This window comes from Brevibacillus reuszeri, assembly GCF_001187725.1.
In the GTDB taxonomy this organism is placed as follows: Bacteria; Bacillota; Bacilli; order Brevibacillales; family Brevibacillaceae; genus Brevibacillus; species Brevibacillus reuszeri.
In genome coordinates this window covers 114,218-171,888 of sequence record NZ_LGIQ01000016.1, presented here as the reverse complement: position 1 = coordinate 171,888, position 57,671 = coordinate 114,218, and the positions used below count along the sequence as shown (strand labels likewise).

The following is a 57,671-nucleotide window of genomic DNA, read 5'->3' as shown; positions in this document are numbered from 1 at the left end:
TCCCATACAGCAGAGCTCATTCGCGAAGGTTTCATGGCACCGATCGATTACGCGATTGTGGAAGCGGTTGCAATCACAGAGGATGGAATGATTATTCCCTCGACTTCTGTGGGGAATTCAAATATTTTCGTCGAGTATGCCAAGCATGTCATTATCGAATTGAATCTGGCGCAATCGCCGGAGCTGGAAGGCGTTCACGATATTTACACGCCAGCAAGACAAGGGGAGCGTGGACCGATTCCGCTCACGACTGTGGATCAACGAATTGGAACTGTCGGGATTCCGGTAGACGTAGAAAAAATCAGAGGCATCGTGGTAACTAATCAACTGGATTCTCCATCGACCATTGTGGAGCCAGATGAGGAAACGGCACAAATCGCAGCTCACCTGATCGAGTTTTTGCGCCAGGAAGTGAAGCAGGGGCGTTTGACAAATAGCCTCGCTCCTCTGCAATCCGGGATCGGCTCGGTAGCCAATGCTGTATTCAACGGATTTTTGGAATCAGAATTTACCGATCTGACCGTTTTCTCCGAGGTACTGCAGGATGCTGTGTTCGACTTGCTGGATGCGGGTAAAATTTCTTTTGCGTCGGGCTGTTCGATCACGCTTACTGCAGACAAGATGAAGCAGGTGATGGACAACTTTTCTTCCTACCGCGACAAGCTGATGCTTCGTCCGCAGGAGATTACCAACCATCCGGAGCTGATTCGTCGCATGGGCTTGATCTCGATTAATACCGCGATTGAAGCCGATATTTATGGCAACGTGAATTCCACCAATGTTTCCGGAACGAAAATGATGAATGGAATCGGAGGCTCGGGTGATTTTGCTCGCAATTCACGCTTGGGTATCTTCGTCACCAAGTCGATTGCCAAGGGTGGAAAAGTATCCAGCATCGTACCGTTTGCTTCCCATGTGGATCATACAGAGCATGATGTGGATATCATCGTAACCGAGCAGGGACTGGCTGATCTGCGTGGACTGGCTCCGCGCGAACGAGCATTGAAAATCATCGACAACTGTGCGCATCCGCTGTATCGCGACCAGCTGCGTGCCTATTACGAGGAAGCACTCACACGTGGTGGACATACTCCACATGTACTGGAAAAGGCTTTTTCCTGGCATGTGCGTTATGCGCAGGAAGGAACGATGCTGGAGCAAGCGCCGGCTCTCGTGTAATAAGAAAGAGCAAAAACCCGTCAGGCAGGACGTTGCCTTGACGGGTTTTTCCTTTTCAATCATTACTGCAAGCTTGTAGCGGTACGGATTTTTCCTTTTGAGAAAATGTCATCCAAGCAAAGCAAAGTCCTATGAGCACGAGAACACCGCTTACCCAGCCCAAATTAAGGACTGTTGAGTGCTCGACGATGAGTCCGCCTAATCCCGCACCTATTGCCAAGCCTAATTGAAAGATCGAGGTGTTGATGCTGAGGGCGATCTCGGACGAATGAGGAGACAGTGTGATGAGATAATACTGCTGGGCAGGCACGGTAGATTGGACGGCACCGATCCAAATCATGATGCTGATAATGGCACCCACGAACCATTGTGCGGAAAGGGGCAGGATGAACAGCATCACCGCCTGAGCCAGCAAGCATACATACAGGGTTGGCTTTACTCCCCATTTATCTGTGGACATTCCCCCGATACGTGAACCTGCCACACTTGCCACGCCTGCCAGAAGCAGGGTCGTGCTGACCCAGGCGGTTGTCATTCCGGTTGCCGTCTGTAGCAGGGGAGTGATATACGTATAAGCGGTCGAGTAGCCTGTGACGAAGAAAAAGGAGATGCACAGGGCCAAAAGAACGCGACGATTTTTGAGAATGCTGAGCTGTGTGCGCAGCGGCACTGATTTTTGCGCTTGTTGCTTGGGCATGAACAGCCAGATCGCAACGAACGGAATGACGGTCGCTGCTGCAATGATGGCAAAAATCGGTCGCCAGCCCCAAGCGTCTCCAAGCAAGGTGCCAGCGGGGACACCGAGTACCAAAGAAACGCTGAAGCCCATGAGAATCACGGCGATGGCTCTTCCTTTTTTCTCAGGGGGAGCCATGTTTGCTGCCTGTGCTAAAGCTACGACGGTATATACTCCGCCAATTAACCCTAGCAAAATGCGTGAAACCATCAGCGTGGAAAAGCCGGGACTCAGGAAGGCTAGAAAATTTCCTGCGATAAATAATAGCAAGGCGAAAAGCAGCAGCTTTTTGCGTTCCATTTTTGCCGTGAATGCGATTAAAAGAGGGGATCCAAAGGCAAAGGCCAATGAAAAGCCGGAGACCAGCTGACCGGCGAGAGAGACGGATACCCCTGTATCTTCTGCGACCATACCGATAATGCCTGTGACGATGGATTCAGATGTACCGATCATAAATTCGCCGATTGCTAATAATAAAATCAGAATGGTGGTAGACAAGGTTTTTTATCACTCCTCGTGAGGAAGTCGTTTTCGGTTAGACCTGCGCGCGGATGCACCAAAAAGTAGCGTAGTGACATTTTACGAAACAATTTTTATAATTTACATACATGAATAAAGTTGTTTATGGGTCGATTGTTTATAGAAGCAAGATATTTTTGTGTTTTTACTTATGAAATCGAAAGGGGACTGAAGATGGATCAAATTGATTATCAAATTATTGGTCTGCTGCACGAAAATTCCCGGATTCCCCTCGCTGAAATGGGCAGAATTATCGGGATGACGCAGCCCGCGGTGAAGGAGCGGGTTCGCAGACTGGAGGAGCAGGGAGTCATTACGGGATATCGTGCCTCCATATCGCAGGCGAAGCTTGGTAAGACGACAACTGCCTTTGTCATGTTTCGAACGAAGCAGTGCTCAGCGTTTATTGATTTTTGCAAGCAAGCTCCAGAAGTAACGGATATGTATCGGATAAGCGGAGAGTACAATTACATGCTCAAGGTAGTCACGAGATCTACGGAGGAGCTGGTCCAGTTTTCAGAGCGTACAGGGGACTTCGGCAATTCGTATACATTGATTGTGTTGACTGCGCCATTCGAGCAAAAAATGATGATGGGCGAAGAAAAGATCATCTAAATAACGGCATCCATTACAAACAAGGCTGCGCCGATACTGGACGCAGCCTCATTTCTGTTCAGGAATGAAATACACCTATACTATTTTTGCCTGACGTATTGCTCGTCTTTCATAAACAGACGCCAGAAGTAAATGAAGCCGGGAATCAAGATAGCGAAGCCGACCAGATAGCAAATGAACAGTGCATGAAACGTATCTGGATGTGTAAAGCTGGATTCAATCGTTACATGAGGATAAACGATATACGGCAATCTTGCAGCACCGTATACGTAGCTGGCGACCAGGTATTGCACCGTCACCGCAATTACGGCTATCCGTGGCAGATGAAGCCCATATCGCCGATTCTGGGGAAGCAGCAGTGCGATGTAACCGACGAAAAAGCAGCCGACAGAGGCGAGCAGCCACGGTAAATCGGCCATGATTCTGCTGTAGAGCCACTCCGCTTCCACCTGCATCGTTAGCACGGTCAAAATGGCCATCAAAAGAGTAATTGGCCCCAGTAGAGTAGCATCTCGGCGATACACGGAAAATGCCTGCTTTTCTCCGGCGATAAAGGAGTAGTCTGCCAAGAGAAGGGAAGAGAGAAACAGCGTGCTGCTAACGGCCAGACAGATGTAGGCATAGACGTGCGGACTGGTGAAAAACAAGCCCCAGTCCAGGTTTTCTACACCATCGGTTGAGCGAATGAAGCCCCCTTGGGTCACCGGGAGGACGCTAATCAACAAGGCAGGCACAAAAATGCCTGTCATTCCCGACACGATACTCAAGGTCTTGTCGTATCGATGGATCAGATGGCTAAAAACCATAAAGGCACTGCGAATCAACATCAATAACAGCACGAGGCTGCCAGGAATGAGTAAAACACTTCCCAATGTATAGGTAGCACCTGGAAAGAAGGTAACAAGAGCGACCACGATCAAAACGATGAACACATTAACTACTTCCCATGAAGGGGAAAGGTAGCGGTTAGCGATGGAGGTCGCTCTGGTTTTTTCGCGATTCAAGTAAATCATCGACCAAAAGCCTGCGCCAAAATCAAATGAGGCGGCAACAGAATAAATCACAACAAAAATCCAAAGCAGCGTAATTGCAATAATCGTATCAGTCATCACTGTCCTCCGTCATTGTCTGTAGTCGTTATTCGGCAGGCTGGTCCGTTGGGTGTGTCCCAGGCTCAAGCTCCAGTGGATGGCGACCGAAATAACTACGAAAAACGAGCAGCGTGACAATTCCGAGGAACAGGTAAATGGCGAGGAATATCCAGAAAAAAGGGGAGACGCCTGCTGCATGAGTAGCGGCATCCGCGGTTTTCATGACGCGATAAATCACCCATGGCTGGCGGCCGGTACAGGCAAAAATCCATCCGAACTCAATTCCGAGCAGGGCGAGCGGACCGCTTGCGACGAACACCCATAACACCCAGCGCGGGAACTGGGAGCGGCGCAGCAGCTTTTTCCAGGCAAATCCCAAAAACCCTACGACAATCAGCAGACTGCCGATACCAACCATGCCGTTGAACAGCGTATGGATGTAGAGCGGGGGCCATAGTTCCTGGGGGAAATCATCCAGACCAACCACCACCTCGTCAAACCGATTAGCAGCCAAAAAGCTGAGTGCCCACGGAATCTCCACCGCATATTTAACTTCTTTTGTCTGCGGGTCCGTAAAACCGCCGATCGCTAAGGGAGCGTACGCTTGCGTCTCAAACAGGCCTTCTGCGGCAGCCAGCTTTTCCGGCTGATAGCGGTGCAAAAGCTGTGCGGATTCATGCCCGTTGAGCGCTGTCAAAAGGGAGAAGGTGCCTCCTACGATCAGGCCTGCCAGCAATGCCTTTTGATGATAGGTATAGACGCGCCCCCCTTTTTCGACGCGCAGCATTTTCCACGCTGCCACACCTGCGATGGCAAAGGCGCCTGTCATATAAGCAGATACCGTAACATGACCGGCTGTCACAAAAAAGCTCGGATTAAAAAAGGCAGCCCACGGATTCACGTCGACAATCTCTCCGTTTGTGATTCGAAATCCGGTAGGGGTGCCCTCAAAGGCATGAACGTTGGTAATCAATATCGCTGAGGCTGTTGCGCCAATCAGCACCATAAATACGCTAAGGAAGCGCATGGCAGGGGAGAGGCGATGCGCCGCGTAAACGTAAATCGACATGAACAAGGCTTCGAGAAAAAAAGCAAAAATCTCGATTTGAAAGGGGAGCGAAATCACCTTTCCTACTACCTCCATGAAGCCGGGCCACAAAAGAGAAAGCTGTACGCCTGCGATTGTGCCCGAGGGGATCGCTACGCCCAGGAGGATGGCTTGCGCTTTTGTCCAGCGTTTGGCCATGGTTTCGTAATCGCGGTCCTTGGTTCGCCAAAACAAAATTTCTGCGAGCAGGATCATCAATGGGAGTCCTACACCAAGGGTGGCAAAGATGATGTGAAAAGCCATGGTTGTCCCAAAAGCGGCTCTGGTCATTACGATATCTTCCACGGTTCGCTTCCTTTCCGAATCGTTCCTCACTGTTTCGATTTCCTTACCATAATGTCCCATAGGAAAAGGGGATTTATGCAAAAAAGACCGCCCCCAAAAAGGAGCGGTCTTGCAGAAGATAGAGGAAGGATTGCAAAGTAGCAAGGTTATTTACGGTAGAGCGGATAATCGACTTCAGTCGGTATTTGAATCAGTACGAGTCGCAGCGGAGCATCTGCGGAGGCCTGATACACAGCGGTACTGTTTTTCTCGGCCGCTGCGACGACAAAATCACTTTTTTTCATGGCAATCGGGTTTGCTGCTGGGGCCTTTTCATCTGTGACCGTACCAGTGCCTGATACAACAACAACCGAGTGTGCATAATCTGCTGACAAATCAACCTCAAACGATTGTCCTGCCGGGATCGTGATATCGTTCATCAAAGAATCGGTAATCAGTTGAATGGGAGCATTCGGGCCGATGATTTTTTTCACAATGACGCCGTTTGCCTCGTCAGTAGGAAAGTCATCATGATTGTACTGATTGTAGGTCGGTGGGAGCTTTGTACTCTTTGCCAGATGCGGTTCAAACCAGATTTGGAACATCTCTGTATCTTTGCCAAGCTCTTCAGCGTGCTGAGCCCCGGAGCCTGTTTGCATAATTTGCACACCGCCAGTGGTTACCTCTTGCAGATTGCCCAGTGTATCGCGGTGACCTACTGTTCCACTCAGTACATACGAAAGAATTTCAAAACCGGAGTGCGGGTGCAGCGGGATTTCAAAGGTTTTTAAAGATGTAGCCCATGCCCAGTAAAACAGCGGTCCTACCCGTTTGACGACGGAGTCTTCGCGAGGAAAACCAATGGGTTTGTACTCTACGATTTCTCCGTTTCCAAAATGTCCTTGTGCTTGCTCTGCTGTTGTGTAGACTTGAATATCCATTGGTCAATTCCTCCCTTGGGGTTTCACATCGTTTACGGGATAATGCTTCTCTTATTGATTAAAACAGGACGTATGCGCCAGGGCCGATCAATGCTACACCGATAGCAACAGCGATCAGGGTCAGATTATATTCATAGCCGTTTTGAGTCGCCCACAGACCATTTTGACCATGTACTTTGACAATCGCGACGAGCATCGTTGCGGCAATCAGGATTGCTCCAGCCCAGAAACCAACACCGGTTGCGAACAACAAACCACCAACCAGCTCACCCAGCCCGGCGATGAGTGCCATAGCCACACCCGGTTTCACTCCAATTGAATCTAACCAGCCGCCCGTTCCTTTTAATCCGTAGCCACCAAACCAGCCAAACAGTTTTTGTGCGCCATGACCTACGAACAGAAGTCCAATCACCAAACGAATGATAAGCAAACCAAGATCCATCATTTTTCATCTCTCCTTAAATGTTTTAAATTATAGTATTTTAAATTTGAGATATTTCTTGAAAAAAAGGCTGGCGGGCCTTTAGAAAGTTTCCGCCAGTTGAGCTGCTTTTACTACACCAGCATGAATGATTTCTTCTGCTTTGTCTGCGAATTGATTGTGACCTTCTACAACCACTTCACTTACGTTGCTGATACCCCAGAAGCCGAGGATTGTTTTCACGTATTTGCTAGCCAGCTCGATTGCTGCCATTGGGCCTTCGGAGTATACGCCACCACGAGCAGTCAGAAGAGCTACTTTTTTGTCGCCCATCAGACCTACTGGACCTTCAGCAGTGTATTTGAAAGTTTTGCCTGCTTGAGACAGGTAGTCCATGTACGTGTGCAGAACAGCAGGAACAGTGAAGTTCCACATTGGGTACGCGATCACTACTTTGTCAGCTGCAGCAAATTGGTTCAGATATTTGTTAACGTAATCTGCACCTTTTTGTTCTTCAGCAGTCAGGTCCATGCCACGACCTGCTTTGAACATAGCAGTGATCAAATCGTTGCCGTAGTATGGCAGGTTTTCTGCGAACAGGTCCAACTCAGTAACGGTATCGTTTGGATGAGTTTCCTTATAGGATTTTACGAAAGCTTCGTACAGCTTTACACTCGTAGCCTGTTCAACTGGGCGATCATTTGCTTTAATAAAAAGTACGTTACTCATGAAAAAATATTCCCCTTTCGAATCGTAAGTTGCTAACCTCAAAGATGTAAATCTTGATTTTAAGATTATTATTTGCAAGGTATTTTGTCAATACCTTTTTTTGAGCCCTCAACTTCTTCTTAGCTAAAAGCTATCCTGCGCCGCTCTTCCCAGCTTTTTTAACAGCTCAGTCGCTTGCCTCTGCTCCTCAAGTGTCAGGCCACTGACTGCTCTTTCAATCACTTCTTGGTGAGAAGGGAAAATAGTAGTTAAAAACTGATTTCCTTTTTCCGTCAGCTCTGCATAGATGACGCGGCGATCCGCAGAACAGGGCTTGCGAATCAACAGCTGCTTCTTCTCTAGTTTGTCCACTACATAAGTGATGTTTCCACTGGAGATCAGGATCTTTTCGCCAATTTGCTGCAAGGGCTGTGGCCCTTTATGGAAAAGGACCTCGAGAACGCCAAACTCAGTAGGGTTCAGCCCGTATTGGCGAATGTTACGGTTAGAATGTGCCATCACCCAGTTATAGGAACGTGAGAGTACGACAAAAAGATCAAGGGAGTCATTTCGAACCGATTGCTCCGACATGTATGCCCTCCTTTCAGATCGAAGGAAATTTCAATATCTCTAATTTAAGATAATCGTACATGATGTGCGTGAACTTGTCAAATTGGACTCGATAAAAAAGAAAAACCTGAGGCGGTGTTGGCCATCAGGAAGTAAGAGTGGAGAGGTGTGCTCGCTAATACTCAATTTTTGTTACTTCATTTAAAGGACCCAGGGGATTCTCGTTTGCTTCGGCAAGTTCTTTTTGCAAAAGTTTTTCATGTCCTTCATCTGACAGGTCAAAATAGAAGTATTCCTTCGGTCTATTTTCCTTCATGGAAGTAGGCTTTTCAGACATCTTCATCCCCCTTGGGCTTTATTTCAATGGATAGTGTTTGCGAATGAACTGGATAACATCCATAGGAAACCAGATAAAACGCGGTCGCTCTTCCATGAGAAGGCCTCGATAGTGGTTTTTTTCTTTACAAACAAATGTTTTTGTGATAAACTTTTGTTTGTAAACGAAAGCTGTGAATGCCAACAACGAAGAAAGGAGGATGACTGTGGACAAAGAAATGCAGATTTTGCATCACATTCGGCACAATCCTTTTATTAGCCAACAAGAGCTGGCGGATCTGATCGGAATCTCCCGTTCGGCTGTTGCGGGCTATATTGCCCAGCTGACAAAGCGTGGCGAAATCAAAGGGCGTGCCTATATTTTGCGCGACGAAGGCCTGATCGCTTGTATCGGTGGAGCGAATCTGGACCGTAAAGCGCGAGGAAAGCAACAGGTGCGTCTGCACTCATCAAATCCGGTAACGATCATGGAGTCGTGCGGAGGGGTGGCGCGTAACATCGCTGAAAACCTGGGCCGACTCGGATGCAATACTTCCTTGTTTACCAGCATTGGTGAGGACAAGGAAGGCGAATGGATCGTACAGGAGACGAGAAAGCACGGTGTGGACATTAGTCAGGTATGGCGATTGCCAAGCCAGCGGACAGGCACCTACACGGCGCTTTTGGATATCGACGGAGAAATGGTTGTATCTCTGGCGAATATGGATATTTACGATGCGCTTACACCGGAAATGTTTGCGGACAAATGGTCACATATAGCCGCCGCAAGCGCCATTTTCCTCGATACGAATGTACCTGAAGATTGTCTCGCTTACATCATCGAGCGTTGCCGAGAAGAAGGCATTGCTCTCTTCATTGACCCGGTCTCTTCTGCAAAAGCGAAAAAGCTGCCACAGCGCTTGGACGGAGTAGAAGCAATATTGCCCAATCGCGAGGAGGCAGAGCTGTTATCTGGCATGACGATCGGCTCGATCGAGGAATGTGCCGAGGCTTGCGCCAAAATCAGGGAACGCGGCGTCAAACACGTCATCGTTACCATGGGTGAGCTAGGAATTTATTATCAATCGGAAAACGTATCGGAGCATTTGACCCCGTATCCAACTGAAGTAGTGGATGTGACGGGAGCAGGAGATGCTTTCGTTTCCGGACTGTTGTACGGGATTGTGAATGGAGAATCATTCGAGAGAGCTTGCCGCCTCGGACTGGCAGCCTCTGCCCTGACCCTGCAAACGGAGCAATCGGTATCCCCATTACTCAAAGCAGATCAACTGGAGCTGACAGTTGAACAATACGAAAAGGAGCGATAAGATATGAAACAATACTTGACCTTTACTGAAGAAGTACGCCATGCACTGGAAAACAATTTGCCGGTTGTTGCCCTGGAGACAACCATTATCTCGCACGGTATGCCATATCCGCAAAACATTGAGATGGCAAAAGAAGTAGAACAAATCATTCGCGACAACGGAGCGGTACCAGCAACAATCGGAATCATGAACGGTAAAATCAAAATCGGTTTGACTGAGGCTGAGCTGGAAGAGTTTGCGACCAACCAATCGGTAGAAAAAGTAAGCCGTCGTGACTTCCCTTATATCCTGTCCAGCGGTAAAATCGGTGCGACAACAGTAGCGGCTACCATGATTGCTGCTGAGCTGGCAGGCATCCACATGTTTGCAACTGGCGGTATCGGCGGGGTTCACCGCGATGGTGAGATCACATGGGACGTATCTGCTGACCTGACTGAGCTGGCGCAAACAAACGTAGCGGTAGTATGTGCAGGCGCGAAATCCATCCTCGATATCGGCCGCACCCTGGAATACCTGGAAACACAAGGGGTTCCGGTAGTAGGCTACCGTACAGCTGAATTCCCATCCTTCTTCGCTCGCGAAAGCGGATATGGTGTAGACTTCCGCCTGGATACTCCTGAAGAAGTGGGAGCTTTGATGAATACCAAATGGGATCTGGGCCTCAAGGGCGGTATGATCATCGCAAACCCAGTGCCTGAGTCTGACGCTCTGAATCACAAAGAAATCGAAGCAGTAATCCTGCAGGCTCTCACTGAAGCAAAAGAGAACAACATCGCTGGTAAAAAGGTGACACCGTTCCTGCTTGCAAAAGTGAAAGAGCTGACAGCAGGCAAAAGCTTGCAAACCAACATCGCACTGGTGAAGCACAATGCGGAAGTAGCTGCGAAGGTAGCGGTTGCTTATCAGCAAAAAGCAAACGAAAGCAAGTAATCAATGATAGACACAGCCCTCGGGAATCAACCGAGGGCTTTTTGTTTGCTGGCAGCACTCTTTTTGTACTGGATGCAAAAGACACCAGTAATAATCAGGAAAATCCCTGCTATTTTCGGCAAAAAAGCTTCGTGAACAGGCATGTGAAGCAAACCGAAATGATCAATGATCACCGCCATGAGCATCTGACCAATTAAGGTGAGAGAAAAGGTAAGGGCTGAGCCCAGCTTGGGTAAGCAGTAGGTAGTGCTTAAAATCATGATGACGCCAATAAAACCGCCAATCCACATCCACCAAGGATAAGACGTCAAAAGATGCCAATTTGACGGTTCGATTGGTTCAGAAGAGAGTGTTAGCAAAACCAGAGTCAACGTGCCGACGAGAAACGAGATCATTGCCGCCGAATAGTTGGAAGAGGTAAGCTGGCGCAAACGGACGTTAACCGCTGCCTGGATGGGTAAAGCAGCTCCAGCAAGAATGACGAAAGCAATAAATAGCATGGGAAGTGAGCCTCCTTTTCACGGCTAAAAAAATCGAATGAGCAAAATACCGCTGAGAACGGAAGCAATTCCGATTAGACGCGCAGCGCTTACCTTTCTTTTGGGCATGTGAAAGAAACCAAAGTGATCGATAACGATAGACATCACCATTTGTCCTGTCAATATGAGAGCAAATGTAAGAGCAGCGCCTAAAACAGGAACTGCCTCCAAATTTGCCAGAACCGTAATGACGCCGATTGCCCCTCCAAACCATGCCCAGGATGGCTTCGTTTTTACAGCATGGAATAGGGTGGGGAGGGTATTTTTTTGTGTGATGCACAGGATGGTCAGCAGAACAAATCCGATAAAATAAGCTATTGCCAAAGCAAGATAAGGAGAGGCAACGGCACTGCGCAACTGAACGTTGGCAGCAGATTGCACCGGCATCATCATTCCAGCAAGTAGAAGAAGGATAAACGGCATGTGACCATCTCTTTCTTTTATATTTCAAAATAAGTTGAAATGATTATATTTCAATATAATTTGAAATGTCAATGCTCTCTCGTTATAATAAAAGCATGAATACAAATGACGATCTGTTGATCATTTCTGTTATCAAAGCACTGAGTGACCCGATTCGCCTGAAAATCATGCATCTTTTAAAAAAGGGAAGAGATGAAGAATGCCAGTCTCCTGCCTCCTTACAAAATCCGCAAGCGTTGTGCCCAAAAGACATTCTTCGAAAAATGGAAGATTTATCTGATTCCAAGCTGTCCTATCATTTAAAGGAAATGAAGCAGGCGGGGTTAATCGTGGAGCATCGCGAAGGAAAACGAATATTTTACGAGCTGAATACAGAACCTCTAGGGAAATTATCTGCGTGGCTGGATGAGTTCGCAGAGTAGGAATGGCCTGTCTCTCCGCTTCTGGAGAGATTTTTTTGTTTTTGGGCAAAAAACCACTTGATATACCCTTGGGGGGTATTGTATGATGAGGGTGTGATAAGAATTGACCTGCAGGGGAACAATACGATAAAATATACCCCATGAGGGTATCTGTGACGGGGGAATTACGATGAGTGCCAAAACAGCAGAGGCCACTGTTCCGATTTCAGGAATGACGTGTGCCGCATGTGCACTTCGGATTGAAAAGGGCTTGAAAAAGCTGGATGGCGTAGAGACTGCCAACGTCAACCTGGCATTGGAAAAGTCGACAGTGATCTATGATCCGGCAAAAACGAACCTCGATGATATACGCACAAAAATTGAAGCACTCGGTTACGGGGTTGCAGCTGACAAGGTAGAGCTAAACATAACGGGCATGACTTGTGCCGCTTGCTCGACCCGAATTGAGAAAGGGCTGAATAAAATGCCTGGCGTCCTAAAAGCGAACGTCAACCTGGCATTGGAAACAGCCACAGTAGAGTATGATTCTTCTCATGTCGGTGTATCCGATCTGATACAAAAGGTTGAAAAGCTTGGCTATCAGGCATCTCGCAAGGAAGAAGAAAACGACGAGGAAAAGATAGATCGTCGTGCAGCCGAGATTAAGCGGCAAACAAGGAAATTTTGGATTTCCCTGGTGCTCTCCCTGCCACTTTTGTGGTCAATGGTCAGCCACTTCTCCTTTACCTCCTTTATCTGGTTGCCAGACTTCCTGATGAATCCGTGGGTGCAGCTGGCATTGGCAACACCTGTGCAATTCATTATTGGGGCACAGTTTTACGTGGGAGCGTTCAAAGCATTACGTAACAAGAGCGCGAACATGGATGTGCTTGTCGCCCTTGGCACATCAGCAGCTTACTTTTACAGCCTGTATGTAGCCATCTCTTCGATCGGTACTCACGCTCACATGCTGGAGTTATACTTTGAGACCAGCGCCGTTTTGATCACGCTGATCCTGTTGGGTAAACTATTCGAGGTAAAAGCAAAAGGTCGCTCGTCAGAAGCAATTCGCAAGCTGATGGGGCTGCAAGCAAAAACAGCTGTGGTGGTTCGGGATGGCGCAGAAATAACGATCCCTGTAGAAGAAGTACGCTTGGGTGATATCGTCTACGTGAAGCCCGGTGACAAGGTCCCTGTAGATGGTCTCGTATTGGAAGGCCAATCAGCTGTCGATGAATCGATGCTGACCGGAGAAAGCCTTCCGGTAGACAAAGCAGCTGGAGATACGGTTATCGGTGCAACCCTCAATAAAAACGGCTTTTTAAAGGTTCAAGCAACAAAGGTAGGAAAGGAAACAGCGCTTGCACAAATCATCAAGGTTGTTGAAGAAGCGCAGGGTACGAAGGCACCTATTCAGCGTCTGGCAGACAGCATTTCCGGGATATTCGTTCCGATTGTTGTCGGGATTGCGGTGATTACCTTCCTGGTCTGGTATTTCGCAGTCATGCCTGGCAATTTTGCTGAGGCATTGGAAAAAGCGATTGCGGTACTGGTTATCGCTTGCCCGTGTGCACTTGGTCTGGCGACACCGACCTCCATCATGGCAGGGTCGGGCCGCGCGGCAGAGCTGGGCATTCTGTTCAAAGGTGGGGAGCATCTGGAGACAGCCCATCACCTGGATACGATTGTTCTCGATAAAACGGGTACGGTGACAAAAGGGGAGCCAGAGCTGACCGATGTCCTCACCTTTGATAGCGAGGAGCAGGAATTGCTCGCGCTTGTCGGAGCTGCCGAGAAAAATTCCGAGCACCCGTTGGCACAAGCGATTGTTCGCGGGATTGCGGAAAAAGGCATTGCGCTAGCCGACACTTCTTCCTTTGAAGCGATTCCCGGCTTTGGGATTCGGGCAGTTGTAGCGGGCAAGGAAGTGCTGGTAGGTACCCGCCGCCTTCTGGAGCAAAATCAAATCTCGTACGAAGCTGTATCTGACAAGATGCTACAGTTGGAGCGATCCGGGAAAACAGCGATGCTGGCTGTCGTCGACGGTAAGCTGGCAGGGCTGATCGCTGTAGCGGATACCATCAAGCCGACCTCGAAGCAAGCCGTGGCACGGATGAAAGCAATGGGACTCACGGTCATCATGATGACGGGTGACAATCGTCAAACGGCCGAAGCGATTGCACGTGAGGCAGGTATCGATCACGTCATTGCCGAAGTCCTGCCCGAAGGCAAGGCAGCCGAAGTGAAAAAACTCCAGGCAGAGGGCAAAAAGGTAGCTATGGTAGGCGACGGAATCAATGACGCCCCAGCGCTTGCTACTGCGGATATTGGGATGGCAATTGGAACGGGAACAGATGTGGCGATGGAGGCAGCAGATATTACACTCATGCGCGGTGAGCTCACAAGTGTCGCTGACGCAATCGAAATGAGCAAGCGCACTATTCGCAACATCAAGCAAAACCTGTTCTGGGCCTTTGCCTACAACACATTGGGTATTCCGTTCGCGGCACTTGGATTCCTGGCGCCTTGGCTCGCAGGAGCAGCGATGGCCTTCAGCTCCGTATCCGTTGTCCTCAATGCACTGCGACTCCAACGGGTAAAGCTGTAATCGCCTGCAGCCAATAAAAGAAGTAACACGCGGCATGTCCGCATACTTTATAAACAGGAAACACAAAAGGAGAGATTGAGAAAATGAAAAACATCACATTGAACGTAGAAGGCATGTCCTGCAACCATTGCGTAAACACCGTTGAAAAAACATTGAAAGAGCTGGGAGCAGAAGGCAAAGTAAACCTCGCAGCCAAAACAGTAGAAGTGTCCTACGACGAAAATGGCACAACCCTCGAAGCTATTAAAGAAGCCATCGAAGAACAAGGCTACGACGTAGTCTAAAAGGTAGAATATATTTTGAAGCTCTTGCCCGGAAATCACGGGTAAGAGCTTTTTTTATTTTGTCGCCCACCAATAAGTGCTGCGAGGACAGCCAACAGCTGCCGAGAGGAAAAAGGAGAAAAGCGAAGATCTTTGGAACACAGCCGAAGCGGAATGAAAAAAGCGAAACACGCCTTTAAGCGTCCACCTCTGAAATACATCCTGAACCTGCAACTTTGGACGCGGTTTCGCCTTTTTTCATGTAGCTGTGCAGGAATGCCCCCCCAGCAGGTGGTCCAAGAATCTAGAGCGTTTTCTCCTTTTTCCTCTCCTCCACTACAGCCCGAACTAATCGCATCACTTCCCTCCCCCCTCATCTGTTTTGTAAAGATTCTGTAAATCGTTAACGAAACGTAAACAATGCATGAGCCCGGCCATACAAAAACGCTCCATGGCAGCATTTTCTTTTTATCAAACCTTGCTCTTTGCTTTATATGGGATTAAAAATTCACCTCTACAATGAAAGCAAGTGAAAGAGGTGGTCATTGTGGATTTGCATATGCACACCACTGCTTCTGACGGCAAGCTCACGCCGAAGGAGCTGCTGCAGGAGGCAAAAGAGCGGGGCGTGAGTCATCTAGCGATTACCGACCATGACACCGTGGATGGTTATTTACTGGCGCGAGAGGAAGCTCAACGACTCGGCGTCGGACTGATACCCGGAATCGAATGGAATACAGAAGGGCCGGAAGACGAGCTGCACATATTGGGCTATGGCTTTGATATTTCCGACCCACGTCTGCTGCATCTGATGGATCGCAGACAGCAGGAGCGGATTGATTGGGCCTCTGAGATGGTCGAGCGCTGCAACAGGCTGGGGATGGCGATTACGATCGAGGACTGTCTGGTCCGTGCAAAAGGCGGCGTCATCGTTCGAACACATATCGCAGAAGTATTAGTCGCGCGTGGCTACAGCTCGACGCCACAGGCAGCATTTGATGCGTATTTGCGAAAAGGTGCTTCCGCGTATGTGCCAAGGCCAGTCTTTTCCGCCCAGGAAGCAATCGAGTTAACGCACGAGATAGGGGGGATAGCGATCCTCGCTCATCCCGGGATTTATCCGTTCGAAGTGAAGCTTGATGCCTTGCTTGAATACGGGATTGACGGGATCGAGGTCTATTACCCGAAGCATTCATCAGCACAAATGGCCTTTTGGGAGCGTCAGGCAAAAAAGCATCAGCTGATTCGCTCTGGCGGCAGCGACTTTCACGGACATGGCTCACGCAACTCGACTCCTGTTGGAAGCGTGCCATTGCCACGTGATGTAAAGGAGTGGTGGACATGCTGTATGTTTCATCAACACTAATGTGGGCGTACCCGGTAGAGGCCGCCATTCTGATTGCGAGGCAGTATGGATTTAGCGGCATGGAAGTGTGGGCAGAGCATGTCTGGTTTCATCAGAGCAATGCGCGGGAGATTCAACAGGCGGCGAAGCGTGTAGGAATGAAGCTGACTCTGCACGCAGCGAGCTGGGATTTGAATCTGTGCTCGTTAAATCACGGAATACGCCAGCAATCCATTACAGAAGTAAAGAGGTCAATCGCTCTGGCTGCGGAGATTGGTGCCAAGAGTGTGACAATCCATCCCGGCCGCTTCACGCTGACCTCTAAAAACAGAGGAATGCATGAGTCGCTATTGATTGAAAGCGTAAATGAACTGGCGCACGAAGCCCAGCGGCAGGATTGCATTTTGTCGATTGAGCATATTGAACCGCTCCCCAAGGAGATGATTGTAACCCCACAGGACCTCAATCGTTTGCGGGCGGCACTAGCGTACCCAACCACGGCTACCTTTGATATTGCTCATGTTCCTCTCTCCTGTTCCCTGACGCAATTTTATCGGGAGCTGGAAGGAGTTGATAAAATCCACGTGAGTGATGCCACTGCATCCAAGCTGCATGTACCGCTTGGAACAGGTGAAATTGATCTTGAGGCGATTTGGCCGCTTTTATTTGAAAAAGAAAGACCCGTTGTTGTAGAAGGCTTCGATGACGCCAGAGATTTGGGTGTACTCAAGAAAAATCTGTTGTATCTACAGCACGGTGACTGTGTCTCATTTGGATAGGAGGTTCTTCCCACTTTGAATATTCTCGTTACGAATGACGATGGAATTTTTTCCAACGGAGTACTTTGTTTAGCACAAGCATTACAGCCGTTTGGCAACGTATCCATTGTCTGTCCCGATCAAGAACGTAGCGCAATCAGTCATGCGATTACGTTGAAGTCGCCTGTAAAGGCAAATAAAGTGAATTTTTTTGATACTTCATTAGAAGCATGGGCGGTCAATGGCACCCCGGCAGATTGCGTCAAAATGGCAATCGAAGTGATTCTCAAGGAAAAGCCTGATGTCATTGTATCCGGAATTAATCGCGGTCCGAATTTGGGACGAGATGTATTTTACTCCGGTACGATTTCAGCGGCCATCGAGGGCGCGATGTATCAAATCCCTTCGATTGCGATTTCGCTGGCGACACTGAAGCCGAATCCTTCGTTCTCCCTCGTGGAGCCGCTCGCTTATGAAGTGTTTGAGACACTCTTGAGGCACAAGCTTTCTCCAGAGACGGTGCTAAATATCAATCTTCCCTATCTGTCAAAAGAAATGATAAAAGGAGTGGCTGTAACGCCGCTTGCGATGGATGTCCTGCGCTATCAATATGTCGGCTTGAACGATCCACAGGGATACCTCTGCTACTGGCTCTCTGATCATCTGAGCGAGCTGCATTTTGAAGACGAGGAATCCGATTACTACAAGCTGCGCGATGGTTACATCACAATCACACCACTTCAACTGAATATGACGAATACAGCGATGAAAGCAAAGATTGGAAAGTGGTTTCAAAGTACGAAACAAAGCTCATAGCCATGCCCACTCATGATTAGGAGGAAATAGAAAATGAAGCGTGTTCCTTTGCATAAATGGACTCTTTCTCTATTCACAGCACTATCAGTATTGGGATTGACAGCATGTGGCACACAGTCTACTTCCACTTCGCCGCAACCTGAGACCAAGCCCGCGCCATCTACACCAGCTGCAACAACTACCGCGTCCACAACCGAGACAGCTTCAGCGAAAATTGCGGGGACTCTGAGCTTTTACACATCGCAGCCGGATGCTGATGCAGCGGCTTTAATCGAGAGCTTTACGAAAAAATATCCGGAAGTAAAGGTAGAGCTGTTCCGCTCCGGTACGGAGGAGGTCATCAGCCGCTTGCAGGCTGAGGCACAGGCTGGACAAGTCAAGGCAGACGTGCTCTTGGTTGCTGACGCACCGACCTTTGCCAGCTTGAAAAAGCAGGATTTGCTCATGGGCTATAACTCTCCTGAAGCTGCTGACATCCCTGCCGACTGGAAGGATGCAGATGGTGCGTACACAGGAACGAAGGTCATGGCGACCGTACTCGCGATCAATACAGCGAAGGTAACCACAAAGCCAGACAGCTGGAAGGTACTGACGAGCCCTGAGACTACTGGAAAAGCCATCATGCCAAGCCCGCTCTATTCCGGAGCAGCTGCTTACAATGTCGGTGTACTGACACGACAAGGCGATTTTGGCTGGGATTTCATTACCGGACTAAAAACCAATCAGATGACCGTAACCAAAGGAAACGGAGCGGTGCTGAAAAGCGTAGCAGGCGGCGAAAAAGAATACGGAATGGTTGTCGATTATTTGGTAGCGAGAGCGAAAAAAGAGGGTTCTCCCGTAGAGCTGATCTATCCAAACGAAGGCGTACCCGTCATTACGGAGCCGATCGGTATTTTGAAAGCTTCGAAAAACCAGGACGCGGCAAAAGCATTCGTTGACTATGTACTCTCGGAAGATGGCCAAAAGCTGGCATCAAGCCTGGGCTACACGCCTATTCGCAAAGGAATTGCGGCACCAGAAGGACTGCTTGCCCAAGATCAGATCAAGGCACTTTCAGCAAATACTGATGAACTGGAAGCATCTCGCGAAGCGGACAAAAAGAAATTTGGAGAGATGATGGGTGGCAAGTAACTGGCAAACAGTAGTGACCGAACGGCAGATGGGAGAGCGGCGTAAATTCGCCGCTTCTCTGTCGATGGAACAGGCGGCTACGTGGATGGTGCTGGTTCCTGTCGCCTTCTTCTTTGTCTATCCGTTGTGGAAGCTGATTGCGCTCAGTGTAAAGACAGACACGGGCCTCGGATTTGCTCATTTTGCTGAAGTGCTGACAAATGCACGTACATGGGATGCTGTTGGACACACGATTACTGCTGCAGGCGCGTCGACCATTCTTTCGCTCGTGATCGGCGTATCCTTGGCTTGGCTGTGTGCCTATACCGACATTCGCCTTAAACCCGCGCTACATGTACTCGCGCTATTGCCATTGCTCATTCCTTCCTATGTCATGACGCTGGCATGGACACAGCTGGCGGGACCGCAGGGAGTCATCAATCGAGTAGCGAGCTGGGTGGCTGGAGCCCCTGTAGAAATATGGAATGTGTATGGTCTGGATGGAATCATTGTCGTGATGGGGTTAACCCATTATCCATTGGTTTACATGCTGACGCTGTCTGTCCTGTACCGGATTCCCAAGGATCTGGAGTGGGCAGCGCATGCGTCTGGAGCAAGTGATGCGGCGGTTTTTCGCAAGGTGACACTGCCGCTTGCCCTGCCTGGAATCGCGGGTGGCGGACTGCTTGCGTTTATTTCAGGACTCGATAATTTCGGCATCCCTGCGTTTTTGGGAATACCGGAGAATATTTCTGTCCTCAGTACACTTATCTATGAAGAGGTAATCGGATTTGGACCAAGCGCCTTTGCCAAGGCAGCCGTATTGTCTATTGTGCTCGGAGTCATCGCGCTTGCCGGGACCGGCGTGCAATGGCTGTTGCTGCGAAAGAGCCGGGTAGATCAGACGAGTGCGGAAGACAAGTCGCTGCGACGTTATCTTGGCAAAAAACGGGGCTGGATTGAGCTGGGCGTCTGGGGCTTTATGCTGGTGACCGGTATTTTGCCACTGCTGTCGATGGCTTCTACCGCCTTTGTAAAAGCGTATGGGCTGCCATTTGTCACAGAAAACTTGACGTGGAAGCATTTTGCCTTTGTGCTGTTTGATCATACAGGTACAAGAGAAGCGATCCGCAATAGCTTGCTGCTGGCAAGCTTGACAGGCATCGTGTGTGTGATCGCCGGGACCTTGTTTGCCTATTGGCGCATCAATCGTCCCTCGTTTACAGGCAAGCTCATGGAAGGAGCGGTGGCTTTGCCATACGCCTTGCCCGGCATGGTGCTTGGACTTGCGATGATTCTTACCTGGATGGAGCCGATTCCCGGCTGGCAGCCTGGCTTGTATGGGACCGTTTGGCTCATTTTGATTGCGTATGTGACGCGATTCTTGATACTTCAAGTCAAAAGCAGTACGGTTTCGATTATGCAAGTAGGCAAAGAGGTAGAGGAAGCGGCACGCATCAACGGTGGGGGCTTTTGGACGAGATGGCGCAAAATCCTGGTTCCGCTGTATGCACCGGGAATGCTGACAGGCTTGTTCCTCGTCTTCCTGACGGCTTTCACAGAGCTGACGTTGTCCTCGCTCTTATGGACATCAGGCGCGGAAACGATTGGCGTCGTGATTTTCGGCTTTGAACAGGCGGGGTCTACGACCTATAGCACGGCGCTTTCCACGCTGATTGTAGTGGCAATCCTGCTCCTTTTAGCAGCAGGAGGCTTATGGAAGCGATACTGGCAGCGGAGGGTAGCGCAATGAATAATGCGAGAGTAGTTGGAGTTTCCAAAACATTTGGCAGCGTGACTGCCCTTCATAATCTGGATTTGCAAATTGGGCAGGGCGAGTTTGTTGCTCTGCTAGGGCCGAGTGGCTGCGGGAAAACGACGCTGCTTCGCCTGATCGCAGGCTTTGAATCTCCGACGAGCGGTGAAATCTGGATCAACCAGGAGCGCGTCGCGGATGCAAAAGGACGCAAGCCACCGGAGGAACGACGGATTGGCATGGTGTTTCAGTCATTTGCGTTATGGCCGCATCTGAATATTTATGAGAATGTAGCCTTTCCCCTGCAGCATCAAAAGAATGTGCTGGAAGCGTATAAACAAAACCCGCGTGCACGTGTAGCGCAAATCCTCGAAATGGTCGGCCTGGGCGGGATGGAGGAGCGTTATCCGAGCCAACTGTCCGGCGGGCAAAAGCAGCGTGTAGCTTTGGCGCGTGCCATCGTCTTTAATCCGACGCTGCTGTTAATGGATGAGCCATTGAGCAGTCTCGATGCGGAGCTGCGGATGCAGATGAGAAAGGAAATTCAATATATTCACCGTGAGCTGGGTACATCGATTGTCTATGTCACGCATGATCAGTCGGAAGCGCTGGGAATGGCAGATCGGATCGTGGTCATGAAAGGCGGAAGGGTAGAGCAGGCGGGTACGCCGCAGGAGATTTATTATGAACCCGAGTCTATGTTTGTCGCGAAATTCGTGGGACGGTCGAATTTTCTGAAAGGAAGCTGGTCAAACCCGCATACCTTTTTGCTGGAGAGCGCCGGTGAGCAGGTACAGCCGATTCCAGTGTCACGCGATTACAGTTTTTTTCATGCGCATCACGTATTGCCTGTGCGACCGGATCAGCTAAAGCTCAAAGCTTGGCAGCAAGGAATGAATGGGGTTGTAGGAAGAGTCACACACGTCCAGTTCCAGGGTCGGGAGCTGTTGTACTCGATTCAGGTAGGGGAGGAAGAGTGGGAGGTTATCTCCGACGTAAGCGAGCGGTTTTCCTATGACGATCAGGTGCTTGTAGAAGTAAATGTGTGAGTAAATGGCGACCAATAAGCAAAGCTCCGTCTGTACACGCGGACGGAGCTTGTTGTTTGGTTTTATGAAACACCGAGCTGCTTTTCCAAATCCTTGTCCAGCACAAAAACCTCGATTCGTTCTCCCATTTTCGTGCTGATGTCGCTGTGGCTGGACAACACCTTGCACCCGGTAAGTCGCTCTACGATTTGTTCGGATTCTTCGCTGTACATTTCGCGCAGCAGCTCACGCATCTCTTTTACGATGCGACGTCCTTTTTCATGACTGGACAGATGCTTTTCCTCCACGGTGAGGACGCCTTTGAAACGGGCAATCACCATATCTCCGACTATATACGTTTTGGCCTCCTGAGGTCCACGGCCTATCAGTTCACGTTGGAATTTGATAAAAGCTTCGCTAATTTCTGCTTCAAGCTTTTTTTTGTTCGAAATGGCCAATCCATATTCCTCCCATGCGTCATTCCCTTGTCTGATCGGGGACTTCGAAGGCCTTATCCAGCTTCATCAGGCTTGCCACGCGCTCAGATGGCTTTATCTTAACGATCTACCCGTAAGACTGTCAACAAGGTTACAGACGAGTGATAGCAGGCTCGGGTCAGGAACCTACTCTTCTTGTGAAAAGAGAAGAGAAACCAAGAAATATCGTGCGCGGCTGAGGCTTGCCGGGATTAAATCGCTTACATCGATAAAGAATGAACAAATCGTGCTAAAAAGACAGAAACAGGACATTAACATCCGATTATGCCGGACGTATAATGAGACTCGTAACCAACAATTGCAAATCTGGCCAAATCCCGAGGCACTCGGGAACGGAGGACCCAATCAGTAGGGGTTAATTCCACGATTCGTTTGTGGAAGGGATGAGAAGCTCTTTCGCCATCCTACCCGTCAGCTAACTTCGTCGGCTAAAGCGAGGGAGGTCTAAAGACCGCCTATTTGAGGAGGCCTTTTTGTTATCCTTTTGGATAGCAGAGGGCGCGAATCAAACCAATTTGCAGGTCTTTTCGTTTTGCCCAAAAACAGAATACATCGTACGACGAAAAAGGAAACGGGAGACAAAACGCAGAGATGGCAATACCGTTGTCAGCTGGGCGTTAGGTAGACCAATGAGTACTTTTTCTCCGAGAAAAGATCGTTTTTCCGCTGGATGTGGGCGAGTGTATTCGTCTGTGCATCTTAGCCGGAGAGCTTTGCCGATCTAGGGGGAAAGGGTAAGCATTGGTCTATTTTTATTACCCGAAGGCTGGTTGTTTCGATAGGGAAAACAAGCACAAGGGTAAGCGAGAGAGAGCCTGGCTGCGATGGTCGCTTGACTGAATTTATAGGTGAATTTGAAAAAGGAGGAACGAGGATGGACGTGGTTTCCATACTGCTTTTGGCACTATCATTCGGAGTATTTTTTGCACTCATTCAATTTTGTGATGCTGTGGTCAGAGAACAGGGAGGGAAAGAAAAATGATCGTTCTGCTCGTGATCGTAGCTGGACTTTCCTTGTATTTATGCCATGCATTGATCTACCCGGAAAAATACTGAACGAATGCAGTAGTGGGTGGCTAAAAGGACGAATGGAACTGATTTTGAAAGCAGGTTAGGAGGAGCAGTTGTGGACTTTTTACAAATCTCGTTGGTTTTGGTGATGCTGCTCATTCTGGCAATACCGATGGGGCGATATCTGGCTAATGCCTTTTCATTGAATGCAACAAGGGTAGACCGGATTTTTGGCGGAGTGGAAAAAGGAATTTACAAGCTTGCTGGCATTCGCCAGACAGATATGACCTGGAAGCAGTATGCGGCAGCTGTCTTGCTGAGCAACATCGCCATGGTGGCGATCGCATATATCCTGTTACGTCTGCAGGGTGTGCTGCCCGGCAATCCAAGTGGAATTGCTGCGATGGACCCGCTACTGTCGTTCAATACGGCTGTCAGCTTTTTAACAAATACGAATCTTCAGCATTATAGCGGCGAGAGTGGATTATCGTATCTCTCGCAAATGATGGTCATTATTTACCTGATGTTTACGACTCCGGCTACCGGAATTGCGGTAGTGCTGGCATTTATGCGTGGGCTGACTGGGCAGCGCAGCATCGGCAACTTCTTTGTTGACCTGGTTCGGGCGCATACACGGGTCCTTCTTCCTTTAGCTGTCGTTGTGACGCTTTTGCTCGTAGCTCAGGGCGTTCCGCAGACATTGGAGCCGACTGCAACAGCGACAACGCTTAGCAGCGCCGAGCAGCAAATTGCTCGTGGACCAGTGGCATCACTTGTTTCGATCAAGCATTTGGGTACTAACGGCGGAGGATTCTTTGGAGTGAACTCATCGCATCCGTTTGAAAATCCAACCCCCTGGACCAATGTGCTGGAGATGCTTGCGATGTTTTTGATCCCCGCTTCGCTTCCGATTGCTTTTGGGCATATGGCAAAAAGCCGCAAGCAGGGCTGGATCATTTTTGGAGCGATGGGTGCGATGTTTCTTGTCTTTTTGGCTACGGCCTATATCAATGAAATGCATGGAAATCCAGCCCTGGAACGAGTGGGCTTGTCACAGACGATGGGCAGTATGGAGGGCAAGGAAGTGCGCTTTGGCATCGCGCAAAGTGCTCTGTTTACAGCGATCACGACAGCAGCGACGACCGGGACGGTCAATAACATGCACGATACACTGACACCACTCGGCGGCTTGGTACCGCTTGGTGAAATGATGCTGAACTGTGTGTTTGGCGGCGACGGAGTGGGGACCGTCAATATCCTGATGTACGCGATATTGGCGGTCTTCATAGCTGGCTTGATGGTGGGACGCACACCTGAATTTTTGGGACGCAAAATTGAGGGCAAAGAGATGAAGCTGATTGCGATTACGATCCTTGCCCATCCGCTGATCATTTTGGCGCCAACGGCGATCGCACTGGCAACCGAGATGGGGACAGCAGGAATCAGCAACCCAGGCTTTCACGGCATTTCTCAAGTTCTGTACGAATTCACGTCATCGGCAGCAAACAATGGCTCCGGTTTCGAAGGCTTGGGTGACAACACACCGTTCTGGAATATTTCGACCGGACTGGTCATGCTGTTTGGGCGGTATGTCTCCATTATCGCGATGCTGGCTGTAGCAGGGTCTATGCTTGCGAAAAAGCCGGTGCCGGAAACAATGGGTACGCTGCGAACCGACAATAACGTATTTCTCGTGATCTTGATTGCGACGGTAGTGATTGTAGGTGCTCTGACCTTCTTGCCCGTACTTGCGCTGGGGCCGATCGCGGAGTGGCTGACCTTGCGTTAGAAGCTGCTTATCCAATGAAACTAGAGGCAAAGGAGATTTTTTCGATGAGTAGAACGCGCACGGTTGCGCTTCCCAAAGATATATATCGCCAGGCGTTAGTCAGTGCTTTCAAGAAGCTCGACCCGCGTGTGATGATGAAAAATCCGGTCATGTTCGTGGTCGAGGTAGGGTTTGTGATTACCCTGCTGCTCACGATTTTCCCAGGACTTTTTGGGGGAGCATCAGACGCTCTGTATAACGGTGTCGTTACCCTGATTTTGTTCGTGACAATTTTGTTCGCCAACTTCGCCGAGGCACTCGCAGAGGGACGCGGCAAGGCACAGGCTGCGAGTCTGAAAAAAACAAAGCAGGATACAAAAGCACGCAAAGTCGCAAAAGACGGCTCCATCCAGGTAGTCAGCTCAACTGAACTGCGAAAAGGGGATATAGTTGTCGTTGATGCGGGCGAACTGATCCCAAGCGATGGTGAAATCACCCAGGGTGTCGCTTCCGTTGACGAGTCGGCCATTACCGGTGAGTCTGCACCAGTCATTAAGGAGGCTGGAGGTGATTTCAGCTCCGTCACAGGAGGAACACGTGTCGTCAGTGACAGTATCCGCGTACGTGTGACGACTGATCCTGGCGAATCATTCCTGGATCGAATGATTTCACTGGTAGAAGGAGCGAAACGTCAAAAAACACCGAATGAGATTGCGCTAGGTACGCTGCTCGTCAGTCTCACTCTGATCTTTGTGATTGTTTGCACGACTCTGTCGCCAATTGCAGCCTATGTCCATGCGGCGATCCCGATTGCAACACTGGTTGCCCTGCTTGTTTGCCTGATTCCGACGACAATTGGCGGCTTGCTGTCTGCGATCGGAATTGCCGGAATGGACCGGGTCACACAGTTTAACGTGATTGCGATGTCCGGGAAAGCAGTGGAAGCTTCGGGCGATATCAATACGATCATTCTCGATAAGACCGGGACGATTACATTTGGAAACCGGATGGCAGCTGAGTTTATGCCAGTGGGTCAGGCGACACAGGAAGTGTTGAACAAAATGGCTGCAAAAAGCTCGATTTACGATGAGACTCCAGAAGGACGCTCAATTATTGAGCTGGCGAAAAAGCTTGGTGTAGATGCCAAAGAATTTGAGCTGCCCGGCTCGGAGGGCGTGGAATTTAAGGCAGAGACGCGGATGAGTGGTACGGATTTAGCTGATGGAACCACGATCCGTAAAGGCGCGGTGGACGCGATCAAGCAATATGTTGCTTCGCAAGGCGGAAGCATTCCGACTGATCTGGAGGAAAAGGCCGCGAAAATTGCGACAGCCGGAGGAACGCCACTAGCTGTCGCAGCTGGAGCCAATATTTTCGGGCTGATTTATTTAAAAGACACAGTGAAGCCTGGTATGCGTGAGCGATTTGAGGAATTGCGCCGCATGGGAATTCGGACGGTCATGTGTACGGGGGATAACCCGCTGACGGCTGCAACGATTGCTCGCGAAGCAGGGGTCGATGACTTCGTCGCAGAGGCGAAGCCGGAAGACAAAATTGCACTGATTCGCAATGAACAGGCAGAAGGCAAGCTGGTTGCCATGACTGGAGATGGAACGAATGACGCGCCTGCTCTTGCGCAAGCCGATGTTGGCCTCGCGATGAACAGCGGCACGATCGCTGCGAAGGAAGCTGCGAACATGGTCGATCTCGATTCCGATCCGACCAAAATTATTGAAGTGGTGGCGATCGGCAAGCAGCTGTTGATGACGCGCGGAGCCTTGACGACCTTTAGTATCGCAAACGATGTGGCGAAATACTTTGCGATCATTCCCGCGATGTTTATGCTCGCCATTCCGCAAATGAGTGCCTTGAATATCATGGGTCTTGCTACGCCGCAAAGTGCGATTTTGTCTGCGCTGATTTTTAACGCGATTATCATTCCGATCCTGATTCCGCTGGCAATGAAGGGCGTGAAGTACTCGCCAATGAGTGCGACGAAGCTGCTTAGCCGCAACCTGGTCATCTACGGCTTGGGAGGAATCGCGGTTCCTTTTGTAGCAATCAAGCTGATCGATCTGGTGCTAGTCGGATTGAATCTGGTGTAACCAACTTATGTATAAGGAAAGCAAGGGTGAAGACATATGCTGCTTACCAATCTTCGTCTCAGTCTGGTCTTGTTATTGATCTGTGGTCTTGTTTACCCGCTTGCGATGACGGGAATTGCGCAAGTCGTCATGCCAGCAAAAGCGAGTGGCAGCTTGATCACGGATGCGAGTGGAAAGGTAGTTGGCTCTGAGCTGATCGGGCAAACCTTCTCTGATCCAAAATATTTTTCGGGACGCGTGTCTTCGATTGATAACAATGCGGCGGGGTCAGGCTCCAACAACTATGCCCCGTCCAATCCGGCACTGATCGAGCGCACACAAGCGGATATCGCTGCCTTTTTAAAAGCGAACCCCGATGTGAAGAAGGAAGACATCCCTGCGGATTTACTGACCAACTCAGGCTCTGGACTCGACCCGCATATCTCCCCAGAGGCTGCTCTCATCCAGGTGGAGCGAGTGGCCAAGGCGAGAAATCTCGATCCAGGGAAGCTGCGCACTTTGATTGAGGAAAGTACAGAGGGAAGAAGCATGGGCGTATTCGGGGAACGACGGGTAAACGTGTTGAAGCTGAATTTGGCTCTGGATCAATTGAAATAGGAGAGCAAAAAGGAGGGCTGCAGGATGGTTGAACAGTTTCGCAAAAAGTCCCCGGAGGAAATCTTGCAGTCTATCTCCAAAATGCACCGGGGCAGGCTAAAAATCATTTTGGGGGCAGTGAGTGGTTCTGGCAAAACGTATCATCTGCTGATGGAAGGGCAGAGTCTGAAGAAAAAAGGGATCGATGTCGTACTGGCAAATGCAGATGAAGCCTGGCATCCGAAGCTTGAACAAAAGCGGGAAGGCTTGGAGCAAATTCCGTCGATGGCATGGAACTGTCATGGTCAATCGAGGCATGACCTGGATGTCTCTGCATTGATTGCTCGCGATCCGGAGGTAGTGCTGGTGGATGGGCTGGCGCATCGCAATCGACCCGATGCGCCGCGAGCCACTCGCTTTGAGGATGTTCAATTGCTGCTGCAACACAATATCAGCGTGATTACGACCGTCAATATATATGAGCTCTCCGGCATGAAGGAGCTGGCGGAGCGGCTAACCAAGCTCGAGGTACAGATCGAGCAATGTGTCCCCGAGGATACGCTGGCTGAGGCGGATGAGGTAAAGCTTTTGGACGTGACTCCGGAAGCCATTCTCAAACGCTTGCAGGAGGATGAGGGCAATCTGTCACGGACAAAGCACCCCTTGTTCCGCAGAGACAATCTGCATATGCTGCGCGAGCTGGCGCTTCGCTTTGTAGCGAACGGAGTGAATGACGATCTGGAGGACTACCGGGAAAGGCACGGTATGGTGGGCGCGTCTGGTGCGACCGAACGGATTTTGGTGTCAGCTCAGTATCATTGGAACGGATCGATTTTGGTCAGACGCGGACAGCAGGTTGCCAAAAGGCTCGGCGGAGAGCTGCTGGTTGTCTGCTTTCGTCTCACGGGCAAGAAGCTGACCAAGGAAGAATCCACTTTTCGACGGGCAATCATGAAGCTTGTAGATAAGGTGGGTGGCGTATTCGAAGAACAAACGATTCACAGGACACAAGCGGTCGCGGGCGATCTTGTCGCTTATGCGATGGACAACAATGTGACGAGAATCGTCATGGGACAGTCCAAACGAACACGCTGGGAAGAAATTTGGTACGGCTCCATCGTGCATAAAATTTTGCGTCAGACGAAGAATATCGACATTTTAATCGTGGCGGATCGGTCTGAACGAGACGGAGAGCGAGTGCTGCCAACCAAACGCAGAGCAGCACCAATTAATCCGTATCGCCGTCTTAGTGAGGCGGAAATGGAGGAGGAGATCGGCAAGATCAAGCGAGGCAGCTTGAAGGTGTACGTGGGTGCAGCACCGGGGGTGGGCAAAACGTATACGATGCTGCGTGAAGGCAACGAGCTTGCTCAAAACGGCATTGATGTCGTCATTGGTCTCTTAGAAACACATGGACGAAAGGAAACGACCGAGCAGGTGGGTGAGCTTTTCATTGTTCCTCGCAAGCAGATTCCCTATAAAAATGTCACGCTGGGGGAAATGGATACGGACGAAATCATCCGGCGCAATCCTGATGTGGTGCTGGTCGATGAACTGGCGCATACCAATGTGCCGGGAAGCCCCTTGGAGAAGCGCTATCAGGATGTAGCGCGCATACTGTCTGCCGGTATTTCGGTCATATCCACGATGAATATTCAGCACCTTGAGAGCTTGAACGACAGTGTCGAACAAATTACGGGAATTCGTGTACGGGAGACGGTCCCTGACCATATTTTGCATCAGGCAGATGAGGTTGAGCTGATTGACATCTCACCGAAAGCATTGCGACAGCGTATGCGGGAGGGCAACATTTATGCCATGGAAAAGGTGGAGCAGTCGCTCGCTAACTTTTTTAAAACAGGGAATCTCATCGCTTTGCGGGAATTGGCGCTGCGCGAGGTAGCAGATGATGTCGATGAACGCTTGGAAGCATGGGAGCGGCGAACGCTGCGGGGGCCTTGGCGGCAGCAGGAAGTGATTTTTGTCTGTGTGAATTTGCGTGCAGACAGTGAGCGCTTGATACGGCGCGGGTTTCGGATTGCTTACCGGCTAAAGGCATCCTGGCATGTTGCCTATGTTCAGGATCATCAGCCATTGACGGACGAGGAACGAGTACAGCTGGAGAAGCTGAAGAGGTTGACCGAGAGGCTGGGAGGCAGGTTTGAGCAGTACGAGGCAGTCTCCAAGCGCAAGGTGTTCTCCAAGCTTGTTCACCATATGAACGAAAAGCAAGCGACACAAGTAGTTATCGGGCAGTCAGCAAGAACGAGATGGAAAGAAATTCGCGACGGCTCCGTTATACAAAGGCTGCTGCGGGAAGTGCGACATATGGATGTACTGGTTGTGGCAGATCATGTACCCGATATGAAATGAAGGGGAGACTAGCCATGGGCACAGCAAAAAAAGGGCAATGGGATCAAAGCTTGGCAGACGCCTATAGCCGTTTAGAGTGCCTGACGAAAGAAAGCGTCAGCCGTGATGAGCAGGATGAGCCTTGCATGGAGGCACTGTTGTTTTCGCAGTTGACCCGGGTTTACCTGGAGGAAGAAGACATGCGGGTGCGGCAAAAGCTAAAGCGAAAATCCTCCCAGCGAATTTCTCGTGTCATGCATGAGAGAGTGGGAGAGTTTTTGGCAGAGCGATTGCCAGGACTATCTTTTCTAGTGATCGATGGTTTGCTTTTTGTCAAAAGGGAGGAACAGCTACTCGGTGTGCTCAAATGCATTCCTGATTTGGGCAGTTATGATACGCCATCGTGGAATGCGACGATCGGACGTTTTGCCAAGCAGTATCAAAAACGCTACAAGCTTGCGCCTGATCAGCTGTTGTTTGTTGTCTGCTCGCTAGCAAAAAGTCTGGATGCTGCCCATGCCAAGGCATTGACAGGAGTTGACGTGTGGTGTGGAACTGCGCTGACCACTCCTGCTTATCGGGAGGCGCTGCAAGCCTATGTGGGAAAATGTGTGGAAGCGATGAATGCAATTCCGAAGCCATGGGAGCAGCTCTACTTTTTAAGCGCAGATGTACATCCTAACGCTTTGGCGACACAGCTGATCCAGGGAGAGACGGCGAGTATGCCAGATCGTTGGCTACGGCCCTCGGTTTGTGAAGTCATCCATTTTTTGGAACAAAAGCTGTGATATACTAGCGGCATGTACAAACCGAAGTAACAGGAGGGACTGGCTATTCCAGTGAAAGTCGTTGGTATACCGCACTATACAGGAGCATTGGTATCAGGAACAGAGCTTGCTCCAGAGGCGCTACGCAAGGCGGGGCTCATATTGCAGCTGCAGCAGTCTGGTAGGGAAGTCAAGGATGCTGGCAATTTGCAGCTCCCTGATTATTTGCCTCGTCACAATATTCCCCCGGTTCGCAATTGGCCTGCTCCACGCATGCTGTGGGATTTGCTGCAAAAAGAAGCGTATGATTGGTTTGATTCAGACGATTTTGTCTTGATGCTGGGCGGGGATTGCGGTCTTATCGTTGGAACGGCACAAGCACACAAGGCGCGCCATGGGGAACAGGCATATCTCGTAATTATCGATGGTCATTTCGATGCTGTTATGCCTGTTGCCTCGCGTTCGATTGGGGCAGCGGGGATGGGACTCTGGTTTTTACTGAAGGGTGAGGGCACGTGGATTATGCCGAGCGGGTGGACCCCGGATCGGATGAGGGTGATCGGGTGCCAGCGGATGCCGGAAGAGACATATGGTGTGGATGTACTGACCTTGGATGAGCTGGCAGGTGGTCATTTGGTTGAGCGGGTCACAGCTGTCATGAAATCCATCCCAGCAGATGCCAAAATATTGGTTCACTTCGATGTGGATGTGATGCACAAAGGGGCGATGGCTGCGGCTTATTCTCCGAGTGAAACAGGCTTGTCCCTGCATCAAGCTCAATCTGTACTCGATACTGTTTTGTGTGATCCGCGTGTAGTTGGTATGGAAGTGACAGAGTTCTCCGGACTTCGGGATACGGACGGAAAGCAGGCAGAGCGGCTTGTGCAGCTGCTTACCGAAGCGTTAGCGACGCGTGCAGCCAGTGTTTGAAAATATAGACGATTATCAAGGTGGCATGAATCTGCATGCTGCCTTTTTCGTTGCACATTTCCGAGAAGAAAGTTCCCTCGTTTTTCTTTCTTTTCTGGTACACTATATATAAGTATATGCTTATGTGGTGAGGAGAGAGGCCTGTGTTTAAAAAGTTAATGGCTAAGTTTGGAGTAGGAGCAGCAAAGGTTGACTTGCAGCTGGATCGACAAGGCTATCGTTTGGGTGAGACGATGACAGGTGTGGTTCGAATAGAGGGTGGAAATGTAGAGCAGCGTATTTCTGATTTAAGCGCCCAAATGCTGATGCGCGTGACACTCAGAGGACAGGAAGTGACCAGGCAGGTACAGGCTTTCCCGATCAGCCGCAATTTCACTGTACAGCCGAAGCCATTCGTGCAAGAGATTCCTTTTTCATTCGTCATGCCAGAGGGCTTGCCGATTTCGACTCCAGCCGTTCAATATGCGCTTCATACCAAGCTGGATGTTGAAATGGCGCTTGATCCGACCGATTTTGATCGAGTTGAGGTATTGCCGTCACAGCCTGTCGAGCGTGTCTTGAGAGCTTTGGACCGCCTGAATCTGCGACAAAAATCTGACTCAGGCAAATTGACGCAATACGGTCAGGAATTCTCCTTTTTCTCAGGTGCGGATTTGGGGATTCCACTCAAGGAACTGGATGTTATCTTCTTCACGGCACCAGAAGAATTGCGTTTGCTCGTAGAGCTGGACCTGGCTTCGGGGATACTGCGTCGTGACAAAGAGTACAAGGCAGAAATCATTGTTCCGCAAGACTTGCTTGCAGCAGGAAAAGAAGAGGAGCTGTCTCGTTATCTGATCGAGACGATTACCGGCTATGTCAATGATCCACAATCGATCCCGTACGTGTCGCTTGCCGCTTATCAGCAAGAACAATACGGTCAGCACGGACAGCGTGGTGGCGGCATGGGCGGTATGCTTGGTGGAATGGCAGCAGGTGTACTCGGCGGAATGCTGCTCAGCGACCTGATGTCAGGTGATGAGGAAATGGCTTCGGAGGACACCGGAGATGGAGAAGGCGAAGACATGGATTTCGACTTTGGAGGATTTGACGAGGATCTGTAAGAATACAAATTCATTGGTATAAGGAAAAGCCATCGCTTGCTGGAATTTCGGCAGGCAGTGGCTTTTTTGTTACTCCGCTACTTTTTCAAAAATGATGTTCGCCCAAACATCCCGAGCTGCTGGGGGGAGAAGGCATGGCGAGTGTTTTCATTCTTTAACCACATATTGCCCTTCACGATCAGGATGTACACTGCGACGATAAAATAGAGAGTCCCGACAATCCAGTCCACTGCTGTTGCCATGTTGTTTGTGACAATGTGCTGGATATACCATACGCCAATAGGAATATGGAGGAAGACAACAGCGAACAATCCTGGATTGTAGATCGTTTTGGCTAAGCGATTGGCGAAAATGCCGTGCCAGATGAACTGGAAAAAACCCATGAAAACCGGTGCCAGACCGAGCCAGACGACGCTGGGGAAAAACACGGGAACGAGGTAAAACACGTATGCAATGACGAGGTTGATGATCATCGCGGATTGCGGATTCAGCGGGTACAGCTCAGGATGGTCACTTTTGAAAATCAGTCCGTTAAATAGTCCAGGAAAATAACCCGGCCACCGGTATTCCTCGAATTGATGGACCAGAATCGCGATGAAACTCAGCCATAGCAGCCCCTCTGTTGTCGGGATGGTCCCCCACCCGTTCAGGAGATAAATCCCAACGCCTACAGCGACGATCAGACCTAGATCCTGCCAATATTTTCGCAAAAAGTCCATGTGTCTCTCCCCCTATTTCCTACATTTCGTGAAAATAGCGTGCAAATAACAAGTCGATCTGCTTGTCAATCGAGCCAACCTCGATGCCGGAGCCTGTGGCCAAGATGGATCTTAGCAGTGCAGGCAAAAACACGGCTCCGAATAGCTGCATGATCATCATCATCAGGACTTCGACATTTTCCTCGCCGGTAATTTCCTGCAAGATGGTTTGAACCTTCGTGAAGCCAATGTTCCTCAAAAATTGTCCGTATTCATATTGCGAGGTAAAGACTGCTCCACCAAGAGCAAAAATACGCGAAACCAGCTCGGGGTATTGCTGAATGACTTCTACATAGCTGGTCAAAAACTGCTTGAGGCGCTGCTTGGGAGCAGTAGCCCTATCATCGAGCACATCAAACGTACCCTGGAAGCTGCTGAGAAACAGGCTCAACGCTTCATTAATGAGCCTGTCTTTGGAGCCAAAGTAGTAATTGACCAAAGCAACATTGGTCCCTGAATCTGCTGCGATTTTGCGTACCGTCACACTTTCAAAGCCCTCCGACTTGATCAAATCCAGTGTTGCCTGCAAAATTTTTGCTTTTGTTTCTCCGCTATTCTTATCGACCTGAGACATATAGCCCTCCTTTGGATGGAAGTAAAATAAGGTGTTAAACATCGTTTTAAACATTGTTTTAAACATTGTTTAATTTGATAATAGCAGGCAATAAGTTAAAATTCAATTGCTACGGTTAAAATTTTTTTCATCTCATGAAAAAGGTATTTTTTGTATGGAAACAGGAAAATGTACCCATCTATTCGGGACTAAATGCTCTTTGGTACCTATTTAGAGTTGGATATCCTTGTTATTAGTTCAATTTTTAGGAGGATAAATGGAGTGAAGAAGTGGACCGTACTATTTTTTGCAGTTACGACTGCGATCAGCTTGACAGCTTGTAGCCCTGCAGAGAAACCGAGCAATACCAATGCTCAAACAAACGGGGCTAGCGAAGCTGCTGTAGTTCCGACTGTGGAAGAGATGATTGAAAAAACAACAAAAGCGAGCGCTGACTTGAAAAGCTTCTCCATGGATTCGAAAGTGAATCAGCATATGGTGATGGCACAAGGCGAGCAGAAGCAAGAGCAAAACGTTGAGATGGCGATGAAATCCGACTTTGTCAAAGAGCCTGTGCAAATGTACCAAGAGATTCATATGAAAATGCCGCAAGGAGAGCAAGCGATCAAGCAGTACATCACAAATGATGGTGTCTTCACTGAGGCAAATGGCAAATGGATGAAGCTGCCTAACGAGATGAAGGATCAAATCATGGCAAGCATGAAGACTTCACTCGAGCCAGGAAAACAGATGGAGCAGTTCAAAAAAATCGTCAAGGATACGAAAGTTGCTGTAGAAGGCAGCGATTACGTCCTGTCGGCGGATCTGTCTGGTGACAATGTGAAGGAACTGGCAAAAGAACTGATGAGCCAAGCAGGCGGTGCTGGCGAGCAGGCAACGGCTATGCTGGACTCGATGAACATCAAGAGTCTTAAAATCGAGAACGCGGTAAACAAAGACACGTATTTGCCAACACGTTCTGTTGTGAACATGTCCATGGAGATGGAGCAGGAAGGTCAAAAGATTGCTCTCGATATGGAAATGACAACCACGTTCTCCAAGCATAACGAGGTCAGCGAAATCAAAGTTCCAGAGGAAGCTTTGAAAGCAGCCCCTGTGCAACAATAAGCTACTTCAGAAATCGTGAAAACGCCAAGGCTCTGCGAGACAGAGCTTTGGCGTTTTTTAGTAGGCACAAATTCCGGACTTTTGGCGTATACCTAATAGGCAATAAAGAAACTTCTGTCGCGGACTCACGCGGTAGCGGGACAGCTTTATTGGGAAAGGCTTGTTATGCGTTCCGGAAAGTTTAAGCTGGTTTGCAGCAAACGGCAATGCCCTTAAGCTTTCTTCACGCCTGAGAAAGAGGTGACCACATTTGAGCGGATGGCTCTCACTCCTGCTCGTTTCCCTGGCCATCAGCATGGACAGTGTCAGCGTAGGATTGACGTATGGTTTGCGCAACATGAGGATGCCACTGTTGTCTCTCATTGTCGTGTCGGGTTGTTCGTTTGCCGTTGTGTATGGCGTCATGCTTGTGGGCTCATCGCTCACGTCCTGGTTGACGCCTGAGATTGGAAAACACGTCGGTGCTGCCGTCTTGATTATCATGGGCTTGTTCACGCTGTGGCGACTCATTTCTCCGCGTGCCAGAGCGGAGGCTGAAAAGGCATCATCAGAGGAAACAGGACAGATACCACTGGGCGTCGCAGCGGAGGATATGCTTGCTGTAACCGGACAGGATTCCCACAGAGTGGGCGAAGAAAAGCCGGGAGAAGCAGAACAAACCGTCCTGTCCCAATTTCGTATTTTTGGCATCATGATTCAAATTTTGCGTGATCCGGCAAAAGCCGATGCAGACCGTTCCGGACATATCATGGGCTGGGAGGCAGTCATGCTCGGCCTTGCCCTGTCGCTGGATGCATTCGGAGCGGGTATCAGTCTTACGTTTCTCGGCTATACACCATTTCTTGTTGCGATTTGTATAGCGGTGATGGGCGCTTTGCTTTTGGCGCTTGGTCTTGCATTGGGACGCCGCGCAGGAAAAATGAGATGGCTGACACGCCTGACGTGGCTGCCGCCCATTCTGTTAATTTTTATCGGGCTGGTAAAAAGCCTGTAATATTGCCTTAACATGAATCCGTCCCGCAGTAGAGGGACGGGTTGTTTTATTTTCTGGCTCGTCTGCATACACATGAGAAGGAGTGAGAAGTGGATGGAGGAGATGTAGGTGGATACACAGCCAATTCGAAAATGGTACACGCTGGCAGCGGCCGACGTGACCGATGCCCTTCATAGCGATGCGGCGCAGGGATTGACTCAGCAGGAGGCGGAGCGGCGACTGGCTAAACACGGTGCCAACCAGTTGGCTGAGACCAAGCGAAAGCCTCTCTACGCGGTCTTCGTAGACCAGTTCAAGGATTTCATGGTTCTCATCTTGTTCATCGCCACGTTGATTTCTTACTTCCTCGGAGAATACCTCGATGCGATTACGATTATCGCGATCATTATCATCAACGGGATTCTCGGTTTTATTCAGGAGGCAAAGGCAGAGCGATCCCTGCAAGCATTGAAAGAGCTTGCTTCGCCGATGGCCCGCGTCATGAGAGATGGACACCTCGCGATGATTCCGGCTTCCCGTTTAGTGCCGGGCGATCTCGTGCTTTTAGAGTCGGGAGACCGGGTTCCGGCTGATATGCGGCTTATCGCTGCTAACCGGCTTGAGATTGAAGAGTCTGCGCTGACAGGCGAGTCTGTACCTGTCGGCAAAACAGTGAAAACAATCGAGCAGGCAATGGATGTACAGGTTCCTCTCGGCGACCAAAAGAATCTCGGCTTTATGGGAACGATGGTGACAGGAGGAACGGGCAACGGCATCGTGGTGGCTACAGGAATGGGCACGGAGATTGGGAAGATTGCGCATCTGATGAATACAGCGGAGGAAGCGGAGACACCGCTTCAGATGCGTTTGGAGCAAATGGGCAAAATTCTCGTCGTGGTCGCGGTACTGCTGACGGTAGTGGTCATTGCGGCAGGCGTATGGCATGGACATGATCTGTTTACGATGTTCCTCGCCGGAGTAAGCTTGGCGGTGGCTGCTATTCCAGAGGGTCTGCCTGCGATTGTTACGGTCGCATTGGCATTGGGCGTGCAGCGGATGATCCGGCGAAATGCGATTGTACGCAAGCTGCCGTCCGTAGAGACACTTGGCTGCGCGTCTGTGATTTGCTCAGACAAGACAGGTACACTCACGCAGAACAAGATGACGGCCACTCACGTTTGGCATAGCGATACCATGTACGAGGTGAGTGGAAGCGGCTATGATCCAGAAGGAGCTTTCCATCATCAGGGCAAGGCAGTATCTGTGGGGCGGGATGGGGCGCTCAGCCAAATATTGCGGATCGCGGAACGCTGCAACAATGCACGTCTGACCTGCGAGGAATCAAGTACCCGAAATATGCTAGGTCTAGGAAAAACAACGCGCTTTTGGCAGGTCATTGGTGATCCGACAGAGGGAGCACTCAAGGTTTTGGCGGCAAAAGGGCAGAACGGCAATAAAAACAATAACCAGCAGTCCATGCGTGTAGAAGAGCTGCCTTTTGACTCCGAGCGCAAGATGATGTCGGTTGTCGAGAAAGGGACAGATGGGATTTATTCGCTTTTGACCAAGGGGGCAGCGGAAGCGGTGTTGGCCAGGTCCACTCATATTCTCTGGAAAGGGGAGCTGCAGCCGTTATCCGCTACGCTTCGCCATCAGGTGCTTGAACAGACGGAGAGGATGGCGGGAAAGGCACTGCGCGTATTGGCCTTTGCCTATAAAACGCTGCAAGGTTACCGCGCCGGACAACCGATCAATACGGTCGAGAGCAATCTCGTATTTGTCGGTCTGGCAGGCATGATTGACCCACCGCGGGAAGAAGTCCGCCCCGCTATCAGCTTGTGCCATCAAGCGGGCATCAAGACTGTGATGATCACCGGCGACCACAAGGTAACAGCGGAAGCAATCGCCCGTCAGATCGGACTCATGCGTGGCTATGGCGAAGTGCTGGAAGGCCGCGAGCTCGACAGCATGTCAGAATCAGAGCTGGCAGAACACGCAGAGCGAGTAACGGTTTACGCGCGAGTCTCCCCTGAGCACAAGCTGCGTATTGTCCGTGCCTTGCAAAGCAGAGGCCATGTGGTTGCGATGACTGGGGATGGCGTCAATGACGCGCCAGCGATCAAAACATCCGACATCGGGATTGCGATGGGAATCACAGGTACAGATGTAACCAAGGAAGCGGCGGATCTCGTGCTACGTGACGATAACTTTGCCACAATCGTGGCAGCAGTGGAGGAAGGCCGCAACATTTACGACAACATCCGTAAATTTATCCGCTACCTGCTTGCCTCCAACGTCGGAGAAATTCTCGTCATGTTCTTTGCCATGATTCTCGGTATGCCACTACCCTTGGTGCCGATTCAGATTTTGTGGGTCAATCTGGTGACCGACGGTTTACCAGCTATGGCGTTGGGTGTGGATCAGGCGGAAAAGGACACGATGTACCAGCACCCGCGCAACAAGTCCGAAAATATTTTCAGCCGTGGATTAGGGTGGAAAATTGTTAGTCGCGGATTTTTGATTGGCGCAATGACGCTACTCGCCTTCTGGTTAACCTTGCGCGAGAACCCAAATGACCTCGTGCACGCGCAGACGGTTGCCTTCGTTACATTGGTCATGGCACAGCTCATCCACGTCTTTGATTGCCGCAGCCAATACAGCGTCTTCCATCGCAATGTATTTGAAAACAAGTACCTCGTCTGGGCAGTTATTTCGTCGCTGGTCCTGGTGCTTGGTGTTGTTTATATTGACGTTCTGCAACCGATCTTTAAGACAACGGATCTGAATTTCCGAGACTGGGCATTGATTTTGGTTACATCCGGTATCCCTACGTTTGTGGCTGGAATTGGTGGAGTGCTAACAAGCGGTCGTCCACGCGCCAACAAGCAAAAACGCTCGTCTATGCGTACGGTTCGTCCTGACTAAACCATGTCAGGATGCCGTAGCGAGACACGGGGGAAAGGAAGTCAGACGTGCGCTTTAAAAGAACGGGGAGACATAGAAGGGGCAGACGAATCATTGCGATCACGTTGTTTGTCATCATCGGGCTGTTCATCCTGTTCATTGTTGCGGAAAAGCGAGTGGAGCCAACGCTTATGCTGATTGCGCAGTCCAAGGCCGATCAGGTAGCAAAGCTCGCGATTACGGATGCTGTCACCAAACGTTTGACCCAGCAAGGAGTAGATTTCAACGAAATCGTCATCATGGAAAAAGACGAGGAAGGCAGCATCAAGGCGGTCAATTTCAATTTCAAGGAATATTCACGAATTATCGGGGAAACGACAGCGCGGATTCAAAACCGTCTCAAGGAGTTCGAGGAGGAGAATGTCAAAACAACAATCCCCCTTGGCTTGGCAACCAAGAACGTTTTCCTAGAACATCTCGGACCCGATATCCCTGTTTCTTTTGTTCCAATTGGAGCAGTCAAGACGCGACTGGAGACTCGTCTTAAGCAGGCGGGAATCAATATGGTGCTGGTGACAGTCTACATTTATGTCGAGGTCGATTTGCGGGTTATTATTCCGTTCGCCACCAAGCAGCAGACGGTTACCACGGAAATTCCCATCACCGAAGCGTTAATTGTCGGCAAGGTTCCCAACTATCTGTACAACAATCCGACCGGGAAGCCAGATGTTCCGATGCCACGGAATCCAACGATACAAACACAGCCATAAAATTTTTTTGAAACGTTTTTTGAAATGCTGTCGTCCAAGGAGTAGACACACTAAAACACACACAAATATTGGAGGATGAAACAGCATGAAAAAATTACGTACAGGTATGATGACATTGGCGGCACTCGCCGTTTTGGGAACCAACGTAGTATCGGCGACCTCCGAACCAGTAAAAGAGCTTTCCGTAAACGTCAACGGAGTTTCTATCGCACAAGCTGCGATTTTTGATAAGCAGCAACAAACCGTTCTGGTTCCTCTTCGCCCGGTAGCAGAGTCACTTGGCTTTAAAGTAGCTTGGAATGAGCAGGTAAAAGCAGCTGAGGTTCAAAAAGGTGCGATTTCCAGCTATGCAAAAGCAGGAGAGGATCGGTACCCGTTCGCGAAAATGTACAAAACATTGGGAGCCGAACCGCGTCTGTTGAATGGCACTACCTATGTACCCGTTGCTTTCGTTGATGAGATTTTACAAGCAGAAGTAAATGTATCCGATAGTGCGGTGACAGTCGTGGACGAGGATGAACTAAAAGTGCCAGTGCGTACGGGTACAATTACAAACATCAATAAAACCGAGGATGGCAGAATGTCAATTCTGATCGATGGTTACCAGACCGGAATCATTCTGCACCTGGATGAAAATACGAAAATCGCAGATGCTGCGGGTAAAGAGCTGAAGCCAGAAGACCTGAAGCTGGGTATGGAAATTGATGCGACTCACCAAAAATACATGGCGATGAGCATGCCACCGCAAACAGGCGCAATCACGATTGTAGTAAAAGGAAGCCTGGAGTCCCAAGATGTAGTAGGAACAGCAGGCAAAGTAGCTAGCATGGAGAAAGACCAGGAAGGTAATTACAAAATGCTGGTAGAAGGTCGTGGCTTGACAGCGACATCCCCTGAAAAAGTAGCACTGATCATTAACAAGGACACCGTGATCGTAAGTGCAAGAGACAATAAGGTAATGAAGCCGGAAGAGCTGAAAGCTGACATGCAAGTATATGCCTTCTATGGTCCTAAGCTCACTCGCAGCTTGCCGCCAATCGGTGTTGCTGAGAAAATCGTAGTAGAGATTGTAGAAGAATAAGAAAGAGAACGGGACGGCGCAGGCTGTCCCGTTTTTTTGTGCGCAGTGTCGTTTTACACCTGGGTGAGGGCATAAGACAAACAGATGACCCGACCAAGCCTTTCCGTTACGCGTTCTCCATAGACATGAAAGCCGTACTTTTCATAGAACGGAATCACGCCTGCATTTTTCTCCAAGACACCAAGGTGCAGCGAAGAGTAGCCGTTTTCCCGGTACCAATGGATCAACTGGTCCAAAAATTCTTTGGCATATCCTTTTTTCTGGTGTTCGCTGTGCAGCATAATCAGACCGAGCCAAGGGTGTCCGTCTCGTGGATTGCAAAGAATAAACTGTGCGATTCCGACAATCAAGCCTTCGCTGGCTTCCCGCAAGCAATAACTGAAAGAATCTGCGTAGCCGAGGTTTTCCTCATGATCAGCTTCTACTTCTTTGATTGTGACTGCCCGTTGTCCGTAGGCATATTCCATGTAATCAGGATTGGAATTATAGACAGTCAAAAGCTCAGCGAAATTTTCTTGGGTAACCGGAGTATAGAGCAAACGCTCGCTGGATGCAGGGAATGGCGTCAAAGTGGGCATGGGTAGTCGCTCCTTTTTGATGAAAACGCAATTATACAAATATCTAATTAGATAATATCCTAAATTTCAATCTCCACTTTGTCAACTCTTGCCTGGCAGAATCCTGATAGGTTAAGGGAATTCCCTGATACACTTTCCTGCGCGTAAACTCTACAATAGCGTTAAGATGATTGTCTGCAAGGAGGAGCGCCATGGGGACGTGGAAAGAAGAGCTGGGTACGTCAAATGAAGCGATTTCTCTGATTCAGTCCATCTTTACCAACGTGAGTGACGCGATCCTGGTGATCGACCGTGATGGATTGATTATAAAAGTCAATGCTGCGTTGGAGCGGATGACAGGCTGGACGGAAGAAGAGCTGGTTGGAACGAGACACATATGTGAGATATGTCGCGGGATGGCAACGTGCATGGAAGAGTCTACGTGTACGGACTGCTTTTTCAAGCAGGTACAAATGCCGTCTTTCGAAATGCGATTGCGCACAAAAGAAGGCAAGGAATTCCCGGTAGCAGCCAGCTCTGCGCAGCTACCTAAGGAGTCTAACGGCAAAATGGTGATGATTCTGCGTGATATGTCAGCACAGCAACGGGCAGAAAAGGAACGCTACCAAAGCAAGCTGACCCATTTTGCGATTCAGGCACAGGAAGAAGAGCGCAAGCGTATCTCCCGCGAGCTTCACGATGGGGTGGGGCAGGCGCTATACAGTATTTTGGTCGGCCTGAATGTCGTCGGGCAAGGGAATTTGAGCGATCCGATCAGGCAGCACGTAACAGATTTGCTGCACATGACGTCCAAAGCAATGGAAGAGGTAAAGCGGATGGCGCTGGAGCTGCGTCCGTCTGCACTGGATGATTTGGGCTTGTTGCCGGCACTACGCTCTCTGATGAAACGGGTAGAGAAGAGCTTTAACATTCAGGTAGAGCTGCATACGCAAGGGACGCGCCGCAGATATCCGGCAGCCATGGAGACAGCGTTGTACCGGATTGTTCAGGAAGCGATGACGAATACGGCGAAGTACGCTCAGGCGAGCCAGCTTGGAATCGTATTTGAAGACCGGGAAAAGGAAATTTTGGTTACGGTCGTAGATGACGGAATCGGCTTTGAGGTAGACAAGGCACTCCATACAGGCAAAGGCCTGGGGGTATTCGGAATGAAGGAGCGTGCCCAGCTGCTCGGTGGGACGGTAGATATTCGTTCTGCCCCGAATGAGGGTACGACTGTAATTGTACGGATTCCGTTGCCAAAGGAGGGGATAGAAGATGACCATTCGCGTGTTAATCGCTGATGACCATGCGATCGTGCGATCCGGTTTGGGCATGTTGATCAATGCTCAAGCAGATATGGAAGTTGTCGCGTATGCCGCTGACGGCAAAGAAGCATGTGAAAAAGCGTGGGAGATCCGACCTGATGTCGTTTTGATGGACCTGAGCATGCCGCCGGGCGAAAACGGATTGACGGCAACAGCTAGATTGAAGGAAACGGCACCGGAAATTCAAGTGCTTGTCTTGACCATGCACGATGACGAGGAATACTTGTTTCGCGTCCTCCAGGCAGGAGCAGCAGGCTATATTTTAAAAAGCGCACCTGATCTCGACCTGATCGCTGCCATCCGTTCGGTAAACAACGGTATGGCTTATTTATACCCGTCAGCAACGAAGTCCTTAATCGAGGAATTTTTGCAGATGGTGAAAAACGGTGAAGAGCAGGCGAAATACGAAATTCTGACCGACCGGGAAAAGGAAGTACTCGTCCTCATCGCCAAAGGCTTCAGCAACAAAGAAATTGCCGAGCAGCTAACCGTCTCGGTAAAAACAGTCGAGTCACACAAGGCACATATCATGGAAAAGCTTCACCTGCGAACACGCCCTGATCTCGTGCGATATGCGATCAAAAAAGGCTGGCTGGATTTTGAATAAATATTTTAAAAACGTCTGAGCAAATGCTTTCAGACGTTTTTTTATGTTTTAAGTCACGAACAGAAGTGACGGCTCGCAGAGGAAACGGGAGAAAAAAACGAAGCTCTTTGGGACACCAACCGAGGCGCAATGGAAAAAGCGAAACACGCTCTTAAGCGTCCACCTTTGGGATGACCTCATGAACTCGCCACTTTGGACGCGGTTTCGCTTTTGCAATGGAGCCGTACAGTGAATCCTCCAAGCTAGTGTCCCAAGAAGCTGGAGTGTTTTCTCCCGTTTCCTCCCCACCACTATTGTTCGGCGCCCCCGGGGTTTTATGTCCAACTTGTGTCCGAAACCGACGAATATCAGGAGTTTCCCCGACCATTTTAGGGGATTTCCCCGAATTACTTCCAACTAGTCCCAGCGGTAGAATGAAGGCGTAAAGTAACCACGCCCCACAAGGGCACTCGGAAAGGAGGAGAGCGCGATGGAGACGCAAACAAACACTTCGGGTCAAACAAAGAAATCCAAAAAAGAAAAGACCCAGCCGGAGGAGAACCTGACAGGGACGTTTGCTGCCGTGCTAATCGTCGGAGGTATTATTCTCCTCAGTTGGTTTGGTGTATTCGGTCTTTTCCTGGAACGGGCATAAGAGGATAGAGAAGGAGGGTACTTATGCATTTGCATCGATTTGAAAAAATTTGGTTGATGCTTGGCGCAGGCGGATTGGCCTTGTTTATCGTTTTATTGTGCGTCAATGCATTCGCGATGGGGATGGCTCCACCAAGTAACATGGAAATGATTGATCCGGAAAAAGTAATGGAGACACCTCCTTTTGATAAACCAGGCTTAAAGCAGGTAGGGGAAAAGGAATTTGACGCCTACATGACAGCCTTCGCTTTTGGTTTCTCTCCCACGAAAATGGAAGTAGCGGTTGGCTCCACTGTGAATTTCCACGTAACCAGTCCTGATGTCATCCACGGCTTCCAAATCCCTGAGACGAACATCAATTTCATGGTATTGCCAGGGCATATCAGCTCAGCTACGTATACATTCGATAAGCCAGGCGAGTACCTGATTCTATGCAACGAGTATTGTGGGGCAGGTCATCAGGTGATGTCGACGACAATTATTGTGAAATAAAGGTAGGTGATATTGGATGGTAATCGCACGAAAAGAAGAGACACAGATCTCCCATGCGCCAATCGCACCAGCGACGGCAAAGCTGAGTCTAGCTTATGTCTGGGTAGCGTATGTAGCATTTGGACTCGCAGCATTGGCGGGAATGCTGCAAGGGATGGTGCGCGGCGGCATTATAGAGCTGCCTAGCTGGACGAACTACTATCAAATTTTGACTGCGCACGGCGTATTGATGGCACTTATTTTTACCACGTTTTTCATCGTTGGATTTATCTTCTCGGGTGTTGCTCGTACGACAGGTGGTGCCCTGCACGGTACAGCTCTGAAGCTGGGCTGGATTGGATGGATTTTGATGGTGGTCGGTACAGCGATGGCTGTTGTCACCATTTTAAGAAATGAAGCATCTGTTTTGTACACGTTTTACGCACCGTTAAAAGCTTCTCCTTACTTCTACATCGGTGCTGCGCTGCTGGTAGTTGGTAGCTGGATTGCTGGGATCAGCGTCTTTACGAGCTATCGCAAATGGAGACGCGAAAACAAAGGGCAAATGTCCCCATTGTTTGTTTTCATGGCTGTGACAACCTATATCATGTGGATTATCGCTACGCTTCCTGTAGCTGCAGAAGTATTGTTTCAGCTCATTCCGTGGTCGCTGGGACTCACACCAACGATTAACGTCATGCTTAGCCGTACCTTGTTCTGGTTCTTTGGACATCCGCTCGTATACTTCTGGTTGATGCCTGCTTACATGGCTTGGTATGTCTGTATTCCACGAATTATCGGCGGACACGTATTCAGTGACTCGCTCAGCCGTCTCGCCTTTATTTTGCTGCTGCTGTTCTCGATCCCTGTTGGGTTCCACCATCAGCTGATGGAGCCAGGTATCTCGGCAGGCTGGAAAATGATTCACGTAACACTCACACTGATCGTTGTGATTCCATCGCTGATGACAGCCTTCTCGATCTTTGCGATTTTTGAAACATCCGGACGTAAAAAAGGCGGAGTAGGGCTGTTTGGCTGGCTCAAAAAGCTGCCTTGGACTGATGTTCGCTTCTTCGCTCCATTCGTCGGTATGCTGTTCTTTATCCCTGGTGGAGCAGGGGGAATTATTAACGCAAGTAACCAGATCAACGCAGTGGTTCATAATACGATCTGGGTAACGGGTCACTTCCATATCACCGTAGGCGCCGCAGTTGCCATGACGTTCTTCGGGGTCAGCTTCTGGCTGGTTCCAGCACTGACAGGACGTACTTTGACCAAAACGGCAAATCGTATGGCGATGGTGCAAACCGTATTTTGGGCAGTAGGGATGTTCCTGATGTCCCTGGCGATGCACACCATGGGCTTGCAAGGGGCACCGCGCCGTACAGATTACACAACGTACATGGATCATCCACTGGCACTTGGCTGGATGGACTACCAACGCGTAATGGCTTTTGGTGGCGGACTGTTGTTTGTATCAGCGATTCTCATGATTCTGATCTTGCTGTACCTGACTTTTTACGCTCCAAAAGGGAATACCGAGTATCCGATTGGAGAGACAGAAACCAAACAAGAAGTACCGCGTATTTTGGAGCGTTGGCCTGTATGGGTCGGATTGGTCGCATTCCTGATCATTCTGGCATACGGTTATCCGATTATGGAGCAAATCCAGCATCAGGCACCGGGCTCGCCTCCATTTAAAACGTGGTAATCCATTGGGGGATGAAATAGCAGAAAGCCACTCGTGTAATAAAGCGAGTGGCTTTCTTTTTGGTCAATAACTCAGGGCAGCCAATTCGGTAAAGGCGAGAATCAGATACCCGATAGCAAGCAACCAGAGTGCAATGAGCCTTAGATCTTCTTCTTCAAAAGGCAACTACTACTCCTCCTTTATCTCTTGGTATAACCAAGATATTCACCTGGAGGGGTATTGGTTTAGTTTTTAACGTTTAGGAATTTATAAGCGAGACGCTTATGAATTCCGGAGTGCATGACAAGGTACCTCAGCGGCGGCTCCCGGCATTACTTCCGTGAAACCTTCCGCTAAAACGCGGTCGCTCCTCCTTGAGCAGCTTCGATCAAGGTTTTCTTATGGGAGGTAAATCATTTTGCGCGTCATCCCGCCGTCAATGACAAGCTCGGTTCCCGTAATAAAATCATTGTCCTTTTGCGTCAGGAACAGACAAGCGCGAGAGATATCATCAGGTGTGCCTACACGACCAGCCGGATGCTGTTCATGATCTTCAGGACGTAAGAGCGAGTAAACGCCCGTCTCAATCCAGCCAGGTGAAATCGCATTTACCCGAATCCCATCAGGACCGAGGGATACAGCAAGCGCATGTGTCAGAGCGAGAATCCCGCCTTTGGAGGCTGCGTATGCCTCGGTATGTGGCTCAGACATATGGGCACGTGTTGAGGTCAGATTAACGATAAAGCCGCGTTTTTGCTGGCGCATGATTTTGGCCGCCTCTCTGGATGCCAGGAACACACTGCGCAGATTGGTATTCATGATAGAATCCCAAGCGTCTACCGTCAGATCATAAGGCGATTCCCACTTGGTCACACCCGCATTATTTATCAATACGTCGAGCCTGCCATGGCGATCAAATACCGTTTGCATGAGCTGTTCAATTTCCACTGGCTGACTGACATCGATTGGATAAAAAGCAGCACTTCCGCCTGCAGTCTCACGCTTGTTAATCTCGCTTGCAACAGCTTCTCCAGCTTCGCGATTGTGCTCGGCGATGATGACATGAGCACCGCTAGAGGCATACATACTGGCTACAGCTCGACCAATACCGTGACCTGCACCCGTGACGATGACAATGTTATCCGTGTATCTCATGGAATCCTCCTTCAAACAATAAGAATGGGCCATATGCACAAAAAATATAGTTGCAAATCGTTCCTAACTATATTAAAGTAAGTTTCATCAATTTCACATGCAATTACTCGCAGGAGGTATAAATACACATGCAAACTGAACTCAAATGGACAACCGAGCAAGTGATGGAAGCACGTCATAGCGTGCGCAAATACGATCCTACCGCAACCATTCCACAAGGAGAGCTGAATGAAATCCTGCGCCTGGCAGCAAGTGCTCCTTCTTCCTGGAATCTGCAGCATTGGCGCTTTCTCGTAGTGACTGATCCGGCGATAAAAGAAAAATTGCTCCCGATTGCATTCAATCAGCAGCAAGTAGTGGACGCATACGCCACCATCATTATATTAGGCGATTTGGAAGCAGACAAGTCGGCACATCTTGTGTATGACGAAGCTGTTGCCAATGGTCATATGAATGAATCTGTACGCGACACGCTGATTGCGCAGATCGAGGGAGCTTACAAGTCTAACCCGGAGATTGCTCGTGACGAAGCTATCCGCAATTCTTCATATGCAGCGATGCAGCTAATGCTTGCAGCCAAGGCAAAAGGCTATGACACATGCCCGATGGGTGGATACAATCGCGATGCCTTGATCAAGGAATTGAATATTCCGTCCCGTTATTTGCCTACATTGATGCTGACAGTAGGAAAAGCAAGCGTGCAGGCACATCCGACTGCTCGCTTTGGCCTGGATCAATTGGTGATCAATAATAGCTTTTAATTTTTCGATATAACGTACTTCGAGCAATACCGAGAAACTGTGATGCTTCGGTTACCGATTTCGTTTTTTGCAGAGCTTGCTCAATGACTTGCCGCTCCAAGCTTTTCAACGAGCTGGAGCGTGCAGGCTGCTGCAGATAGGAATCGGTATTTCTTATGTTAGGTGGTAAATGCTCTGGTGTGATGTCCGATTTTTCTTGTCTGGCTAAAAGAAAAGCTCGTTCAATCACATTGCGCAGCTCGCGAATATTTCCTGGCCATGGATGATGCACGAGAGCGTGCAGCGCCTCCTTCTGAAAGGATTGAGGACCATCTCCGTAGGTCAGGAAGCATTCGTGTATCAATTCCTGACAGAGGTGCTCGATGTCTTCAGGTCGATCCATTAAAGACGGGATCGTGATCGATAAGACGTTCAACCGGTAAAACAGGTCAGGACGAAACGATTGATTGGCGACCATTTCTGCTGCGAGATTCCGGTTCGTGGCAGCGATTATCCGTACGTTGATCGCTCGCTCTCTGGATTCGCCCAGTCTCACAATTTTCTTCGATTCAATCACACGCAGTAGCACCACCTGAAGCTCCAGTGGCATATCCCCAATTTCATCCAAAAAGATCGTGCCATTGTGCGCCGCCTCAAATTTTCCGATGGCCCCGCCTTTTTTCGCCCCTGTAAAAGCCCCATCCACAAATCCAAATAGCTCGCTCGCAATTAAATCTTTTGGCAATAAGGCCGTGTTTACTGCAATGAACGGACCATTTTTGCGATCACTTTCCCGGTGGATCGATTCGGCCATTACTTCTTTCCCTGTCCCTGTTTCCCCCAGAATCAGCACGTTGGCAGTGGATTGTGCGGCTATTCGGGCGATTTCCAGCTCTCGCTGATAGCCGGGATGGACTGTCTGGATTCCACCAAACCGAGAAGCAGTGGGTGAGGGGGCAGCAGGGGCCATTCTTGGCTTCACTAAATAAATCTGGCAGCGCTCTTCGGCATAGGGAGTAACGAGAAAGGTTTGATGCATCGCTTGCAGCATAGCAGGCGTAACGGATTGTCCGTGAGCAAACGATGTGAGCTGTTCTGCCTTGCTGCTGACATAGATGACGGTTCCTTGCTCCGATATGGCGACTACAGCTTCTTCGCTCATGTTCCCCCAGGCTTTTAGCACGACATCACTCAGAGGAGTATAGGTCCTGCTGCTTGTGTGAAACGGCCGTGGCACAATATTTCGCTCAGAGTCCCAGACGATCTCAAATTGACCGTTGGAAAGGGATTTGCCGATTTTGACAGGCCGTGACAAATGGCGGTGCGTTGTATCAACAAGCATCGTTCCACATGCCGTCTCAAACGTTTTTTTGCTCATATGCTCATATATTTTCCGATGATTGGTGCTCCTTGCCTCTACGATCGTGTCCAAAACCATCTTCGTTCCAAGATACGTGTTGTACATGACGGAGGAAATCGCGCGCTTCTCGCCAGTGAATTGTTGAAAACGGCGGATAAAAGCCAGATTTTCCGGTGTAGGTAAGGATTGAAAGTAGCTGGCAGAGCTGTAATGGCCAGCTCCATATTCCGCGCCGATTGCTTCCAGCTCCGTTTCTTTCGTGATCGGGCTGAAGATAGGAACCTTTTTGAGTTTGGTTCCCAGGCGCTGCTGATCTCTGTAAAAAGGAATGATACTTTTTCCAACGAGCGTGGAGAAAATAGCATCCGGCTCTTGGGACAAAATATCGCTCCATACCTCTTGAAAATGCTGGTGTCCGAATGGAACGTACTGCTCCTTGATGACAGCACCTTCCCGATCACGTAAAAATGATTGCACCTGCTGATTGGTTTCGCGCGGATAGACATAGTCTGTGCCGATACAATAAACGCGTTTGCCATAGTGGCGCGTCAAATAATCCAGCAGCGTATACACCTGCTGATTCGGTAATTCTCCCGTATAGATCACGTTTGGATGACATTCCTGTCCCTCATATAAAGTGGGATAGACTAGAAGACAATTGAATTTTTCCAGTACCGGTAGAATCGCTTTTCTGCAGGCAGATGTGTAGCATCCGATGAAGATTCGAACGCCTTCTTGTGCCATCGCTTCTGCTTCTCGTGCACTTTTTCTCGGATCGGAACAAATATCACGAATGATTGCTTCTATTTTGTACGGTCCATGGCTACCTTCTTCGATGGCCAACCTCGCTGCATCACATTGTCCTTTTTCAGTGAGCGCTGTTGTGCCTGTTAACGAAAACAATAACCCCACCTTAATATGCACGTGATCCCTCCGTTTCATCATGTCGCGATTTGAGAACGCCGTCTCAGAATAGGACGAGCGGTCAAGCTATCTCTATCATATAACAAAAATCAGAATATTTGTAATTTGTGTTCTAACCTGCAACAACGTTTCATTTTTCGTGCTTGTCCCATCAAAGATGGCCATTGGCATGATAGTTGCGATTATCAAAGCTCCAAAGAGAAAGGGGGGTCGCGGGTTAGTAGAGAAGACAGCGAATAATTTTTTCAAAAGTGTTCGACCGCACAAAAAGGAGGAGGACTTGCTTTGAAATCATTTATTCTTGATGTCTTGGAAAGTAAAGGTGTGTCTGTACCAAGGGAGCACCTGGATGAGCTGGCTACACGCTGGCAAGCGATTGAGAGCATGAAGCGCGAAACGGAGCAAGCGCTTTTGGATGATTACGATATTGCGCTGCGGAACATTCCAGGAGGTGATCACATTGAGTAAAGAGCTGGTAGGCAAATCAGTTGAAGAATTAGCACCTCTGATTGAAAAAAGAGAAGTATCCTCTCTGGAATTGACGCAGGCGGTATTGGATCATGCCGAGACGCTTAATCATACAGTAAATGCCTATATCAGCTTTACGCGGCAGCAGGCAGAAGAAACGGCGGAAAAGGTAGATAAAGAAATAGCTGCTGGCCATTATCGCGGGATGTATCACGGCATCCCGATGGGTATCAAGGATAATCTGTACTTTAAAAATGAAGTAACGACGATGGCATCCAAAATTCATCGGAATTTTGTGTCCGACTACGATGCGACGATCATCGCAAAAATGCGAGAAGCGGGCATCGTTTTCACCGGAAAATTGAACATGCACGAATATGCGTGGGGGATCACAAACAACAACCCTCACTTCGGCGCGTGCCGCAATCCATGGAATCTCGAAAGAATTCCAGGCGGCTCCAGCGGAGGATCAGGTGCTGCCATTGCTGCTGATATGAGCGTAGCTACACTGGGCACAGATACAGCAGGGTCGATCCGTATCCCGTCTTCTGCTTGCGGAATTGTAGGCTTGAAGCCGACACATGGACGTGTCAGCAAATACGGCTGCTTCCCGCTTGCCTGGTCACTGGATCATATCGGTCCGATGACAAAAACGGTGAGGGATGCAGCAGGATTGCTGGAGATTATCGCTGGCTATGATCCAAATGATCCGACATCCGTCAATGCTCCTGTGAGCCAATATACGGCTGCACTCACGGGGGATGTAAGCAATCTCGTTATCGGGGTCAATGAAGAATATTTCTTCAAAAATGTAGATGCCGGCGTAGAAAAGCTGGTGAGAGATGCGATCCAATCACTCGTCGATCAGGGAGCGAGAGTAGAGGAGGTCAGCATTCCGTCACTGAAATATGCGGAGTATGCCGAGATGATCACGATTTTGTCGGAAGCGGCCGCCATCCATCATCGGGATTTGCTCAAGCGTCCAGACGATTTCGGATCAGATATTCGCCTCTTGTTTGAGCTGGGTGAAATTCCTTCGGCTGTAGACTATTTGCAGGCACAACAGCTTAGAAGACAAATCAAGCAGGACTTCCAAAAAATATTTGAAAAAGTCAACGTGCTGATGGCGCCAACCTTGCCACTCATCGTTCCAAACATCGGGGACAATGAAGCCGTGATTAATGGTGAAAAGGTTGATTTGATCGACCATATCATTCGATTTACAGGACCAGGCAACCTGTCTGGACTTCCTGCGCTTACAGTTCCGTGCGGATTGCATGACGGGATGCCAGTCGGCTTGCAAATTTTTGGGCCTGCCTTGGAGGAAGGGATCGTATTGAATGCCGGGTATGCAGTGGAAAAGACGAATCCGTTGAAAGGGAAGAAGCCAGGCTTGGTAGGGTCTGTGTAAACGATAAAATAATAAAAAGGTAGGGAGCTGCTATGGCTCATCCTACCCTTTTTATTTTATGTCCTGATCAAGCGGCAGGTCGACCGTTATGCTCGTCCCTTGACCTACTGAGCTGTTGACTTGAAATTTGCCTGCATGCAGCTGAATGATTTCCTTGCAGATAGCAAGCCCAAGTCCGCTTCCTGACAGCTTCGAACGACCTTTGTAAAACTTCCCGGTGACATGTGGCAAATCCTCTGCATTGATGCCCTCTCCCGTATCGGTGACGGTAATGGTGACTCTGTCCCCGGAGGCCTCGGCAGAAACGGTGATGGAGCCGCCCTGTGGAGTGAATTTAAAAGCATTATCCAAAAGATTGACAAAAACCTGCTTCATCCGGTTGGGGTCACCCATCACAAGTACCGGCGAGGAGGGAAGCACCAGATGCAGCTCCACCTGCTTTTCTTGCGAGCGAATGGCAAATTGCAGATGCAAATCGTCGAGAACCTCTCGTATGTCCATTCTCTCCTGCGACAGCTTCATTTCCCCTGATTGAAACTTGGAGAAGTCCAATAGCTCCTCGACCAGACCGATGAGTCGATCTGTTTCTTTGGAGATAACCTCCAGCCCGAGCATAGTTTCTTCCGGCTCCTCCAGTCCTCCGGAGATAAGCGTTTCGCCCCAGCCTTTAATGGAGGTGAGCGGAGTACGCAGCTCATGTGAAACAGTGGAGATGAAGTCATTTTTCAGCTTTTCATTTTTGCCGATCTCGGTCGCCATGTAGTTGAAAGCATCTGCCAGTGTTCCGACTTCATCGTCGAAGCGCTTGGGTGCCCGTGTGGTAAAATTCCCTTTTGCCATTTGCGTCGCAGCTTTGGTTAAATCCTTGATTGGATCTACGATGCGCTTGGCGATCAGTAAACTGAGGGCAAAGGCAAGAATGACCACACCTGTTCCCACGCCAGCCCCGTAAAGGGCGATCCGATTCACGGCGTTGTAGAGCGGCTCAGCCGAGATGGTGTAACGCAACACCCCGATGTACTCCGTGGAATAAAGCAGAGGGTTGGATACAGCGATAATTCGTTCCTTTGTTTTCGGATTTCTCCCGATGTGAAGTCCGGTTTCTCCCTTCATGGCCTCGGCGACATCAGGGGTGTTGATGATTTCCCCTGTTTGAAAACCGTACGAGTTGAGGATGACTTTTCCATCGATGTCCAATACTTCTACCTTGGCGTACTCCTGATTCGAAACATTTTCGAGAATATACCGCGCTTTGTCCTTCAGTGAATAGCTCGTCGTGTACTTATTAATAAAGTTGGTGAAGGTTGTCGTGCGAGTCACTAACGCCTCGGTAGCAGTTCCGAAATAGTAGGAGTGAACGGCCCAATAGAATAAGCCTTCGAGCAAGAGCACGATCAAGAGGAGGATCAGGCCGAAGTAGACTACGAGCCTGGTCCTAATTCCTTTCATCATGGGTTTCCTTTCGCCATAAATATCCGTACCCCCAAACGGTTTCCAGGAAAGCAGGGTGTGCTGGGTCTTGCTCGATTTTTTGGCGAATTCGACGTATATTCACATCGACAATTTTCAGATCACCTACAAAGAATTGACCCCAGACTGCCGTCAATATTTCATCTCGGCTAATGGCTTTATTCGCATTTTCAGCGAGCAGCTTAATAATCGAAAATTCCTTTGGCGTCAGGACGATTTCCTGATCGCCTCGAATCAGCTTCCGTTCATCCAAAAGCAAGGTGAAGGGGGAGATGTCGATCTCATTTCGATGCTCCGCAATGATCGTCACGGGAGCAAGGCGGCGGTGCAGTGCCTTGATTCTCGCGAGCAGCTCGGCAGGGCTAAATGGCTTTCCGACATAATCATCCGCACCGAATTCCAGTCCCATCACTTTATCCAGCTCCTGACTCTTGGCCGTCAGCATAATAATCCCGAGTCGAGGATATTTTTTACGCAACCGTCCGCAGACCTCGAAGCCGTCGATGCCAGGCAGCATCACATCTAATATGGCGATTTCGATATCCGATTGACTCTCCGCAATCTGCAATGCCTCTTCGCCCGAAGCGGCTTCGACGACTGTGTAGCCTTCCCTTTTCAGATTGATGCGGACAAAGTCACGAATCGATTTTTCATCTTCCAGCAGTAATACTTTCATCAGCAATTCCCCTTGCGATTGATTAGATGCCATTTCGTAAGAGCATCGCAGCACTTACAGCGGCATGGATAGCTGCTTGTACTGGTTGCGAATTTCTTCGGGTGTGAGCAGCATAGCTTTATACTCCTGCTTGGCAGACCTACCCAAATTCGGGGTCACCTGCGGTTGAATCGCTACCAGAACTTGTTTGGTTCCTTCTTTCAGAACGATATAGGGCACTTGCTTTTGTTTCAGCATGGATTCGAATTTGACCCATTCTTGTGCAGAGACTGTTTGCAAGGTAAGCAGCTCAGCCTTTGTCTTTCCGTTATCGGCATAGTAAAAGAATCGTGTAAGCATTGAATTTGGGTCTTGGGCTGAAGAAGTGATTGTATACTTCCCTTCCCACTTGGCAGGAATGTGGAAATCGTAGCCCATCAAGTAGTTTTGGTAGTGCTCTTCAATCGGCTTCAGACCAGACATTTCGTCCCATTGAAAATACGAGGAGACCCAAGGAATCTCCGCCATTGACAAATCATCAGTTCCCGGCGGTTGTGTCGTTACCCCAATCTCTATGATGCCATCGCCGTTAATATCCTCGCTGTACAGGGAATAAGGCTTGAAGGTCAGGTCCATTTCCCCGTCAACTTTGGCTAGAGGATTATGCAGCTTGCCATCTTCCCATACTATCAATTCTGTGGAAGCAGAATGCGCCCCAAGGCCGGCTTCGATGAATAAACCGTTTTTCGTAGGGGAGGCCTTTCCGATAATGGCTTGTTCATACCCGTTGATGCCACCATCTAGCGGCAGCTCTGTCAGCTTGGCGAGCTTTCCGTCCTTTGCTCCGTAGATATCTACTTTGGATGTAAAGTTATTATGGTCGTGCAGAACAAGGGCCAAATCAGAGAGGCCGGTTCCTGTGAGAACACCTACAGCCATCACAGAGTACGGCTGTTTGATCAGTTCTTGAACTTGTCCCTCTTGAATGGAGTAGACCGACAGCTCCTTGTTCAGGTTTTCGCCTCCGCCCAAGCCAATCAGCATTTCTGGAACTTTATCTCCGTTGAGGTCTTCAAACGCGATGTAGTCCAGCTCGCTGCCAATTCCCGAAAAAGAGGCGAGCTTTGCCCAATTGCCTTGTTTCTGGGTGAGTACAAGCACACCGATCTCGTAATCGGTTTTTTCTGTTTTGAAAAAAGCAACGACCTCCGGGATACCATCTCCGGTCAAGTCCTGGAGAGTAACTGCGCTCGCTTCACTTGGATGGAGCGGGACAGTTAGTTGAGAACCGGGAGGCAAGAACTGCATGACGGCTTGATTAATCGATTTTTGATCGCCATCTGCTGATGGTGCACGCATCAATTCATTGGGTGTATCAGTAAATCCGCATCCGCCAAGAAGCACGGCGCAGAGCACGGCAGTGTAGAGCCAGGCCTTTTTCATTCGATCTGTTCCTTTCTATAGGTGTATCCATTTGACTCTATTGTAGCCTGACTATCTTTGAAAGTTGTTGCAAACCGGTAAAAAAGTGCTATGGAAACTTAGGAATATTTACTAGCAACATTTGTTCAAATTATTTCGTTTAAGAAGGGGGAGAGGGAAGGAAAAAAGGAGGACGATATTATGAAAAAAGGGTTAAAAACCTTGGCAGCCATCCTATGTAGTAGCGGGCTTCTGATTGCTTCTGGCCTGGGTGCTGATCCAGTTTACGCAAATACCGGAAAAACACAAACATATGCCTCGATGGTCTTATTGCAATCCCAGCATAACATCCCATTTTCCATACAATTTCTCGATGGCTTCAAAGTGAAGGTAACGAATAATCGGACAGATGCAGTAAATACATTTGATGTTTCTGCCAATCAATCAGAGTATTTCAGATTGGGCGTTTATCAAGGAAATGGCAAGCTGCAAAATGCCACAACAGGCTTTGCGCAAAAGCTGGTTCAACTAGTGCCTTTTACGGATGCGAATGGCAACCTGCGTTGGAAGGGTCAACAAACGCTCTGGGGTGTCAATGGCGAAGATCGAATTGCGGTGGCAACGAGTGTGTGGAACATCGTGAATAATCAGCCACAGCTTCTGGGAGTTACTGTCCAGCCAGGAAACTTTGATAACCTGCCATCATCTGATATCGAGATCAACAGTGGATTTAGTATGGGGCGTGACATTACGTTTGTTCTCGATACCAAATATGCAGATGTGACGGGAGACGGTGTGAAGGATCAGATTTTACTGGTCGGAGATAAAATGGGAAGTGCTATGAATATTCCTGCCGAAAATCTGCGGATTGTTGTGCGCGAAGGAAAAAACAATCAACAGAGCTTTATTTCTGTTGGTGAGCGGGATAGTGGTGTGCTCCCTAAGTTGTCGATCAGTGATGCCAATCTCGATCAAATCCCGGACATTCTGGTGACGATGCCGACGTCGACAGGGAGAGTATACAGCCAGTTTACCTGGAAAGACAATCATCCAGCAGTGGTTGTGGAGCAGCAAAGGCTGAATGATCGAAGTTTGTTCCAGCCAGTGAACGATGGAAATGGAGAAACGATTTCCATGAAGGCGATCAAATAGAAGACAAAAATAGGAAAGCGCCCTCTTTTCAAAAGGAAAGAGGGTTTTGTTTTGACTTCATCCAGAATAAATCGGAAACGTTACGTTTTATATTGACATCGGCTTCTTTTATGCGGTAGTATAACGTATAAATCGTAACAATTACGTTTTAATTACGAAAAGGAGATTACTTGAATGAACGATACACGAATTCCGGTTACGGTGTTGAGCGGATATTTGGGTGCAGGAAAAACGACGCTGTTAAATCACGTACTGAACAATCGGGAAGGGCTGCGCGTTGCGGTCATCGTCAATGACCTGAGCGAGGTGAACGTGGATGGTGCCCTGATTTCTCAAGGCGGTGGGCTCTCTCGTGTCGAGGAAAAGGTTGTGGAAATGTCAAATGGCTGCATTTGCTGCACACTGCGGGAGGATTTGCTGACAGAGGTAGAGCGACTTGCGCTTGCCGGTGTGTATGACTACATACTGATCGAGTCTACAGGAATTGGAGAGCCAGTGCCTGTTGCCCAGACATTTACGTATGTGGATGAGGAAAACGGGATTAATTTATCGTCGATGTGCAGGCTCGATACGATGG

At 49.3% G+C, this 57,671-nt stretch carries 55 protein-coding genes and 1 riboswitch (2 of these 56 running past the window's edge); of the genes, 36 read left to right on the top strand and 19 right to left on the bottom strand.

What is annotated here, in order from left to right:
* Positions 1 to 1,179, top strand: partial view of an acetyl-CoA hydrolase/transferase family protein gene (locus tag ADS79_RS31410; RefSeq protein WP_049742422.1) — the 3' portion only. Its footprint begins 333 nt before the window's first position; 1,179 of the gene's 1,512 nt are visible here — the last part of the coding sequence; the start codon falls outside the window, past its left edge; the stop codon is at positions 1,177 to 1,179.
* 55 nt (positions 1,180 to 1,234) lie between these two features.
* Here the strand turns inward: ADS79_RS31410 and ADS79_RS31405 are convergent, their stop codons facing one another.
* Positions 1,235 to 2,413, bottom strand: coding sequence for an MFS transporter (locus tag ADS79_RS31405; RefSeq protein WP_049742421.1), 1,179 nt, complete (start codon positions 2,411 to 2,413; stop codon positions 1,235 to 1,237).
* A gap of 195 nt (positions 2,414 to 2,608) precedes the next feature.
* Here ADS79_RS31405 and ADS79_RS31400 point away from each other — a divergent pair, with 195 nt between their 5' ends.
* The gene (locus tag ADS79_RS31400; protein ID WP_049742420.1) at positions 2,609 to 3,049 is read left to right on the top strand and encodes an Lrp/AsnC family transcriptional regulator; all 441 of its coding nucleotides are present in this window, start codon (positions 2,609 to 2,611) and stop codon (positions 3,047 to 3,049) included.
* 80 nt (positions 3,050 to 3,129) lie between these two features.
* Here the strand turns inward: ADS79_RS31400 and ADS79_RS31395 are convergent, their stop codons facing one another.
* From ADS79_RS31395 to ADS79_RS35410, 7 genes are all read right to left on the bottom strand, one after another.
* Complete coding sequence (locus ADS79_RS31395; protein ID WP_049742419.1) at positions 3,130 to 4,158, bottom strand: cytochrome d ubiquinol oxidase subunit II; 1,029 nt, start codon at positions 4,156 to 4,158, stop codon at positions 3,130 to 3,132.
* Between the two features lie 28 nt (positions 4,159 to 4,186).
* Positions 4,187 to 5,518 carry a cytochrome ubiquinol oxidase subunit I gene (locus ADS79_RS31390; protein ID WP_049742440.1) on the bottom strand — a complete coding sequence of 444 codons (1,332 nt, stop codon included), beginning with the start codon at positions 5,516 to 5,518 and terminating at the stop codon, positions 4,187 to 4,189.
* 161 nt (positions 5,519 to 5,679) lie between these two features.
* Positions 5,680 to 6,453 carry a pirin family protein gene (locus ADS79_RS31385; protein WP_049742418.1) on the bottom strand — a complete coding sequence of 258 codons (774 nt, stop codon included), beginning with the start codon at positions 6,451 to 6,453 and terminating at the stop codon, positions 5,680 to 5,682.
* Positions 6,454 to 6,511: 58 nt separating this feature from the next.
* Complete coding sequence (locus ADS79_RS31380) at positions 6,512 to 6,898, bottom strand: DoxX family protein (RefSeq protein WP_049742417.1); 387 nt, start codon at positions 6,896 to 6,898, stop codon at positions 6,512 to 6,514.
* Between the two features lie 78 nt (positions 6,899 to 6,976).
* Entirely contained in the window at positions 6,977 to 7,603 is a 627-nt protein-coding gene (locus tag ADS79_RS31375) for an FMN-dependent NADH-azoreductase (RefSeq protein ID WP_049742416.1), read from the bottom strand.
* 123 nt (positions 7,604 to 7,726) lie between these two features.
* Positions 7,727 to 8,173, bottom strand: coding sequence for a MarR family winged helix-turn-helix transcriptional regulator (locus ADS79_RS31370; RefSeq protein WP_049742415.1), 447 nt, complete (start codon positions 8,171 to 8,173; stop codon positions 7,727 to 7,729).
* A gap of 154 nt (positions 8,174 to 8,327) precedes the next feature.
* The gene (locus ADS79_RS35410; RefSeq protein WP_161807332.1) at positions 8,328 to 8,489 is read right to left on the bottom strand and encodes a hypothetical protein; all 162 of its coding nucleotides are present in this window, start codon (positions 8,487 to 8,489) and stop codon (positions 8,328 to 8,330) included.
* A 205-nt stretch (positions 8,490 to 8,694) separates the two neighbouring features.
* Here ADS79_RS35410 and ADS79_RS31365 point away from each other — a divergent pair, with 205 nt between their 5' ends.
* Both ADS79_RS31365 and ADS79_RS31360 read left to right on the top strand, forming a co-directional pair.
* Complete coding sequence (locus ADS79_RS31365; RefSeq protein ID WP_049742414.1) at positions 8,695 to 9,795, top strand: carbohydrate kinase; 1,101 nt, start codon at positions 8,695 to 8,697, stop codon at positions 9,793 to 9,795.
* Between the two features lie 3 nt (positions 9,796 to 9,798).
* On the top strand, positions 9,799 to 10,725 hold the full coding sequence (locus ADS79_RS31360; RefSeq protein WP_049742413.1) for a pseudouridine-5'-phosphate glycosidase: 927 nt from the start codon (positions 9,799 to 9,801) through the stop codon (positions 10,723 to 10,725).
* 26 nt (positions 10,726 to 10,751) lie between these two features.
* Here the strand turns inward: ADS79_RS31360 and ADS79_RS31355 are convergent, their stop codons facing one another.
* Positions 10,752 to 11,225, bottom strand: coding sequence for a DMT family transporter (locus tag ADS79_RS31355; protein ID WP_049742412.1), 474 nt, complete (start codon positions 11,223 to 11,225; stop codon positions 10,752 to 10,754).
* A gap of 24 nt (positions 11,226 to 11,249) precedes the next feature.
* Complete coding sequence (locus ADS79_RS31350; RefSeq protein ID WP_049742411.1) at positions 11,250 to 11,687, bottom strand: DMT family transporter; 438 nt, start codon at positions 11,685 to 11,687, stop codon at positions 11,250 to 11,252.
* A gap of 95 nt (positions 11,688 to 11,782) precedes the next feature.
* Between ADS79_RS31350 and ADS79_RS31345 the strand changes: the two genes are divergently transcribed.
* The 9 genes from ADS79_RS31345 to ADS79_RS31300 all read left to right on the top strand — a co-directional run bounded on the left by ADS79_RS31345 (position 11,783) and on the right by ADS79_RS31300 (position 21,796).
* Positions 11,783 to 12,109: an ArsR/SmtB family transcription factor gene (locus tag ADS79_RS31345; protein WP_161807331.1), complete on the top strand. Its 327-nt coding sequence runs from the start codon at positions 11,783 to 11,785 to the stop codon at positions 12,107 to 12,109.
* Between the two features lie 169 nt (positions 12,110 to 12,278).
* Positions 12,279 to 14,696 carry a heavy metal translocating P-type ATPase gene (locus tag ADS79_RS31340; RefSeq protein WP_049742409.1) on the top strand — a complete coding sequence of 806 codons (2,418 nt, stop codon included), beginning with the start codon at positions 12,279 to 12,281 and terminating at the stop codon, positions 14,694 to 14,696.
* Between the two features lie 83 nt (positions 14,697 to 14,779).
* Positions 14,780 to 14,980: a copper ion binding protein gene (locus ADS79_RS31335; protein ID WP_049742408.1), complete on the top strand. Its 201-nt coding sequence runs from the start codon at positions 14,780 to 14,782 to the stop codon at positions 14,978 to 14,980.
* Between the two features lie 526 nt (positions 14,981 to 15,506).
* Positions 15,507 to 16,325: a PHP domain-containing protein gene (locus tag ADS79_RS31325; protein WP_236700165.1), complete on the top strand. Its 819-nt coding sequence runs from the start codon at positions 15,507 to 15,509 to the stop codon at positions 16,323 to 16,325.
* Entirely contained in the window at positions 16,301 to 17,083 is a 783-nt protein-coding gene (locus ADS79_RS31320) for a sugar phosphate isomerase/epimerase family protein (RefSeq protein ID WP_049742406.1), read from the top strand. The genes ADS79_RS31325 and ADS79_RS31320 overlap by 25 nt, the downstream gene beginning before the upstream one ends.
* A 15-nt stretch (positions 17,084 to 17,098) precedes the next feature.
* Complete coding sequence (gene surE, locus ADS79_RS31315) at positions 17,099 to 17,878, top strand: 5'/3'-nucleotidase SurE (protein WP_049742405.1); 780 nt, start codon at positions 17,099 to 17,101, stop codon at positions 17,876 to 17,878.
* Positions 17,879 to 17,911: 33 nt separating this feature from the next.
* Positions 17,912 to 19,012, top strand: coding sequence for an ABC transporter substrate-binding protein (locus ADS79_RS31310; RefSeq protein ID WP_049742404.1), 1,101 nt, complete (start codon positions 17,912 to 17,914; stop codon positions 19,010 to 19,012).
* On the top strand, positions 19,002 to 20,744 hold the full coding sequence (locus ADS79_RS31305) for an ABC transporter permease (protein ID WP_236700164.1): 1,743 nt from the start codon (positions 19,002 to 19,004) through the stop codon (positions 20,742 to 20,744). The genes ADS79_RS31310 and ADS79_RS31305 overlap by 11 nt, the downstream gene beginning before the upstream one ends.
* Positions 20,741 to 21,796, top strand: a complete 1,056-nt coding sequence (locus ADS79_RS31300; RefSeq protein ID WP_049742403.1) for an ABC transporter ATP-binding protein — start codon at positions 20,741 to 20,743, stop codon at positions 21,794 to 21,796. Before ADS79_RS31305 ends, ADS79_RS31300 begins: the two co-directional genes overlap by 4 nt.
* Before the next feature lie 62 nt (positions 21,797 to 21,858).
* Here ADS79_RS31300 and ADS79_RS31295 read toward each other — a convergent pair whose 3' ends face one another.
* Entirely contained in the window at positions 21,859 to 22,233 is a 375-nt protein-coding gene (locus tag ADS79_RS31295; protein WP_049742402.1) for a Na-translocating system protein MpsC family protein, read from the bottom strand.
* Between the two features lie 337 nt (positions 22,234 to 22,570).
* Positions 22,571 to 22,717, top strand: a riboswitch (cyclic di-AMP (ydaO/yuaA leader).
* A 533-nt stretch (positions 22,718 to 23,250) separates the two neighbouring features.
* On the opposite strand from ADS79_RS31295, the gene kdpF reads away from it, so the two are divergent.
* From kdpF to ADS79_RS31260, 8 genes are all read left to right on the top strand, one after another.
* A complete protein-coding gene (kdpF, locus tag ADS79_RS36820; RefSeq protein WP_084766153.1) occupies positions 23,251 to 23,328 on the top strand; it encodes a K(+)-transporting ATPase subunit F in 78 nt (25 codons plus the stop codon).
* Positions 23,329 to 23,398: 70 nt separating this feature from the next.
* On the top strand, positions 23,399 to 25,072 hold the full coding sequence (gene kdpA, locus ADS79_RS31290) for a potassium-transporting ATPase subunit KdpA (protein WP_049742401.1): 1,674 nt from the start codon (positions 23,399 to 23,401) through the stop codon (positions 25,070 to 25,072).
* A gap of 44 nt (positions 25,073 to 25,116) precedes the next feature.
* The gene (kdpB, locus tag ADS79_RS31285; protein ID WP_049742400.1) at positions 25,117 to 27,156 is read left to right on the top strand and encodes a potassium-transporting ATPase subunit KdpB; all 2,040 of its coding nucleotides are present in this window, start codon (positions 25,117 to 25,119) and stop codon (positions 27,154 to 27,156) included.
* A 36-nt stretch (positions 27,157 to 27,192) separates the two neighbouring features.
* Complete coding sequence (kdpC, locus tag ADS79_RS31280) at positions 27,193 to 27,753, top strand: potassium-transporting ATPase subunit KdpC (RefSeq protein ID WP_049742399.1); 561 nt, start codon at positions 27,193 to 27,195, stop codon at positions 27,751 to 27,753.
* A gap of 24 nt (positions 27,754 to 27,777) precedes the next feature.
* Positions 27,778 to 30,105, top strand: a complete 2,328-nt coding sequence (locus ADS79_RS31275; protein ID WP_049742398.1) for a universal stress protein — start codon at positions 27,778 to 27,780, stop codon at positions 30,103 to 30,105.
* A gap of 14 nt (positions 30,106 to 30,119) precedes the next feature.
* A complete protein-coding gene (locus ADS79_RS31270) occupies positions 30,120 to 30,872 on the top strand; it encodes a hypothetical protein (RefSeq protein ID WP_049742397.1) in 753 nt (250 codons plus the stop codon).
* A gap of 51 nt (positions 30,873 to 30,923) precedes the next feature.
* Positions 30,924 to 31,781 (top strand): arginase family protein, encoded by an 858-nt coding sequence (locus tag ADS79_RS31265; RefSeq protein ID WP_049742396.1) that lies wholly within the window; start codon positions 30,924 to 30,926, stop codon positions 31,779 to 31,781.
* 143 nt (positions 31,782 to 31,924) lie between these two features.
* A complete protein-coding gene (locus tag ADS79_RS31260) occupies positions 31,925 to 32,884 on the top strand; it encodes a sporulation protein (protein ID WP_049742395.1) in 960 nt (319 codons plus the stop codon).
* Between the two features lie 77 nt (positions 32,885 to 32,961).
* Here ADS79_RS31260 and ADS79_RS31255 read toward each other — a convergent pair whose 3' ends face one another.
* Together ADS79_RS31255 and ADS79_RS31250 are read right to left on the bottom strand one after the other, a co-directional pair.
* Positions 32,962 to 33,603 carry an HXXEE domain-containing protein gene (locus ADS79_RS31255; protein WP_049742394.1) on the bottom strand — a complete coding sequence of 214 codons (642 nt, stop codon included), beginning with the start codon at positions 33,601 to 33,603 and terminating at the stop codon, positions 32,962 to 32,964.
* 19 nt (positions 33,604 to 33,622) lie between these two features.
* Positions 33,623 to 34,216, bottom strand: coding sequence for a TetR/AcrR family transcriptional regulator (locus ADS79_RS31250; protein ID WP_049742393.1), 594 nt, complete (start codon positions 34,214 to 34,216; stop codon positions 33,623 to 33,625).
* A 261-nt stretch (positions 34,217 to 34,477) separates the two neighbouring features.
* On the opposite strand from ADS79_RS31250, the gene ADS79_RS31245 reads away from it, so the two are divergent.
* From ADS79_RS31245 to ADS79_RS31225, 5 genes are all read left to right on the top strand, one after another.
* Positions 34,478 to 35,323, top strand: a complete 846-nt coding sequence (locus ADS79_RS31245; RefSeq protein WP_049742392.1) for a DUF6612 family protein — start codon at positions 34,478 to 34,480, stop codon at positions 35,321 to 35,323.
* A gap of 250 nt (positions 35,324 to 35,573) precedes the next feature.
* The gene (locus ADS79_RS31240; RefSeq protein ID WP_049742391.1) at positions 35,574 to 36,317 is read left to right on the top strand and encodes a manganese efflux pump; all 744 of its coding nucleotides are present in this window, start codon (positions 35,574 to 35,576) and stop codon (positions 36,315 to 36,317) included.
* Positions 36,318 to 36,425: 108 nt separating this feature from the next.
* The gene (locus tag ADS79_RS31235; protein ID WP_049742390.1) at positions 36,426 to 39,221 is read left to right on the top strand and encodes a calcium-translocating P-type ATPase, SERCA-type; all 2,796 of its coding nucleotides are present in this window, start codon (positions 36,426 to 36,428) and stop codon (positions 39,219 to 39,221) included.
* 47 nt (positions 39,222 to 39,268) lie between these two features.
* Positions 39,269 to 39,970 carry a sporulation protein YunB gene (yunB, locus tag ADS79_RS31230; RefSeq protein WP_049742389.1) on the top strand — a complete coding sequence of 234 codons (702 nt, stop codon included), beginning with the start codon at positions 39,269 to 39,271 and terminating at the stop codon, positions 39,968 to 39,970.
* A gap of 85 nt (positions 39,971 to 40,055) precedes the next feature.
* Positions 40,056 to 41,051, top strand: coding sequence for a copper amine oxidase N-terminal domain-containing protein (locus ADS79_RS31225; RefSeq protein WP_049742388.1), 996 nt, complete (start codon positions 40,056 to 40,058; stop codon positions 41,049 to 41,051).
* A gap of 53 nt (positions 41,052 to 41,104) precedes the next feature.
* On the opposite strand, the gene ADS79_RS31220 is transcribed toward ADS79_RS31225, so the two are convergent.
* Positions 41,105 to 41,629 carry a GNAT family N-acetyltransferase gene (locus ADS79_RS31220; protein ID WP_049742387.1) on the bottom strand — a complete coding sequence of 175 codons (525 nt, stop codon included), beginning with the start codon at positions 41,627 to 41,629 and terminating at the stop codon, positions 41,105 to 41,107.
* 191 nt (positions 41,630 to 41,820) lie between these two features.
* Here ADS79_RS31220 and ADS79_RS31215 point away from each other — a divergent pair, with 191 nt between their 5' ends.
* The 5 genes from ADS79_RS31215 to ADS79_RS31190 all read left to right on the top strand — a co-directional run bounded on the left by ADS79_RS31215 (position 41,821) and on the right by ADS79_RS31190 (position 46,358).
* On the top strand, positions 41,821 to 42,912 hold the full coding sequence (locus ADS79_RS31215) for a sensor histidine kinase (RefSeq protein ID WP_049742386.1): 1,092 nt from the start codon (positions 41,821 to 41,823) through the stop codon (positions 42,910 to 42,912).
* Positions 42,887 to 43,543, top strand: a complete 657-nt coding sequence (locus tag ADS79_RS31210) for a response regulator (RefSeq protein WP_049742385.1) — start codon at positions 42,887 to 42,889, stop codon at positions 43,541 to 43,543. Before ADS79_RS31215 ends, ADS79_RS31210 begins: the two co-directional genes overlap by 26 nt.
* A 469-nt stretch (positions 43,544 to 44,012) precedes the next feature.
* Positions 44,013 to 44,177, top strand: coding sequence for a cytochrome c oxidase subunit 2A (locus ADS79_RS31200; protein ID WP_049742383.1), 165 nt, complete (start codon positions 44,013 to 44,015; stop codon positions 44,175 to 44,177).
* 23 nt (positions 44,178 to 44,200) lie between these two features.
* Positions 44,201 to 44,668 (top strand): cytochrome c oxidase subunit II, encoded by a 468-nt coding sequence (locus ADS79_RS31195; RefSeq protein ID WP_049742382.1) that lies wholly within the window; start codon positions 44,201 to 44,203, stop codon positions 44,666 to 44,668.
* A gap of 16 nt (positions 44,669 to 44,684) precedes the next feature.
* A complete protein-coding gene (locus ADS79_RS31190; RefSeq protein WP_049742381.1) occupies positions 44,685 to 46,358 on the top strand; it encodes a b(o/a)3-type cytochrome-c oxidase subunit 1 in 1,674 nt (557 codons plus the stop codon).
* A gap of 378 nt (positions 46,359 to 46,736) precedes the next feature.
* On the opposite strand, the gene ADS79_RS31185 is transcribed toward ADS79_RS31190, so the two are convergent.
* Positions 46,737 to 47,492 carry a glucose 1-dehydrogenase gene (locus tag ADS79_RS31185; protein WP_049742380.1) on the bottom strand — a complete coding sequence of 252 codons (756 nt, stop codon included), beginning with the start codon at positions 47,490 to 47,492 and terminating at the stop codon, positions 46,737 to 46,739.
* A 128-nt stretch (positions 47,493 to 47,620) separates the two neighbouring features.
* Here ADS79_RS31185 and ADS79_RS31180 point away from each other — a divergent pair, with 128 nt between their 5' ends.
* Positions 47,621 to 48,253 (top strand): nitroreductase family protein, encoded by a 633-nt coding sequence (locus ADS79_RS31180; protein WP_049742379.1) that lies wholly within the window; start codon positions 47,621 to 47,623, stop codon positions 48,251 to 48,253.
* Here ADS79_RS31180 and ADS79_RS31175 read toward each other — a convergent pair.
* Complete coding sequence (locus ADS79_RS31175; RefSeq protein ID WP_049742378.1) at positions 48,237 to 50,516, bottom strand: sigma-54-dependent Fis family transcriptional regulator; 2,280 nt, start codon at positions 50,514 to 50,516, stop codon at positions 48,237 to 48,239. The two genes, ADS79_RS31180 and ADS79_RS31175, sit on opposite strands and share 17 nt — an antisense overlap.
* Positions 50,517 to 50,801: 285 nt before the next feature.
* Here ADS79_RS31175 and ADS79_RS31170 point away from each other — a divergent pair, with 285 nt between their 5' ends.
* Together ADS79_RS31170 and ADS79_RS31165 are read left to right on the top strand one after the other, a co-directional pair.
* On the top strand, positions 50,802 to 50,984 hold the full coding sequence (locus ADS79_RS31170; protein WP_049742377.1) for a hypothetical protein: 183 nt from the start codon (positions 50,802 to 50,804) through the stop codon (positions 50,982 to 50,984).
* The gene (locus ADS79_RS31165; RefSeq protein WP_049742376.1) at positions 50,977 to 52,395 is read left to right on the top strand and encodes an amidase; all 1,419 of its coding nucleotides are present in this window, start codon (positions 50,977 to 50,979) and stop codon (positions 52,393 to 52,395) included. The genes ADS79_RS31170 and ADS79_RS31165 overlap by 8 nt, the downstream gene beginning before the upstream one ends.
* A gap of 51 nt (positions 52,396 to 52,446) precedes the next feature.
* On the opposite strand, the gene ADS79_RS31160 is transcribed toward ADS79_RS31165, so the two are convergent.
* The 3 genes from ADS79_RS31160 to ADS79_RS31150 are packed head-to-tail and all read right to left on the bottom strand — an operon-like array spanning position 52,447 to position 55,963.
* Entirely contained in the window at positions 52,447 to 53,844 is a 1,398-nt protein-coding gene (locus tag ADS79_RS31160; RefSeq protein ID WP_049742375.1) for an ATP-binding protein, read from the bottom strand.
* Positions 53,831 to 54,541, bottom strand: a complete 711-nt coding sequence (locus tag ADS79_RS31155) for a response regulator transcription factor (protein ID WP_049742374.1) — start codon at positions 54,539 to 54,541, stop codon at positions 53,831 to 53,833. The genes ADS79_RS31160 and ADS79_RS31155 overlap by 14 nt, the downstream gene beginning before the upstream one ends.
* Positions 54,542 to 54,595: 54 nt before the next feature.
* Positions 54,596 to 55,963 carry a hypothetical protein gene (locus ADS79_RS31150; RefSeq protein WP_049742373.1) on the bottom strand — a complete coding sequence of 456 codons (1,368 nt, stop codon included), beginning with the start codon at positions 55,961 to 55,963 and terminating at the stop codon, positions 54,596 to 54,598.
* Between the two features lie 180 nt (positions 55,964 to 56,143).
* Here ADS79_RS31150 and ADS79_RS31145 point away from each other — a divergent pair, with 180 nt between their 5' ends.
* Both ADS79_RS31145 and ADS79_RS31140 read left to right on the top strand, forming a co-directional pair.
* Positions 56,144 to 57,094: a hypothetical protein gene (locus ADS79_RS31145; protein WP_049742372.1), complete on the top strand. Its 951-nt coding sequence runs from the start codon at positions 56,144 to 56,146 to the stop codon at positions 57,092 to 57,094.
* 174 nt (positions 57,095 to 57,268) lie between these two features.
* Positions 57,269 to 57,671 carry the 5' portion of a GTP-binding protein gene (locus ADS79_RS31140; RefSeq protein WP_049742371.1) on the top strand. The gene runs 806 nt beyond the window's last position, so only the first 403 of its 1,209 coding nucleotides appear in the window; its start codon is at positions 57,269 to 57,271; its stop codon lies off the right edge, out of view.

Coding starts and splice junctions, on each gene's coding strand:
- ADS79_RS31395 (WP_049742419.1), bottom strand. CDS start 4,158: ATGACTGATACGATTATTGCAATTACGCTGCTTTGGATTTTTGTTGTG.
- ADS79_RS31270 (WP_049742397.1), top strand. CDS start 30,120: ATGGGCACAGCAAAAAAAGGGCAATGGGATCAAAGCTTGGCAGACGCC.
- ADS79_RS31220 (WP_049742387.1), bottom strand. CDS start 41,629: ATGCCCACTTTGACGCCATTCCCTGCATCCAGCGAGCGTTTGCTCTAT.
- ADS79_RS31370 (WP_049742415.1), bottom strand. CDS start 8,173: ATGTCGGAGCAATCGGTTCGAAATGACTCCCTTGATCTTTTTGTCGTA.
- kdpF (WP_084766153.1), top strand. CDS start 23,251: ATGATCGTTCTGCTCGTGATCGTAGCTGGACTTTCCTTGTATTTATGC.
- ADS79_RS31155 (WP_049742374.1), bottom strand. CDS start 54,541: ATGAAAGTATTACTGCTGGAAGATGAAAAATCGATTCGTGACTTTGTC.
- ADS79_RS31250 (WP_049742393.1), bottom strand. CDS start 34,216: ATGTCTCAGGTCGATAAGAATAGCGGAGAAACAAAAGCAAAAATTTTG.
- ADS79_RS31190 (WP_049742381.1), top strand. CDS start 44,685: ATGGTAATCGCACGAAAAGAAGAGACACAGATCTCCCATGCGCCAATC.
- ADS79_RS31345 (WP_161807331.1), top strand. CDS start 11,783: ATGAATACAAATGACGATCTGTTGATCATTTCTGTTATCAAAGCACTG.
- ADS79_RS31180 (WP_049742379.1), top strand. CDS start 47,621: ATGCAAACTGAACTCAAATGGACAACCGAGCAAGTGATGGAAGCACGT.
- ADS79_RS31355 (WP_049742412.1), bottom strand. CDS start 11,225: ATGCTATTTATTGCTTTCGTCATTCTTGCTGGAGCTGCTTTACCCATC.
- ADS79_RS31215 (WP_049742386.1), top strand. CDS start 41,821: ATGGGGACGTGGAAAGAAGAGCTGGGTACGTCAAATGAAGCGATTTCT.
- ADS79_RS31310 (WP_049742404.1), top strand. CDS start 17,912: ATGAAGCGTGTTCCTTTGCATAAATGGACTCTTTCTCTATTCACAGCA.
- ADS79_RS31350 (WP_049742411.1), bottom strand. CDS start 11,687: ATGCCGTTTATCCTTCTTCTACTTGCTGGAATGATGATGCCGGTGCAA.
- ADS79_RS31145 (WP_049742372.1), top strand. CDS start 56,144: ATGAAAAAAGGGTTAAAAACCTTGGCAGCCATCCTATGTAGTAGCGGG.
- kdpC (WP_049742399.1), top strand. CDS start 27,193: ATGCTGCTTACCAATCTTCGTCTCAGTCTGGTCTTGTTATTGATCTGT.
- ADS79_RS31255 (WP_049742394.1), bottom strand. CDS start 33,603: ATGGACTTTTTGCGAAAATATTGGCAGGATCTAGGTCTGATCGTCGCT.
- ADS79_RS31335 (WP_049742408.1), top strand. CDS start 14,780: ATGAAAAACATCACATTGAACGTAGAAGGCATGTCCTGCAACCATTGC.
- ADS79_RS31380 (WP_049742417.1), bottom strand. CDS start 6,898: ATGATGGATCTTGGTTTGCTTATCATTCGTTTGGTGATTGGACTTCTG.
- ADS79_RS31195 (WP_049742382.1), top strand. CDS start 44,201: ATGCATTTGCATCGATTTGAAAAAATTTGGTTGATGCTTGGCGCAGGC.
- ADS79_RS31160 (WP_049742375.1), bottom strand. CDS start 53,844: ATGAAAGGAATTAGGACCAGGCTCGTAGTCTACTTCGGCCTGATCCTC.
- ADS79_RS31320 (WP_049742406.1), top strand. CDS start 16,301: ATGCTGTATGTTTCATCAACACTAATGTGGGCGTACCCGGTAGAGGCC.
- ADS79_RS31385 (WP_049742418.1), bottom strand. CDS start 6,453: ATGGATATTCAAGTCTACACAACAGCAGAGCAAGCACAAGGACATTTT.
- ADS79_RS31150 (WP_049742373.1), bottom strand. CDS start 55,963: ATGAAAAAGGCCTGGCTCTACACTGCCGTGCTCTGCGCCGTGCTTCTT.
- ADS79_RS31400 (WP_049742420.1), top strand. CDS start 2,609: ATGGATCAAATTGATTATCAAATTATTGGTCTGCTGCACGAAAATTCC.
- ADS79_RS35410 (WP_161807332.1), bottom strand. CDS start 8,489: ATGTCTGAAAAGCCTACTTCCATGAAGGAAAATAGACCGAAGGAATAC.
- ADS79_RS31185 (WP_049742380.1), bottom strand. CDS start 47,492: ATGAGATACACGGATAACATTGTCATCGTCACGGGTGCAGGTCACGGT.
- ADS79_RS31225 (WP_049742388.1), top strand. CDS start 40,056: ATGAAAAAATTACGTACAGGTATGATGACATTGGCGGCACTCGCCGTT.
- kdpB (WP_049742400.1), top strand. CDS start 25,117: ATGAGTAGAACGCGCACGGTTGCGCTTCCCAAAGATATATATCGCCAG.
- ADS79_RS31200 (WP_049742383.1), top strand. CDS start 44,013: ATGGAGACGCAAACAAACACTTCGGGTCAAACAAAGAAATCCAAAAAA.
- ADS79_RS31210 (WP_049742385.1), top strand. CDS start 42,887: ATGACCATTCGCGTGTTAATCGCTGATGACCATGCGATCGTGCGATCC.
- ADS79_RS31275 (WP_049742398.1), top strand. CDS start 27,778: ATGGTTGAACAGTTTCGCAAAAAGTCCCCGGAGGAAATCTTGCAGTCT.
- ADS79_RS31375 (WP_049742416.1), bottom strand. CDS start 7,603: ATGAGTAACGTACTTTTTATTAAAGCAAATGATCGCCCAGTTGAACAG.
- ADS79_RS31340 (WP_049742409.1), top strand. CDS start 12,279: ATGAGTGCCAAAACAGCAGAGGCCACTGTTCCGATTTCAGGAATGACG.
- ADS79_RS31390 (WP_049742440.1), bottom strand. CDS start 5,518: ATGACCAGAGCCGCTTTTGGGACAACCATGGCTTTTCACATCATCTTT.
- ADS79_RS31300 (WP_049742403.1), top strand. CDS start 20,741: ATGAATAATGCGAGAGTAGTTGGAGTTTCCAAAACATTTGGCAGCGTG.
- ADS79_RS31360 (WP_049742413.1), top strand. CDS start 9,799: ATGAAACAATACTTGACCTTTACTGAAGAAGTACGCCATGCACTGGAA.